This is a genomic window from Thioalkalivibrio sp. ALE25, from assembly GCF_000377285.1.
In the GTDB taxonomy this organism is placed as follows: domain Bacteria; phylum Pseudomonadota; class Gammaproteobacteria; order Ectothiorhodospirales; family Ectothiorhodospiraceae; genus Thioalkalivibrio.
Map to the genome: position 1 here is coordinate 1 of NZ_KB897937.1, position 56,001 is coordinate 56,001.

Below are 56,001 nucleotides of genomic sequence, written 5' to 3' on the forward strand. Positions count from 1 at the left end.
CATGAAGAGCACCAACATGCTCGAGCGGCTGAACGAGGAGATCCGCCGCCGGACCCGGGTGGTCCGGATCTTCCCCAACACCCACAGCTGTCTACGCCTGGTACGGGCCCTGGCCGTCGAAATCCACGAAGGCTGGCTGGAGGACAACCGCTACCTGAACATGGATCTGCTCAAAGAGCACAAGAAAATCCTGCTGAGGCAGGCCGAGGCCGCCTGAGCCATACCGACCAACCGAACATGGCTGACTCACTTCTGCACAACTTGACGCACACAACCCTTCGGCAGCGAGCGCCCGGGTGGCGGTGTAGTCGTCCGGGTGGGTCCACTGGGCGCGATCCTGGTTGAGCGGCGGACGGGTCAGGTCCAGGTGACTCGGGGTGCGCCAGGCGACGTTGAAGACCGTGAGCGATTCGTGGGCTTCAGGTAACGGTGTGCCCGGGGATGTCTCGAAAAAGTGTCGGCGCCAGTAGCTGAACTCGGCCAGTCCCGTGCGGACGGCTTCGGCACAGTAGAAGACGCCCTCCCCCTCCTGTGGCCGACGGAACCGGGAACCGAAGGGCGACGGCGGATAGCGGAACGGCGTCTTGAGGAGGTAATGCAAATGCGCCGTATTGGCGGGAAAGGCGGGCTTGGTCTCCTCCAGAATCGCCTCCAGCACTTCCTGCTCGTCCCGGGTACTCACAAGCTTGCGGGTGGACACGGTGTACTGATGCTCCACCACCCGCCATCCCTCGCCGTTCGCAGGCGCGGCTTCAGATGCGAGCGCGGTGTGCGTCCACATACTCGACTACGCGAGCCAGCCCCGCCACATTGTCCACTAGGTCTCCCGGAACACCGTGCAGGTCGGCATTGGGATTGCGCATCCAGGCCCGAAGGGAACGCTCGTCGCCGGCCGTGATGGCGTCAAGCCCACGGTAGAGACGGACCAGCAGGGCCGCGATCTCCCAGTGCTTGGTGCGCTCGTCCAGAAAATAACCACCGGCGTACATGCGGCTGATTGTAGCGGGGCTCAGCCCCAGGGCCCGGGCCAGCTCCGACTGTTTCATGCCGAGCCGTGCCCCGGCCTGCGCGACGGCCCTGGTGAGTACCTCCTGGCGCTGTTCCGCGTTTGCCGTTTGTTCCATATGGCCCTCCCGGGACAAGAACGAGTATTTCTATAGAAAATATAGAGCCAGGCTCTTCCTGACGCAAAAAAATCGCGTGGGCGTGAAGTCGCGGTGTCCCTTTTGGTTCACGCTGGGGTGTCCGGCGTCCCGGCGTGTCGTCAGGCCCGGGGCCAGTCGCGCGTGGCTTGCTGGTAGAAGGCCGCGTCGTCGGTGGTGGCGCCCTGCAGGGTGCAGACGGAGGCGGCAAATCGGAGGGCGCGCTCCAGGGTGGTCGCCCAGGGCCAGGCGTTTTGCAGGCCGATGATGGCGACGCTGGCGAAGGCGTCGCCGGCGCCCACGGCGTCGCGGAACCCGTCGACGGGCGGTGCCGGTGCCTGCCAGTGCTGGCCATCAGGCTCGTGGATGGCGGCACCACCGGCCCCGTGGGTGACGATCAGGGCGGAGCGGATCGCGGCCCGTTCGAGCAGCGCGGTCGGGCGCTCGGCCTCGGCGACATCCGGGGCCAGGGTCGCGGCCTCGTCGGTGTTCAGCTTCACCACATCGGCGCCGCGGATCAGCGCGAGGACGTCGTCGGCGTCGTACCACGGTGCCCGCAGGTTCACGTCGACGAAGCGCTGGCGTGAGCGGGCCCGCAGGCGTTCCAGCAGCTCGCGATTGCCGGTGCGCAGGGCCAGCGTCCCGTGATAGAGGAGCGTGGCCGTAGCCGGCAGCTGCTCCGCCCAGTCCGCCGGGACGTCGTCATAGGCCTGGCCGGGGACGATGGTGTAGCTCGGCTCGCCCTGCTCCAGGGTGACGCGGACCTCGCCGGTAGGGGCCGTGGGGTGCTGGTACAGCCCGCGTGTATCCATCCCGATGTGGTGCATGCGTTCCCGCACGCGGCGGCCATCGGCGTCGTCGCCGATGCCGCCCACAAAGCAGGCGGCGGCACCCAGCTGATGCAGGTTCCAGGCGACGTTAAAGGGCGCGCCGCCGAGGACGCGTGTGCCGTCGGGGAAGCCGTCGAACAAGACCTCGCCGAAGATCAGATGGGATGGCGGCGTGCCGCGCATGGCGTCTCCCGGGATCGGTCAGTCGTGGGCGCGTTCAATGCGGTCGCGCCCGCGTTTCTTGGCCTGGAGCAGGGCGTGGTCGGCCGCGTCGAAGATCGCCTCCGGGGTCGCGGCGGGATTGATGCCGGCGAGGCCCGCGGAGATGGTGACCTTCAGCCGGGTGTTCCCGGCGCGCACGATCAGGCGATCGACCGCCTCGCGGATAGTGTCCGCCTGTGTATGGGCGGCCGCGGGCTCGCGGTAGAGGATCATCACGAATTCCTCGCCGCCGTAGCGCGCGACGAAGTCGGGTTCCCGGACCCCTTCGGCCAGGATCTCGGCGACCGCCCGCAGGACCTTGTCGCCCGCGCTGTGCCCGTACTCGTCGTTGATGGTCTTGAAGTGGTCGATGTCCCAGACCAGCAGGGAGGCGGCGCCGGCCTTTTTCAGTTCCGCCGGGAGCTGGGCCAAGCGCTGTTCGAAGGCGGTGCGGTTGGGCAGGCCGGTCAGGCTGTCGCGCGTGGCCTCGGCGCGGGCCTGTTCCAGGCGCGTGCGCAGGGCCTGCACCTGGCCCTCCAGACTGCGGCCCTTGGAGCGCAGGGCGCGGTTGCGCTCCAGTGCTGCCAGCAGCTCGCTTTCCTGTTCATCGCGAAAGGTGGTGACCCGTTCCACCATGCGGTCGAGGCCGCGGCTGACCTCGGTGCGCAGGGTCGCCAGATCGTCGACGTCGACGACCCGGCCCTTGATATGGGCGACATCGCCGGAGATCCCGGCGTGCAGTTCGGACACGGATTCGCGGGCGCGTTCGCCGCGGGCCTCGTCCTCGGACAGCGCGGTGTCGACATCCTCGAGGCGGTGCCAGATCTCGCCGACAACCTCGGTGAGCTCCTCGCGCTCGGTCATAGCCTTCTGGCACTTGTCGTGCAGGACCGTGAACAGACGGTTGAGGGTGCGTTCGATCTCCGCCTTGTCGCGGCGGTCAGCGGCCCGGGTCAGGGCGTCCACCTCGGAATCGAGGAACTCGAAGCCGTGCAGGCCGCGGCGCACCACCTCGAGGATGCCCTCGGCAAGATCCTGGCGATGGTCGCTGGAACGTACCGCGTCGGCGAGCTGGCCGCTCAGGCGGTCCAGCCAGGCGGTGTCGCCGGGGTCGGACTCGATGGCCCGGGTCAGGTCGCGGACCGCGCCCTCCAGTGCCGGCACCTTGGCGGACACCACCGCAAGCGAACGCAGCGCGACTCGGCGGATCGTGTCCTGCAGGGCCCGTTCCCGGTCCAGCGAGCGTTCGAGCTCGATGATGGTTCTACGCAGATCGCTGTCGGACATCGGGAAATCCCGGAAAGGAGGCGTGTCTATTTAAACGCGGAATACGGGTAGATGCCACCGGGATCGTACCCGTATACGGGCAACGGTTTAGTGCGCTGGATCATGAAGGGCCTGGCGCTGCGGCAGTTCGATCTCGATGCCGACCGGGAGATGGTCGGACAGCGCAACGTTGTAGACGCGCACGTCGCTGACATGCAGGTCGGGGGTCAGCAGGATGTGGTCGAAGACCAGGCGCGGGTCCCAGGCGGGGTAGGTCGCGGGGCAGGCCATTGGCTCCATCAGGCCGGTGCGCGCGACCAGCTGGCGCAGTTCCTCACTGTCCTGCTGGCAGTTGAGATCGCCCATGACCACCGCATGGGGGAGGTCCTGGATGTGTTCCGCGACGTAGGCCAGCTGAGACTTGCGGGTCCGCTTGCCGAGGGCGAGGTGCAGCAGGAACAGGACCAGTTCGTCTCCGTCGCCCATCGCGTAGTGCGCCTCGATCGCGCCGCGTCCCGGCAGGGCGCCTGGCAGGCGGTGCATCTCGACCCGGTCCGGTTCCAGGCGCGAGAACAGGGCTAGGGAGTGCTTGGCGAACTGCCCGAGATCCCGGTTGATCCGGTTGTAGGTGTAAGGGAACTGCGCGCGCTCGGAGAGATAGGACGCCAGATCGACGAAATTGCTGCGGATGCTGCCGCCGTCCAGTTCCTGCACGCCGACGATGTCGAACTCGGAGATGAACCGCGCGACCCGGTCCAGGTTGTCCATGCGCCCGCCATAGGGGAGCACGTGCTTCCAGCTGTTGGTGACGTAGTGATGCAGGCGGGAAGAGTGGATGCCCACCTGGGCATTGAAGCTCAGCAGACGCAGTCGCTGACTGCCCTGTTCGTGCTGGTAGCTCAGTTGTTCCGGGGCGGCGGTTTCCGGTTGCGCCTCGCCTTCGGGGCCGGGGGGCGTGGCACGACGGTCGCCGGGCGCGATCGACGTCATCGCGAGAGGTCTCCTGCTGGAGGGAAAGTCCGTGTTCTCAGAATGGACAAACCAGTTCGCCCAAACGTTCCGTCAGCTTCATGTTCTCGCTGTAGTCGACCGGGCAGTCGATCACGGTCACGCCCGGCTCCACCAGGGCCTCGCGCAGGGCCATTTCGAGGCTGTCTCCCGGTTCGATACGCACGCCGCGGGCGCCGAAGGCGCGGGCCAGCTGGACGAAATCCGGGTTGCCGAATTCGACGAAGGCCTTGCGCCCGTACTCGCGGACCTGCTTCCACTCGATCAGGCCGTATGCGTTGTCGTTCCAGATTAGCACCACGAAATTCAGGCCCAGCCGGACCGCGGTCTCCAGCTCCTGCACGTTCATCAGGAAGCCGGCATCGCCGGTGACGGCGACGACCTGGCGTTCGGGATGGAGCTTGGCCGCGGCGATGGCGCCGGGCAGAGCGATCCCCATGCTGGCGAAGCCGTTGGAGATCAGGCAGGTGTTGGGTAGCTCGCAGCGGAACATGCGCGCCATCCAGAGCTTGTGGGCGCCGACATCGGTGATCATGATCGCGTCGAGATCCGCCGCGGTGCGCAGGTCCCAGATCAGCTTCTGTGGCTTGAGCGGCACCTGGGTGTCGTCGCGGTGCTCGTTCATGTCCTCGATCAGGCTCTGGCGCAGCGGGCGCAGGATAGTTTCCTCGCGCGGACTGACCTGCTCGGCCAGCCGGTGCAGACAGGTGGTCAGGTCGCCGAGGACCTCGGCGGTCACGTTGTAGTGGCCGTCGATCTCGGCCGGGGCCGAATCGATGTGGATCAGGGTGCGGTCGCCGTCCGGATGCCAGAAGCTCGGCGGGTATTCGACCAGGTCGTAGCCGATGCAGACGATCACGTCGGCCTTGTGGAAGCCGAAGTTCACGAAGTCCTGGCTCTGCAGCCCGACCGAGCCGAGCGCAAGCGGGTGGCGGAACGGCAGTACGCCCTTGGCCATGAAGGTATTGGCCACCGGGATGTTCAGCGCGCTGGCGAGCGTGGCCAGGGCCCCGCTGGCGCCGGAGCGGATCACACCGTTGCCGGCGAGGATCAGCGGGTGGTGGGCCTCGTTCAGCAACCGGGCCGCGGCCTCCAGCGAGGCGTCGGCCGGCACGGCCGCCGGGCCGGCGTGGACCGGCAGGGGCGGGTTGGGGCACGGCTGCGAGGCGATGTTCTCGGGTAGTTCGAGGAAGCTGGCCCCGGGTTTGCCGCCTTCGGCCCACTTGAAGGCCTTGCGCACCACCTCCGGGAGAATCTCGGGCTCGACCACGCTGGAGCTGTACTTGGTGATCGGCTGGAACAGGCCCTTCAGGTCGAGGACCTGATGCGATTCCTTGTGCAGGCGATGGGTGCTGGCCTGGCCGGCAATCGCGACCAGCGGCGCGTGATCCATATTGGCGTCGGCGACGCCGGTGATCAGGTTGGTGGCGCCGGGACCCAGGGTCGCGAGGCAGACGCCCGCCTTGCCCGACAGGCGCCCGTGGACGTCGGCCATGAAGGCCGCACCCTGTTCATGGCGCGTGGTAACGAATTCGATGGAGGAGTCGGCCAGGGCATCGAGAACGGCCATGTTCTCCTCGCCCGGCAGACCGAAGATGCGTTCGACGCCCTCCTGCTCGAGGCATTCGACCAGGCGCTGGGCGGTGGTCGGCGTGCTCATGCCGAACGCGCCCCGGCGCGCCGGGGCATATGCCGCGCGCTAGCCGCGGGCACGTTCGATCAGGAAATCAGCAACTTCCAGCATTTCGTCATGCCCGCCGGCCATGCTGGCGGAGACGATGGCCTCGCCATTGATGACCAGGGTCGGCACGCCCCCAACACCGAAGTCCTGAACGGCCTCTGTGGCCTCGACGATCCGGCGGCGGATCGCGTCGGAGCGCATGGTCTCGCGGAACTCGTCCGCATCCAGCCCCCGCTGGTTGATGAAGCGCAGGATCGCGCTTTCCGAGCGCATCTGGCGGCCCTGATCGTGGATCGCGTCATAGAACGCCTGGTGCACGTCGTCGAGCACGCCCAGCTTCTCGGCGGTGTAGAACACCCGGGCATGCAGCGCCCAGACGTCGTTCATCGGCGCCGGGAGGTACTCGAACTGCACGTCGTCGGCCAGGTTCGGCTTCCAGGCCTGGACCTTGGGCTCGAAGGCGTAGCAGTGCGGGCAGCCGTACCAGAACACCTCGACCACCTGGATCTTGCCGTCCTCCAGCCCGGTATCCAGCGGCGGCTGGATGGCCCGGTAGTGCTGGCCCTCGCGGAATTCGGCCGCGAGGCTGGTGCCGGTGGCGAGGAGCATGCCGGCGCCGCCCACGGCGCCCATGAATTCACGACGCTTCATTTACAGCTCTCCGTAGGAATGCAGGCCGGACAGGAACATATTCACGCCCAGGAAGGTGAAGGTCGTGACGAACAGCCCGATGATCGCCCACCAGGCCATGACCGGTCCGCGCCAGCCCTTGGTAAACCGCATGTGCAGCCAGGCGGCGTAGGTCAGCCACAGGATCAGGCTCCAGGTCTCCTTCGGATCCCAGGTCCAGTAGCCGCCCCAGGCCTCGGCGGCCCACATCGCGCCGAGCACAGTGGCGATGGTGAAGAAGGCGAAGCCGATCGCGATGGCCTTGTACATCACGCTGTCCAGCGCTTCCTTGCTCGGGATGCGCTGGGTGAGGGCGGCGTCGGGCCGGGTGCGCTCGAGCCGATGCTTGACCAGATAGGCCACCCCCAGCATCGCGGCGATGGCGAAGCCGCCGTAGCCGACAAAGTTGGTAGGCACGTGGATCTTCATCCACCAGCTGTTCAGAGCGGGCACCAGCGGCTCGATCTCGTGTGCCTGGCGGTCCCACATGTACCACAGCAGGAAGGTGACGGACGCGGCGATCACCAGCATGACGAACGCACCCATGGTGCGCTGGCCGGTGCGGCTCTCGTAGTAGAGGTACATCAGCGTGGTCAGGGCGGCCAGCAGGATGAAGACCTCGTACAGGTTGGCGACGGGGATATAGCCCCAGGTCGGGTCGGTCAGGTAGATCTCGCGCCAGCGCACCAGCAGGGCCATCAGCCCGGCCCCGGCACCGATCCAGGCGAACGCGCCGCCGACGCGGGTGGGGAAGTCGGAGCGGCTGAACAGCCCGGTGACGTACGCGACGGTGGAGAGGTACAGGAAGACGCTCATCCACATGACACCGGCCTGGCCCGAACCGACGTAGTTCAGCCAGAAGTTGGTGCTCCCGCGGGCGAGGTCGTCGCCGTACATCCAGATACCGAACAGTGCGAGGACCCCGACAATGATCGAGAAGGCCTGCCACGGGCGCCAGAACCAGCCCATCCAGGCACTCAGGCCGACGGCCAGGATCAGGCCGCCGGTGTCGTAGCGGTCCATCATGTGGCCGTATTGCCAGAAGGCGATCAGGCCGACGGCGATCGTCAGGGCGATGTACGCCCAGTCGCGCGGCTGGATGCGCCGGAAGATGCCGGGCCGTTCGAAATCCAGGGCCTCGTGGGGGACTGACATGGGGTGCTCCTCCGACTGCTTAGCTTTTAGTCGTTTTTGTTGTTGGACTCATGGGTGCCGTCGCTGGCGCCATCGACCGGCTTCTGATCGATGATCCACCTCTTAAGATGCGCGAAACGTTCCTCGAATTCCACCTGGTGGCGGTTGCTCGTGCCGGCCATCACCACGTGAGTGCCTTCGCCGTTCTCGCTCCGCCGTGCCATGATCCACAGGCGCTGATAGGACACGTAGAAGAGGAAGAAGATCCCGACGATCAGCATCACGCTGCCGGTGTAGACGGTGCTCTGGCCGGGGGCGCGTGCGATCTGCAGGCCGGACGCCTCACGGTGTTCGAAATCCTTCAGGTGGAAGAAGAACGGCGACTGATACAGGCTGATCGCGTTGATTGCCGAGATCGTATCCTCCAGGAAACGCTGCTCTTCTTCCTGGATCGAGACTACACCCTCGTCCTGCAGGACCTCCATGTAAAGCCCCTGGAGGCCGGCATGCAGGATGCGGATCATCAGGTCGCGCACCTCGTCGATGCGCTCGCCCGGTACGCGCCGTTCGATCTCGTTGTTGACGGCCATGTAGCCGCCCTCGGCGAACAGCCCCATCAGCTCGGCCGTCGTGCGGGCGATGGCCTGGGTCTGCTCGTTGGGTACCGTCTCGTCGTCGCGCGCCACCTGGCGGGCAATCTCGTTGCGCACTTCGGGGTTGTGCAGCATGGCCAGGTAGGTGCGGAAGCGCTCCAGCGAATCGTCGGCATCTGCCGGCAGGAACAGGTAGTGGAATTCCTCCGCCGGACTCTCGCGCACGCCGCTGAGGAAATACATCGCCCCTTCCTGCAGGGCCGGGCGCTGGTAGTTGCGGTAGTACAGGCCGTGGCCGGTGCGGTCCATCAGGCGGAAATCGAAGCTCGGGCCCATATGGCGGTTCTCGCGCACGCCCTCTTCGTTGAGCAGCGGAACCACGTTCTCCAGCTGAAAGTTGGTGAACTCGATGATCCGGGTGTCGCCGTCCGGCGTCGGGACCTCCATCTCCTGGAACACACGACCGGGCACCTCGAGCTCGCGCAGGGCCTCGGCGCCCAGCGGGATGGCGTCGATATCCAGGCGGGTGCCGCCGTCGGCGAAGCTTGCCTGATAGATCGCGAAGCCGTTGTAGATCAACGGGTGGTTGACCGAGATGGTGTGCCGCAGCGGCTCGTCGCGGTTCGGATCATGGATAACCAGGTCCGACTCGTAGGAGCTTTCGGCACCGGTGGAGAAGCGTTCGATCCGGAACTCCTCCAGTTCGACGCGGAAGGGCAGCTCCTGCACGAAGTAGCCTTCCCGCATCGGCAGGAACACCACATTCGCCGATGCACCCTCGGGGATCTCCACCGAGCCGCGGAAGGACGGGTTCCAGTCCGGTATCCAGGCCGAACGCGGGACCTCGGAGATCGGTACGCTGCGGGTCTCGATCTCGAGATTCCCCAGCCACTCGTTAACCTTCAGCAGGGTCGTGCCGTCGGCCAGGGCGCCCACACAGATCACCACGATGCCGACATGGGTCAGCAGGTAACCCATGCGGTTCCAGCGCCCGCGCATGGCAGCGATCACGGTCTGTCCGTCGTGGTTCTTCTCGCGCGCCTTGAAACCCTGTGCCTTCAGCACCCGGTGGGCGTGCTGGATGAACTCCTCCGGTGACTGATCGAGATCGCCGGTGGCACTGGAATGGAACGAGCGCAGGGACTTTTCCTTGACCTGCGTGTTGTAGCGGCGCAGGTCCTTCAGCAGCCCGGGGGTCTGGCGATAGACGCAGAAGGAGGTCGAGATGACCAGGAAGGCCACCACCAGCAGGAACCAGGTCGCGGAATACACCTGATACAGGCCCATCCCGGCAAAGATCTCGTGCCAGAAAGGCCCGTAGTCCATCAGATACTCGGTGTACGGTTCGTTCTGCACCAGGACGGTGCCGATGACCGAGGCGATCGCGAGGGCCACCAGGAGGGTGATCGCCAGGCTCATCGAGCCCATGAAATCGACCAGTATGCGGCTGCGCCGCGGCTTGCGCGCGGCCTTCTGGCGGGATGCGGGGGCCGGGCCGGCGGTGGCGGCCTGATCGTTATTCGACATGCTGAAACCTGCTTTAGCCTGACGGACTATGCGAAGCAACCCGACAGGGGTTCAATTTCCAAGACAAACTGCGCGGGCGTTGCGCGACCAGTGGATGGACCGATGATCCGCCGGGGAGTTCGCGCGCCCCACCATGACGCCCCTGTACAGGATTGCATTCCAACTGGGTGCGTTTTTCTGCGCCCACAAAAAAGGGGCGGCCAAGGCCGCCCCTTCCCTGGGTCGCTTCGCCGCCACTCCTGCGCGGCGTACCCGAAGCCGAATCAGTTGCTCGGCTGCAGGCCGGCCATATACTGGGACACGGCCTCGATGTCTTCATCGGACATGTTGCGCACCACATTGCGCATCATGCGGCCATTGTCGTTGGCGCGCTCGCCGCTACGGAAGTAGCGCAGCTGATCCGCGCTGTACTGCGCGTGCTGGCTGGCGACGGCCGGGAACATGGCTTCCGGGTTGCCGTTGCCGTTCGGGCCGTGGCAGGCAATGCAGGCGGCGACGTTCTGCGACGGGATGCCGCCGCGGTAGATCTGCTCGCCCCGTTCGACCACCGACTCGTCGGCGGTGCCGGCGCTGATTTCCTGCTCGGCATAGAAGGCCGCCAGGTCGCGCATGTCCTGCTCGTCCAGGTTGGCCACTTGGCCCAGCATCAGGCTGTTCTCGCGGCGTTCGGACTTGTAGTCCTGCAGCTGCTTCACGGTGTACTTGGCGTGCTGGCCGGCCAGCTTGGGCCATTCCGGGTTCACGCTGTTGCCATCCGCCTGGTGGCAGGCCGCGCAGGCTTGGGACAGTTCCTGGCCGCGCTGGGGATCGCCCGCCTGGGCTGCCGACAGCGGGAGCAGCAGGGATACGGACAGGGCAGCAAAGAGAGCGGAAAGCTTGTGGTTCATGACGGAGAATCTCCTGCTTGTAAATGCGTGCCGGGTCGCGACCCGTTCCTTGTGCCCCATCGTAGGGCGATCAACATAAGGGGCGCAGTTTATAGCACAATGCTAATTTGTGCTCAAAAATAAACCGAGTCCGGCACTCGGCCAAGGGAAACACTGATGAATGTACACGCTCGCGTTGGCACCCCAGGTTTTCCGAGACAAGGCGCGTCGCGCAGCGGGTAGTGGTTCTACCCGCAAGCGGCGCAACGCAGGATCGGGGAACCTGGGGTGCCAACCCCACAAGCCATTGAAAGCAGGGGCTCGGCCGCTTTTGCGTGCGCCCGGCGTTGCGGCTCGCTTATGTAGCTCGGCTACACTTCACTCACCGCGCCTTGTTCGCACGCAAAAGCGACTCGAGCGCGAGCGTGTACATTCATCAGTGTTTCCCTAGGACGCTCTCTCGCCCCATGGAACCCCGATTTCGCGAAACCGACTTCCTGCGTGGCGTGGCGCAGATTGCCCAGCTCCCGGCCGACACCGGCGTCGAGATCGCCTTTGCCGGGCGCTCCAACGCCGGCAAGTCCAGCGCCCTGAACGCCTTGTGTGGACGCAAGGCGCTCGCGCGGGTCGGCCGTACCCCGGGGCGCACACAGGAGATCAATCTTTTCCGTCTGCCGCCGGCCGAGCACTGGCGGCTGGTCGACCTGCCGGGCTACGGCTACGCGAAGGTCTCGGCCGGCAAGCGCGCGGAATGGGACCAGCTCCTTGGTGGCTACCTGCAAAAACGCCAGTGCCTGATCGGTCTGGTCCTGATCATGGACATCCGCCGGCCGCTGACCGAGCTGGATCGCCAGCTACTGGACTGGGTGCCTCTGGAGCGCTGCCGCTTGCACTGCCTGCTGACCAAGGCGGACAAACTCTCGCGCCAGGAGGCCGACCGCCAGTTGCGCAAGGCGCATGGTGAGCTGGAGGCCATGGGCGTCGAGGCGACGTTGCAGACCTTCTCCTCGCTGAAGAACCAGGGTGTCGATGACCTGCGCGGCCTGCTGGGTGGCTGGCTGGCCGAGCATGATCCGGAGTCGGCTCCCGCGACCGGCTGAGGCCCGTCTCTGCCCGACGGTCGAGCGGATACACGAAACGCAGACAAAAAGAAGCCCCGGCCTTGGGGTGGGACCGGGGCTAATTTCGGCCTCTACAGGGGGGAGAGAGGCCTATTGCCCGCTCAGGGAGAGAAGCGGGCCGCGCTGGGCTAGAGCGCTCAGTAAGTGAGAAAGCACTGCGCGGGCAAAGTTCCTGCCGCGTGCCTCTCGATTGCGAATTTTTTCACAGAATCCATCGTTGCCGTCCGGGGTGTGGCTCAGTTGGCTGTCCCGGTGGCCTCCGCATGGGTTCGCAGGCCCTCCACCAGTTCGGCGGCGGGTGTCCCGTGCGGGTAGATCTGCAGCAAGTCGCCTTCCGGGCCGACCAGGTAGGTGGACGAGCTGTGATCGACCACGTAGCCCATGGCCGAGTCGATCTCGGTGCGTTCGTAGAATACGCCGTAGCGTTCCGTGATCGGCTGCAGCTCTTCGTGGGACCCGGTCGCCGCCTGGATGGCCGGGTGGAAGTGCCCCACATAGGTCTCCAGGCGCTCGCGGTCATCACGTTCCGGGTCGACGCTTACCAGTACCGCCGCGACCTCGCCCTCCAGCTCGGGCGGCAGGCGGTCCAGCGCGGCGCTGATCCAGCCCAGGCTGGTCGGGCAGGCATCCGGGCAGGCGGTGTAGCCGAAGTAGACCCAGACGTATTGCCCTTCCAGGTCCGCCAGCCGGAACCGCTCGCCCGTGGTGGAAACGGGCAGTTCGATCGGCCCGCCGGATACCGCATCGGCCACCGGCAGGCGTTCGTGGTCGGCCCCCTGGGACACGGGGGGTGGTGCCGGGCGGAGCATCACGAAGACGAGCAGGGCGCCAGCCGCCAGCACGGCCAGCGCCCAGAGCAGGCTGCTCAGCGGGATACGCTGCATGTCGGTTCTCCTCAGGGGTTGTCGCTGTGGCTGCGACGGGTGACAAAACGAAACTGGACCCGGGCTGCATCCGCATCGCCCGCGGGCATCACGGTGGCGGCCCAGGTCATGGCCTCGGTGGTGCAGATAGGCAGTGTCGTCTCGCCGACGTAGCGCCCGTCGCCGGTATGTTCCAGCCGCGGGCGCTGGAAGCCCATGTACATCTCCACCCCGGCCAGATCCAGCTCCAGGGCCTCGGGTTCGCCGAGGTTGCCCCGGGCCGCCGGGTCCAGCTCCAGGGTCAGCTCAAGTGGTTGCAGCATCGGCACGGGGCGTGGCGTGATCGCCAGGGCCAGCGTACCGCCCGCCGGATGGTCGGCGCTGCAGGGCCCCGCGTTCAGGTCGCAGTCCTCCGGCTGGACGATGGTGATCCCGCCGGAACCGCCGGTGTCCAGGTAGCGTTCGGCCAGCACCCAGGCGGTCGCCAGCAACAGGACCGCGACCAGCCATGGGGCGAGCCGGTTGAACCCCTTGGCCAGTGAATCCGACATCTAGTGTGCGTCGTCCCAGTTGGCGCCGGTGCCGACATCTACCACCAGCTCCACGTCGAGCTCGGCGGCCCCGCTCATGGCCTGGCGCACGAGCGTGGTCAGGTCCTCCACGGCCGCATCGGCCACCTCGAACACCAGTTCGTCGTGGACCTGCATGATCATGCGTGCCTCGATTTTCGCCGAGGCGAGGTCATCGGCGACCCGTACCATCGCGCGCTTGATGATGTCGGCGGCGGTACCCTGCATCGGGGCGTTGATGGCGACACGCTCGGACTGCTGGCGTCGCGCCCCGTTGCGGCTGTTGATCTCCGGCAGGTACAGGCGGCGGCCGAACAGGGTCTCGACATAGCCGTTCTCGCGCCCGGAGGCGCGCGCGCGTTCCATGTAGTCGTGCACGCCGGGATAGCGATTGAAGTAGCGGTCGATGTACTCGCGCGCCTCGCCCTGCTCGATGCCGAGGTTGCGCGCCAGCCCCCAGGCGGACATGCCGTAGATCAGGCCGAAGTTGATCGCCTTGGCCGCGCGGCGCTGCTCGCCGGAGACCTGCTCCGGGTCCGCCCCGAAGACCTCGGCGGCGGTCGCGCGGTGGATGTCCTGGCCCTCGCCGAAGGCCTTCAGCAGGCCCGCGTCCTGCGACAGGTGGGCCATGATGCGCAGCTCGATCTGCGAGTAGTCCGCCGCCAGCAACTGGTGGCCCTCATCCGCGATGAATGCGCGGCGGATGCGCCGGCCGGCCTCGGTGCGCACCGGGATGTTCTGCAGGTTCGGCTCCGAGGACGACAGCCGCCCGGTGGCTGCCCCCGCCTGGTGGTAGGAGGTGTGCACCCGTCCGGTCTCCGGGTGGATGCGCCGGGGCAGGGTCTCGGTGTAGGTGCTGCGCAGCTTGGACAGGCCGCGGTGCTCGAGGATCAGGCGCGGCAGGGCGTAGTCGTCCGCCATCTGCTCCAGCACGTCCTCGGCGGTGGAGGGCTGGCCCTTGGGCGTGCGCCGCAGCACCGGCAGGCCCAGGCGCTCGAACAGGATCTCCTGGATCTGCTTGGGCGAGCCGAGGTTGAACTCGCCGCCGGCCTCCTCGAAGGCCTCGCGCTCGATGCGCTCCATCTCGGCCAGCAGCTCCTGGCTCTGCTCGCCGAGCAGATCCGGGTCCACCTTTACGCCCACGCGTTCGATATCCGCCAGCACCGGGACCAGCGGCATCTCGATCTCGCGGTAGACGAACGCGGGGCCTTCCGCCTCTTGCAGGCGCGGCTGGAACACCGCATCCAGCTGAAGGCAGATGTCGGCATCCTCGCCGGCGTAATCGGTGGCGATGCCGATATCCACCTCGGCGAACGGGATCTGCTTCGCGCCCTTGCCGGCCACGTCCTCGTAGTGCGTGGTCTGGTAGTCCAGGTGGCGCTCGGCCAGGGAGTCGAGGTCGTGGCGGTTGGCCCCGGCGTCCAGGCAGAACGACTCCAGCAGGGTGTCGTCGACAATGCCGCGCAGGGTGATGCCGTGATTGCCCAGCACGTTGCGGTCGTACTTCAGGTGATGGCCCAGCTTGCCGTGGCGCTCCGACTCCAGCCACGGCTTCAGGCGCTCGAGGGTCTCCGTGCGCGGCAGCTGCGGGTCGGCATCCGGCCCGGTGTGGGCCAGCGGCAGGTAGTAGGCGGTGCCTGGCTCGAAGGCGAAGGACATGCCGACGATCTCGGCGCGCATCGCGTCCAGGCTCGTCGTCTCGGTGTCGAAGGCGACGCGCTCGGCCTTGTCCAGGCGCTCCAGCAGCTCGGCCAGTTCGACCTCCTCGCGCAACGTGCGGTAGTCGGCCTTCGCCAGCGGCGAGCCCGGATTGCCGCTAGCGGCCTCGTCCTCGCCGCCCTCCAGCTCCGCGCGCCAGCGGGTAAAGCCATAGCGGCGCACCATCTCCAGCAGGCGCTCGTGGTCCGGCTCGCGGATGTTGAGGTCGTTGGGGCCGACGTCCAGCTCGACATCGCGCTTGACCGTGATCAGTTCGCGCGAGGTGGGCAGGCGCTCGGCCGCGGCGCGCAGGTTCTCGCCGATCTTGCCGCCGATGCCGTCGGCCTGTTCCAGAATGGTGTCGAGATCGCCGTACTTCGCGATCCACTTGGCCGCGGTCTTGGGGCCGACCTTGTCCACGCCCGGGATGTTGTCGACGCTGTCGCCCATCAGCGCGAGGTAGTCGACGATCTGCTCCGGGGCGACGCCGAATTTCTCCTGCACGCCCTCGGGGTCCAGCGTGACCCCGCTCATGGTGTTGACCAGCGTGATGCGGTTATTCACCAGCTGCGCGAGATCCTTGTCGCCGGTGGAGATCACCACGTCGTGCCCGGCTGCGGCGGCCTGGTCGGCCAGGGTCGCGATCACGTCGTCGGCCTCCACGCCCTCGACGCACAAAAGCGGCAAGCCCATCGCCCGCACCAGCTCGTGCAATGGCTCGATTTGGGCGGCCAGCTCTTCCGGCATCGGCGGGCGGGTGGCCTTGTATTCCGGATAGATGTCGTCGCGGAAGGTCTTGCCCTTGGCGTCGAACACCACCGCCATGTGCTCCGGGCCGTAGTCCGCGCGCAGCTTGCGCAGCATGTTGGCCACACCAATCATCGCCCCGGTCGGGGCGCCATCCGGCGCGGTCAGCGGCGGCAGCGCATGGAAGGCGCGGAACAGGTACGACGAGCCGTCGACCAGGACAAGAGGCGCTTGCGACATGAAGGTGGAATCCGGACAGGGAACGTGCGCCATTCTACAGGCCCGGCCCGGGCCGCGACCATTTGTGCGCGCCCGGGGGCGCCGGTACGCTGAAGCCTTCACCCTTGGGAACCCGCTGCATGAACAACCGCGAACGTGCCGAACACCCGGGCCTGCGCCCGATCGATGACTCCGCCCTGACCCGCGAGAGCTGGAAGATCTTCCAGATCATGGCGGAGTTCGTGGAGGGCTTCGAGCGCCTGGCGCATATCAAGCCCTCGGTGAGCATCTTCGGCTCCGCCCGCTTCCCGCCGGAGCATCGCTACTACCAGCTGGGCGAGGCAACCGCGCGGCAGCTCTCGGACGCCGGTTTCGCGGTGGTCAGCGGCGGCGGTCCGGGCATCATGGAGGCGGCCAACAAGGGGGCGTTCGCCGGGCGCTCGCCGAGCATCGGCCTGAATATCCAGTTGCCGCACGAGCAGAGTGCGAACGATTACCAGGACGTGGGCCTGGGGTTTCGTCACTTCTTTTCGCGCAAGGTGATGTTCGTCAAGTACGCCTCGGCCTACGTGGTGCTGCCCGGGGGCTTCGGGACGCTGGACGAGCTGGCGGAGATCCTGACCCTGGTGCAGACCGGCAAAACCCGGCGCATCCCGGTCGTGCTGGTGGGCAGCGAATTCTGGAAGGGCCTGCTCGACTGGTTCCGGGATACGCTCGTGGAGCAGGGCACCATTGACGAGGAAGACCTCCAGCTATACTCGCTGGTAGATTCACCGGAAGACGTGGTGGACGTGATCTTCGAGTACTACGAGGCGCGCAGCTTCGAGCCGTCCGCGGAAGAAAAGAAACGACTGATGGAACTGTGATGATGACCTCGATGCGTGCGAGCCTGCCCCTGTCGCTGCTGGCGGCCCTGCTGCTGGTCTCCGGCGCGGCGCTGGCGCAGGAAGAACGCGAGTGGGGGGGTGCCCCGCCGCCGCCGGAACTTGAAGAGGGTGCGGATCCGCCGCCCCCGGTGCTGGATGAACGCGCCCGCGAACAGCGCTCGCTGGAGGACGCCGACATCATCATCATCGAGCGCGACGGCGAGACCCGGCGCGAATACCGCGTGGGTGGCGAGCTGGTGATGGTCGAGGTCACGCCCGCCGTGGGCCCGACCTACTACCTGATCGACACCACGGGCGACGGCACGCTGGACGGTCGTCGCAACGAGCTGGATCCCAATTTCGTACCCCCCTCCTGGGTGATTTTCCGATGGTAGAGAACGAATCCGAGACCCGGGCCTGCGCCGATTCGACCGGCCTGGCCCTGACCCATGGCCCGAGCGGCCTCGAACTGGATGGCCGGCCGGTGCAGTGTCTGCGCCTGGCAGCCGCCGTGGCCCCGGCGCTCGAATCCGCGCTCGGCGAGGTACCTGGCGGCTGCGGTCGCGTGATCGGCCGGGGTGCGGATCCCGATTCTGGTGAGGTCCTGCTGGTGCTGGAGCGCGGTCAGGCGCCGCAGGGCGCGGTTGCGGCCGAGGGGCCCGGCAGTCTGGAGGCCCTGGGTGAGCGCGCCGCCGACTGGCAGGGGCGTCACACGGCCGGGGCCTTGCCCGTCGGCGAGGGCTACCGGCGCGGGGTGCTGCAGCAGCAGATGCGCGAGCGCGCCGATGCGATGGCGTCTACGCTGGATGCCGAGTCCCGGGCGATCCTGGACGCCGAGCTGCACCACCAGGGGCTCTACCGTTTCGAGGACCTGCCGCTGGCGGGAAGCTACTGGCAGTCCGTGCGCATCTACCCGGAAGGTGCCGGTCTTGCCGATCTGGTGATCCCGCCCGCGCCGGTACCGGCCTTCTGGCAGCTCGCGCGCATCGCCCTGGCGCTCGCCGTGGACGCCTCCGGACAGCCGGATGCCGATCGGTACCGGGCCGTGCTGGCCGGGTTCAATGCCCGGCGGCCACTGACTGCAATCGAACGCGGGGCGGCGCCCACGATGCTCCGCCTGGCCGCGCTGGATGACTGGCTGTCCGCGCTGGAGTCGGGAACGGCCGCGGCGGCCGAGCGGGATCGCCTCGCGACCCTGCAGGCCGATGCGGCGCGGCTACAGGGCGTCTGGGTTCGCGCGGCCGCCTGATCCCGGCTGGCCCGTGCCGGTGGCGCGGGACCTTCCGGGCTTGTGGTGGTCCGAACGTACGAGGGAGGCGGCGGGCCCGCAGCCGCGCTGCTTCATCCAAGGAGGAAGGCCCATGTTCCGAACCACGCTCTGGCTGGCCTTGCCGCTGGCTGTCCTTCTCGCCCCGGCGCTTGCGAGTGCCGACGTCTACCGCTGGACCGACGATCAGGGCAATGTCCATTTTGGTGACCGTCCGCCCGAGGGGCGCGCCAGCGAGCCCGTGGACGTGCGCGAGCCCATGCGCGCGGTCCCGCTGGAAGGCGCGCGGGAGATTCTCGAACGGCCCGTGCGGCCCCGCGGTCAGCCGGAGGCGGAGGGTGTGTACACGCGGGTCGCAATTGCCCGTCCGGAGGACGGTTCGGGGGTGCGCGCGAACGACGGCAATGTGAGCGCCGAGCTGGATCTCGAGCCAGCGCTGGATGCCGACGCGGGCCATCGCGTGATCTGGGTGCTGAACGGCGAGGAGGCGGGCGAGGGCCAGTCGCCCACGGCGACCTTCGAGGGGCTGAACCGCGGCGAGCATACGCTGCAGGCCCGGATCGTGGACGCATCCGGCGAGGAGCTGGGGGCGAGCGCGCCCATCGAGTTCAACGTGCTGCGGATGGCCATTCCGCGCGAGCAGCAACAGCAGCAGCGGCCGCAGCAATTCCCGCCCGGGGGTGCGCCGCAGGCGCCCAGGGCCCCGCAGGCGCCCCGAGCGCCCCAGCCGGTGACGCCGGCCCCGAACTGATAACTTCGATCTCTGCACTGAAATAGTGCGACAAAAGCCCCATGATGGTGCTATCATTGCACCATCATGGGGCGTTTTAGGTTCTGGGGGGTGGCGATTCGGCTGCGTTTTGTGACCGTGCCCCCGGCTTCGGCGCCCCGCCGGGCGATTCCCCCTTGGCGCGATTCCTGCTTGAGGCCTCTTGATGACCACGCCCGCTTCCAATTCCGGCCCGGCCACCCCGCCCTGGTGGGACGACCTCTCGACGGCCGTGCTGGTGACCGATGCCGAGCTTTGCCTGCTGAGCATGAACAGCGCCGCCGAGGTGCTGCTCGGTCTCAGTCGCGAACGCATCGTCGGGCATGGTCTGGGCCAGTGGCTCAAGCTGGACCGGAATCTGTCCAGCCGCCTGCGCTCGGCGCTGACGCTGGATCAGCCGATCACCCTGCGCGCGCGCCAGATGGAGCCGCTGCGGGCCGAAAGTTTCCTCGCCGACGTGGTCATCACCCCGCTCCATGGCGAGGGCGACAAGCCGGGGCAGTTGCTGTTCGAGCTGAATGCGATCGATCGCCACGAGCGCATCAGCCGCGAGGAGCAGTTGCAGAAGCAGCAGGCGATCACCCGCGCGGTGACCCGGGGGCTGGCCCACGAGATCAAGAACCCGCTAGGGGGGCTACGGGGGGCGGCGCAATTGCTTGCCAGCGAGCTGGACGACTCGGGCCTGAAGGAATACACCCAGATCATCATTCGCGAGGCCGACCGGCTGCGCAGCCTGGTTGATCGCATGCTGGGGCCGAACAACCTGCCGCGACGCGAGCCCGTCAACCTGCACGAGGTGCTGGAGCACGTGCGGGGCCTGGTCAGTGTGCAGCTGCCGCTGGGTCTGAAGATCCGCGGCGACTATGACCCCAGCATCCCGGACGTGCAGGCCGATCGCGACATGCTGGTGCAGGCGATCCTGAATCTGGTGCAGAACGCGGTGCATGCGCTGGAGGACGGGGGCGAGATCACCCTGAGCTCGCGCATCCTGCGCCAGTACACCATCTCCGGCCATCGCCACCGCCTGGTCGCCAAGCTGAGCGTGCGCGACAACGGGCCCGGTATCCCGGAGGAGATCCGCGAACGCATCTTCTTCCCCATGGTGACCGGCCGCGCCGCCGGGACCGGGCTCGGGTTGCCCATTGCCCAGAGCCTGGTCCAGCTGCACGACGGTCTGATCGAATGCCATTCGCGCCCGGGGGCGACCACGTTCGACATCCTGCTGCCCCTTGAACCCCCGAAGGCCCGGGAGGCCAGGAAGTGATGGAGCCCACTGTCTGGATTATTGACGACGACGACTCGATTCGCTGGGTGCTGGAACGCGCCCTCCAGCGTCACGCGATCGCGGTGCGCGGCTTCGAGACCGCGGACGCCGCCTGGGCGGCGCTCGACCGGGACCCGGTGCCGGACACCATCGTCGCCGATATCCGCATGCCGGGACTGAATGGCCTGGACTTCCTCGCGCGCATGCAGACGCGCCCCGATCCGCCGCCGGTGATCATCATGACAGCCTTCTCCGATCTGGAGAGCGCCGTGGGCGCCTACCAGACCGGGGCCTTCGAGTACCTGCCCAAGCCGTTCGATGTGGACGAGGCCGTGGCCCTGGTGCAGCGGGCACTGGAGGCGCGGCGCGCCGGGCAGGACAACGGCACCGCTGGCCCCGAGATCGAGGAGACCCCGATCATCGGCGAGGCCCCGGCGATGCAGGAGATGTTCCGCGCCATCGGCCGCCTGTCGCGCAGCAACATCACCGTGCTGATCAACGGGGAGTCGGGCACCGGCAAGGAACTGGTCGCCCGTGCCCTGCACCAGCACAGCCCGCGCGCCGATCAGCCGCTGATTGCCCTGAATACCGCGGCCATCCCCAAGGATTTGCTGGAGAGTGAACTGTTCGGCCACGAACGTGGTGCGTTTACCGGCGCCAACCAGAGCCGCAAGGGCCGTTTCGAACAGGCCGATGGCGGCACGTTGTTCCTCGACGAGATCGGCGACATGCCGTTCGACCTGCAGACCCGACTGCTGCGCGTGCTGTCCGATGGCACCTTCTACCGCGTGGGTGGCCATACGCCGATCCGGGTGGACGTGCGCATCATCGCCGCGACCCACCAGGACCTAGAGGAACGCGTGCGCGCGGGGCTGTTCCGCGAGGATCTGTTCCACCGTCTGAACGTGATCCGGATCCATGTGCCGTCCCTGCGCGAGCGCCCGGAGGACATCCCGCTGCTGGTGCAGCATTTCATGGCCGAGGTGGCGCAGGAACTGGGGGTCGAAGCCAAGACCATGCGCCCCGAGGTGGTAGCGGAGCTGCAGCGCCTGCCCTGGCCGGGCAACGTTCGTCAGCTGGAAAACACCTGCCGCTGGCTGACCGTGATGGCGTCGGGCCGCGAGGTCCACCTTGACGACCTCCCGGCCGAGCTGCACCAGCCCGCCGAGACCCGGGCCGAGCCGGACGGTGGCCCGGCCGGCGTGGTCGCCGGCCCGCGGGACTGGACGGCCGAACTGGCCCAGGTGGCCCGCCAGCACTGGCAGCGTGGAGACCAGGACCTGCTGGGTTCGGTGCTGCCGCAACTGGAGCGCACGGTCATCCGCGAGGCCCTGAACGCCACCGGCGGCCACCGCCAGCAGGCGGCGGCCCTGCTCGGCTGGGGGCGCAACACCCTCACCCGCAAGATCCAAGAACTCGGCCTCGACGACGACTAGGCTGATTTCACCACGAAGCACACGAAGGCACGAAGAACGGCCAGGTCAAAAGCGGTTCACAGGAAGAAGGGAAGATGGGAAGGGTTTTTGGGTAAAGGCCGCTGGCCCGTGTCCTGGGGCCTGCCCGGCGGGTTGATCAGTCCCGGGGCACCATTCCCGCATTCTTCCGTCCTTCCCATCTTCCTGTTAATGCTCTATCGCTTTTGATCTGGCCGTTCTTCGTGCCTTCGTGTGCTTCGTGGTGAAACAGGCCTTCAGGTGGTGGGGTCCTGCGGGGCGGGCGGGGCGCAGGCGGAGACGGCGCCGTTGAGTTGCAGGGTGCCGGTCAGGTCACGTACGTGGGTGTAGCCGTGGCGGTCCATGTAGTCGCTGATGCCGTGGAGGATCTTGGGCAGACACAGCGGATCGTAGAACAGCCCGGTGCCCACGCCGACGGTGCTGGCGCCGGCGATCAGGAACTCCAGCGCGTCGGTCGCGTTCATCACGCCGCCCTGGCCGATGATCGGCACGTTGTGCGGCGCGGCCACCTGATAGACCTGCTGGACCTTCAGCAGCGCAATCGGCTTGATCGCGGGCCCCGAGAGCCCGCCCTGGTTGTTGCCGATCACCGCGCGCCGATTCTCGACGTCCACCGCCATGCCCATCAGCGTGTTGATCACCGCAAAGGCGTCGGTGCCGGCCTCGATGCAGCGGCGGGCGTTTTCGGCGATGTCGGTCTGGTTGGGCGAAAGCTTGGTGATCAGCGGCTTGGAGGTGACCTTGCGACAGGCCTCGACCACGCGTGCGGACATGTCCGGGTCGTTGCCGAAGGCGACCCCGCCTTCCTTTACATTGGGGCAGGAGATGTTGATCTCGATGGCGTCGATGGGCGAGTCGTCGAAGCGGCGGGTGACCTCGATGTACTCCTCGATGGTGGAGCCGGAGACATTGGCAAAGAAGCGGGTCTCCTCGAAGTCCAGCTGCGGCAGGGTGTGGTCCACCACGTGGTCCACGCCCGGGTTCTGCAGGCCGATGGCGTTGAGCATGCCGTCCGGGGTCTCGTAGACCCGGTGCGGCGCGTTGCCCAGACGGGCCTGGCCGGTGGTGCCCTTCAGGCAGATCGCACCGGCGTCGCGATTGGAGAAGCCGGCCACGCGGGTGTACTCCTCGCCGAAGCCGACGCAGCCGGACAGCAGCACCAGCGGCGTGTTCAAATGCAGCCCGCAGAACTCCAGGGCCAGCCGCGGATCGGTGCGCGAATCACTCATGCTTCACATCGTCCTCTTTCAACCGGAGATCCCGCCGAACACCGGGAACATCATTCGTCTGGCGGCCAATACCGGCGCCGCGCTGCACCTGATCCATCCGCTCGGTTTCGAGCTGGACAGCGCGCGGGCGCGCCGCGCCGGGCTCGATTATCACGAGCTGGCCCGGGTGCAAGAGTATGACAGCCTCGAACAGTGGCGGGAATCGGTGCGGCCCGACCGGGTCTTCGCCATCACCACGCGCGGCCACGCCCGCTATGATGCGCCGGCCTTCCGCGCTGGCGATGCCCTGTTGTTTGGCCCCGAGACCCGCGGTCTTCCCCACTCGGTGCTCGAAGCCCTGCCTCCCGGGCAGCGCTTGCGCCTGCCCATGCAGCCCGGCAGCCGCAGCCTGAATCTCTCCAACGCAGTCGCCGTGGTCGTCTACGAGGCTTGGCGCCAGCTCGGGTTTTCCGGCGGAGACTAGGAGTCTGTCGGATCTGGGCGATCTGCTGCGCCCCCCGGCAGGGCCTCGCCATTTGCACTACCCTCGGAAGAAAGCCCGCGAGCGGCCCGTCTCCCTGTGACGGCCCTGTCCACATTGATCCGCACGAGGTTCCCGATGGTTTCTGTACTGCGTCCTCTCCTGTTCCTGGCGGCTGCCAGCCTGTTCGTAGCGCCGCTGGCGGCCGATGAACCCACCGGTTCCGACAACTGGTGGTGGGATGACGACTGGTGGGAAGACGGCGTGATGTATTCCGATCTGGAGAACCACGAGGTCACCATTGAACGCATCGAATACCAGCGCGACGGCATCGACATCCCGGCGATGGTGGCAAGACCGGCCGATGGCGAGGCCTATCCGGCGATCCTCTGGACCCACGGCCGGCGCGGCCTGGACGACCTGGCCGAACTGCACGTGAAGCGCCTGGCCGCCCGCGGCTTCGTGGTGCTGGCGCCGGACCTGTACACCGGCCGCTTCATGGAGAGCCACCCGCTGGATCATGACTACGAGCTGGAAGGCGATCTGAACAGCGGGCTGGATGTCCTGCTGGCGCGTGACGACATCGCGGGCGACCGTGCCTGCCTGGTCTCCATCACTCGTGGCGGCTACAAGACCCTGAAGGTCGCCGTCACCTTCGAGCGCCAGGTCGAGGATGTCGCCTGCTGGGCCGGCTACTACCCGCACCTGCAGGACCCGAATCTGGGCGAGCCGCACCAGGTGTACCGCTACGCCAACGAGGTCAATCAGCTCGAGATCCCGATGATGATCCTGATCGGCGACGAGGAGCAGTACCAGCGCCACCGTACCGCGCGCATGGCCGCGGATGGACTGGAGAGCCGCGGCGGTGATGTCACCTGGATCGAATATCCCGGTGTGGGTCGCGGCTTCGACTTCCGCAACGGCAATAACCGCACCTTCGCCGATGACCTCGCCTCGCGCGACGCGATGATTCGGGTCACGCACTTCGTCAATCAGCACCTGCGCGACTGAGTTCTGCCTTGCCCCCTGCCAGGGGGCACAACTGACGCTTATGCAGGTAGGCCCGCCGGGCTGTGCGCCATTAAATAAGTTTCTGATAATACAATTAAACAATTCCGTACACAGGGTGCGGAATTTGCTATCTTCGGGCTTTGTTGCATCGAGATGCCCCGGTCGCTATGCGGCCGGTTCACCGATGGTTCGCACGCAAGTCGCAAAAGGAGGACGAAGATGGCCAAGGTTCTGATCGCCCAGGGTGGAGGCCCGACGGCGGTAATCAATCAATCCATGGTGGGTGCGGTCCTCGAGGCCCGGAAATTCACCGACGTCGAACTGGTCTACGGGGCCTTCCACGGGGTCCGCGGGATCATCGACGAGGAATTCCTGGACCTGACCCAGGAGACCACCCACAACCTGGAGATGGTCGCGCAGACGCCCTCGTCCGCCCTGGGGTCCACGCGCGACAAGCCGGACCTTGACTACTGCAAGGAGATCTTCAAGGTCCTGAAGGCCCACGAGATCACCTACTTCTTCTATATCGGCGGCAACGACTCCTCCGACACGGTCCGCATCGTCAGCGAGGAGGCGCGCAAGGCCAACTATCCGATGCGCTGCGTGCACATCCCGAAGACGATCGACAACGACCTGGTGGAGAACGACCACACGCCGGGTTTCCCGTCGGCGGCACGGTTCGTGGCGCAGGCCTTTATTGGTGCCAACCTCGACAACTACGCCCTGCCGGGGATCTATCTGGCGGTGGTCATGGGGCGTCATGCCGGTTTTCTCACCGCGGCCTCCGCGCTCGGCAAGAAATTCCCGGATGACGGGCCGCACCTGATCTACGTGCCGGAGCGGGTGTTCGAGGTCGACCAGTTCCTGAAGGATGTGAAGGCCACCATGGATCGCCACGGCCGCTGCGTGATTGCTGTGAGCGAAGGCATCCACGATGCCAACGATGAACCCATCGCGACCAAGCTGGCGAAGGATGTCGAGAAGGATGCCCACGGTAACGTCCAGCTCTCCGGTACCGGGGCGCTGGCGGACATGCTGTGTGGCGAGATCCGCGACAAGCTGGGGGTGAAGCGGGTGCGTGGCGACACCTTCGGCTATCTGCAGCGGGCCTTTATTGGCTGTGTGTCGGATGTCGACCAGCGCGAGGCCCGCGAGGTGGGCGAGAAGGCCGTGCAGTTCGCGATGTGGGAAGGGCGCGACGGTTCGGTGGCGATCAAGCGCACCGGCTTTTACTCGGTGGACTACGAGTATGTGCCGCTGGAGGCGGTCGCCGGCAAGACCAAGGTGATGCCGGACGAGTTCATCGATGCCTCGGGCACCGATGTGACCGATGCCTTCCGCATGTACCTGCGGCCCCTGCTGGGTTCCGGTATGCCGGATGCCTACCGGCTGCGGCAGAACAAGGTGACCAAGGTGCTCGGTCGCTAGCAGAAAGCCCCTGGTCCCGTGTCTGGGGCCAGGGGCCAGGGGCCAGGGGCCAGCTGGGGCGTGTGCCCCGCCTTTACAAAGACCCGCCCGGAAGACCGGGCGGGTCTTTGCTATCCGAGGGCCTTGAAGATCTGGTCGCGGATGTCTTCCACCGATCCGGTCCCCTTGATATGGACGCACTTCGGGGCGTCAGGCTCGCCGCTTTCCTCCCACTTGGCGTAGAAGTCGACCAGCGGCTGGGTCTGGCTGTGATAGGCCTCCAGGCGCTTGCGCACCGTCTCTTCGTTGTCGTCCTCGCGCTGGATCAGGTCCTCGCCGGTGACGTCGTCCTTGCCCTCGACCTTCGGCGGGTTGAACTCGACGTGGTAGGTGCGACCGGAGCCCGGGTGCACCCGCCGCCCGCTCATGCGCCGGATCACCTCTTCGTCCGGGACATCCACCTCCACGACAAAGTCGAGCGGCACGTTCTGTTCCTTCAGGGCCTCGGCCTGCGGGATGGTGCGCGGAAAGCCGTCGAACAGGAAGCCGGTGTCGCAGCAATCGGGCTGCTCCACGCGTTCCTTCACCAGACCCAGGATGATGTCGTCGGAGACCAGGCCGCCTGCATCCATGACCTCCTTGGCCTTCATGCCCAGTGGGGTGCCTGCGTTCACCGCCGCGCGCAGCATGTCGCCGGTAGAGATCTGCGGGATGTTGTACTTCTCGCAGATGTACTGGGCTTGCGTGCCCTTGCCGGCGCCGGGCGCCCCCAACAGAATCAGTCGCATGCTCTCGCTCCTCTGAGGAGTGGGTGGTTGTGCTATGGTCGCGGCAGACACTCCCGAGCCGCGCAAGTTACAGTACAGGCATTGTGGTTGTAGGTACAAGTCCGCCCGCGCCGCCCTGGCATCGCCCCCCTGCAAGGAGTCACTGACCGTCATGCAAGCCGGCCCCCGCGAGATCACCACGCCGTTTCGGCCCATCCCCCTGGACATCCCGGAGGGCATGAAACCCAACGAATTCTTCAACAGCACCGAAAACCTGGCGGACCTGGTCCACAACAACGGGCTGCTGGTGAATCCGGAAAACCTGCTGCTCTATCGCAAGGCGCTGGGGCACAGCAACGAGTTCGACTGTTCCATCATCTACAACACCTCGCAGACCATCCTCGACCCGATGGGCCGCCCGGTGCGGCGCACCCAGGTGCCGGAGCCGGTGCGGCATGTCTGGAACCGGATGAACGGGGTGATCATCGAGTACATGCTGGAGCAGTACCCGGACCCGGCCGAGGCCCTGGTGCTGGCGGGCGAGGCCAGCCTGGATGCGACCTGGCCGCTGACCGCGCCGGGGGTGCCCAGCATCCGCATGCTGCACAACCATTTCATCGTCTTTCCGAAGTCGGAACTGGCCGATGCGCCGCTGGCGGATCCGGGCAATCCCAACCTGACCGATGGCGGGCAGCACAGCCTGTTCCAGGCCTATATGCGCGATGTCTACCGGGCGTTCTTTACCCGGGCCCTGGATCTGCAGATCCTGCGCCCGGCGTCCGATCACGAGGCGCGCCTCGGGTTGACCGGCTACCCGCATGGGCTGCCGAGCTGGGAGATCCAGGGCGGGGTCGAGGCGCTGAAGGACATCCGCTTCTGGCGCGAATACGACGCCGTCCTGCAGGGCTTTCTGGACTTCTACCGCACCTTTTTCTCGCAGGTCTCCACCCGCAATGCCCCGATGCCCGAGGGCGTGCATTTTCCCGATGCGGTGGAGGAGGTCCTGCTGTTCAACAATGACTTCCTGAAGACCGCCAAGAAGGTACGCGACCGTTGCTTTACCGATGCCAAGTACGCGCATGCCATTCGCTGGCAGCCGGCCTTCAAGCAGCTGATCTACCGCAATGACGAGGGCCGCCTGATCGTGACGATCAGCCAGAACTCGATCGGCAACGCGATCACCGAACTGCTGGGGGTGGTGGTCAACCGGGTGCCGGACGCGGAGGCCTACGAGCGCGTCGAACCGGCTCTGGTCGAGAAGCTGCTGGAGGTGCGTCGCCGCCTGGTAGAGGTCGATCTGGGGGAAGGCATCGCGACGGAGGGCTGGCCTGCCACCTGAGCGGTCTGTTTGAAACAGGGCCCGTAGTGGGGGTGGACGGGGGGCGGCCAGGCCGCCCCCGACCGGGGTCAGGCGACCGACTGGTAGTAGATGTTCTGCGGGTGGTTGGCCTGGGCGAAGAAGAACCAGCGCTCGGCCACCAGTCCCAGGTACTGGATGACAAACGCGGCGATCAGCACATTGACCGGGTCGACCCGGGTGACCAGGGCGATCAGGAGCAGGAGCGCCGGGATCGCGAACGCCCCCAGCAGGAAGATCCACTTCATCCCGCGCAGGAACGTCGCGGACATGTGGTGAAAGAACTCCCGGGTGTTGAACGAACCGCCCATGAAGCCCTGGGACTTCTGCTGGATCTTCGGGTGTTTCACGCCGATCGCGGTCTGCACCGTGGATTTCGACTTGATACGGGCGTTGCGCACCAGCGATGCGATGCGGGTGGCCAGGCCCAGCAGCGTCAGCACGATCGCCACCGTCGCCAGGAAGGCGACCAGCGGGACACCGGCCCAGGCCGCATAGGCAGCCGCCAGCGTGAAGCCGTTGGCAGCGCCCAGCACGGTGTAGTTCACCACGGTCAGCGGGGAGTGCCATTCCTGCAGGAACTTGATGCAGGCGTAGATCATCGCGGTCGTGACATACAGAACGATCGCCAGCAGCGCGCCGATGGCACCGAGCACGACGGTCGGCAGGATGGGGACGTCCCCGGCCAGCGTGCCCAGAGGCGGGTTGAACCCGAACGCGTGGGCCGCGCCGTACAGGAAGACCACGCCCATGAACGCCGGGAGCACGATCACCTCGCGCGACAGCCACGAGGTGCGCCACTTGGTGGCGGTGCGCCAGGCGCGTTCCGGGCGCCCCAGGTGGAAGAACGAGGCGACCAGCCCGAGGACCAGGAAGACCAGGGCGAGTGCGGAGCCCAGCGCCAGGAAGTCCGAACCGGGCGGCGGCAGCACGCCCAGAAGACTGAGAGACTCGGCACCGAACAGACCGAGAAACAGGCCCTGGCCGGCGCCGATCAGGGTGGTGAGAAAGATAACCGAGAAGGCTGGATGCATAGTGTCTTCGTCCCTGTTTACCAGCTGGTGACGTCGTCGAGCGAGGGTTCTTCCTGCCCGGGCTTCGGCAGCTGACTGTCGATCTTCAGCGGGTTGTCGGCGCGCTCCACCTCGTCCTCGCGGATGGTCAGCTGAGTCTTGCGTCGTGGCAGGTAGTGATTGGCCGGTTTGGTGCCCCATTCCGGCATCAGCTGGTAGCCGCCCGCTTCCCGGATCGCCTTCGAGACGACCGATTCGGGGTCATGAATGTCCCCGTAGAGTCGTGCGTTGGTCGGACAGGCCCGTACGCAGGCGGGTTTGCGATCCCACTCCGGCAGCTCCTCGTTGTAGATGCGGTCCACGCACAGGGTGCACTTGGTCATCACCTTGCTTTCGGTGTCCACCTCGCGCACCCCGTAGGGGCAGGCCCAGGAGCAGTACTTGCAGCCGATGCACTTGTCGTAATCGACCAGCACGATGCCGTCCGACTCGCGCTTGTAGGAGGCCCCGGTCGGGCAGACCGGCACGCAGGGAGGCTCTTCGCAGTGCAGGCAGGACTTGGGAAAGTGGACCGTCTCGGTATTCGGGTATTCACCGACCTCGAAACTCTGCACGCGGTTGAAGAAGGTACCGGTGGGATCCGCGTCGTAGGGGTTCTGGTCGACCAGCGGGCCGGCATCGCCCGAGGTGTTCCATTCCTTGCAGCTGGTGACGCAGGCGTGGCAGCCCACGCAGACGTTGAGATCGATGACAAGGGCGAGTTGGGTCATTTCTTACCTCCTATTCCCGCAAAGAAGTTCACCACACGGGCCCGCTTGGACTGGCCGGGGTAGGGGTGCAGGGCCTTGAACTGGGGCGATGTCTCCTGCGGCGCCCCTTCTTCGGCCTTGTAGATGCGAACGCGTACGTCGTACCAGGCGGCCTGGCCGGTCACCGGGTCGGAGTTGGAGATCGGGCCTTCATCGCCCGGGAGCTCCTCGGAGATCAGGTGATTCAGCAGGAAACCCTTGCGCGACTCGTTGGCCTCGGGTGTCAGGTTCCAGGCCCCCGCGGCCTTGCCGATCGCGTTCCAGGTCCAGACCGTTCCGGGTTCGACCGCCTCGGAGTACTTGGCCATGCAGCGTACCCGGCCCCACTGGCTTTCCACCCAGATCCAGTCCTCGTCGTTGATCCCGGCGGCGCGCGCGGTGCGCGAATTCACGTAGAGCAGGTTGTGCGCGTGGATCTGTCGCAGCCAGGCGTTCTGGGAGTCCCAGGAGTGGTACATCGCCATGGGACGCTGGGTGATCGCGGCCAACGGATAGGTGTGCTTGTTGGTGGTCTGGTATTCCAGTGGGTCGTAGTAGAACGGCAGCGGGTCGAAGAAGGTCTCCACGCGTTTGGCCAGATGCGCCGGGGCCTTGCGCGATGGGCCCTTGCCCTGGGCGGCGGCGCGGAACTTCATCAGCACCTCGGAATAGAGGTGGATCAGGATCGGCTCGCCAAAGCGCGTGATGCGGTTGCGCTGCGACCACTCGAGATAACCCTTGTTCCAGTTGCGCATGTACTGGTAGCTGCGCGGCAGCTCGTACTGGAATACGCAGTTGTTCTGGGCGTACATCTCCCACTGGTTGGGGTTGGGTTCGCCGCGCAGGGATTTCTCCCCGCCCTTGCCGCGCCAGCCGGCCAGGAAGCCGATACCGGAGCCCGGTTCGGTCTCGTAGTTGACGACGAAGTCGGGGTAGTCGCGGAATTTGCGCTCCCCGTTCTCGTTCACGAACGCCGGCAGTTTCAGGCGCGAGCCGAGCTCGATCAGGACTTCCTGGAACGGCTTGCACTCGCCCTTGGGCGGCACCACCGGGATGCGCACCGAGTCCACCGGGCCGTCGAACTCGGAGATCGGGCGGTCCAGCATGGACATCACGTCGTGGCGTTCCAGATAGGTGGTATCCGGAAGGATCAGATCCGCGAACGCGGTCATCTCGGACTGGAACGCGTCCGCGACGACCAGGAACGGGATCTTGTAGTCCCCGTTGTCATCCTTGTCGTTCAGCATCTTGCGGACCTCTTCCGTGTTCATGGTCGAGTTCCACGCCATGTTGGCCATGAAGATCAGCAAGGTGTCGATCGGGTAGGGGTCCCCGCGCCAGGCGTTGGTGATGGCGTTGTGCATCATGCCGTGCACGGCCAGCGGGTATTCCCAGGAGAAGGCCTTGTCGAGGCGTACCGGCTCGCCCTTGTCGTCCACGAACAGGTCGTCCGGGTCCGCGGGCCAGCCGAGCACCATGCCGTCCAGCGGCTTGCCTGGCTGCACGCCCTCCGGCCCCTTGGGCGTGCGGGCGCAGGGTGGAATCGGACGCGGGAACGGCGCCTTGTGGCGGAAGCCGCCGGGGCGGTCGATGGTGCCCAGCAGCGACATCAGAATCGACAGCGAACGGATGGTGTGGAAGCCGTTGGAGTGCGCGGCCAGTCCGCGCATCGCATGGAACGACACCGGGTTCCCGGTGACGGATTCGTGTTCCACGCCCCAGGAGTCGGTCCAGGCAATGGGGAGTTCGATGCGCTGGTCGCGCGCGGTAACGCCCATTTCGTGGGCCAGCCGGCGAATGTCCTCGGCATCGATCCCGGTGATCCGGGCGGCCCATTCCGGCGTGTATTCGGCGACCCGGTCCTGCAGCAGCTGGAAGGCGGGCTTGGCCGGGGTGCCGTCATCCAGGGTGAACTCGCCGAGCAGGAAGGGATCGGCATCCGGCGTGTGGGTCGGCACCGCGCGTCCGGTCTTGCGGTCCCACCACAGTTGGTTCTGCGCGTCGTAGCAGCCCTCCTCGGGCGGATCCTCGGTGCGCAGGAACATGCCGAAGTCGTCTTGCTCCTCGTTCATGTTCACCAGCTGGCCGGCATTGCTGTAGCGGACCAGGAAGTCGCGGTCGTACAGGCCCTTGTTGATGATCTCGTGGATCAGTGCCAGCAGCAGGGCACCGTCGGTCCCGGGGCGGATCGGCACCCATTCGTCGGCGATGGCCGAGTAGCCGGTGCGCACCGGGTTGATGGAGATGAAGCGCCCGCCCTGGCGCTTGAACTTGGAGATCGCCACCTTCAGCGGGTTGGAGTGGTGGTCCTCCGCGGTGCCGATCATCACGAACAGCTTCGAGCGTTCCAGGTCGGGGCCGCCAAACTCCCAGAACGAGCCGCCGATGGTGTAGATCATGCCGGCGGCCATGTTCACCGAGCAGAAGCCGCCGTGGGCCGCGTAGTTGGGGGTGCCGAACTGCTTGGCGAACAGCCCGGTCAGGGCCTGCATCTGGTCGCGCCCGGTAAACAGGGCAAAGCGTTTCGGGTCGGTCTCGCGGATGTGCCCGAGGCGTTCGGCGAGGATCTCGAAGGTCTCTTCCCAGGAGATCGGCTCGAACTCGCCATCCCCGCGCTCGGCGCCGGCCTTGCGCCGCAGGGGCTGGGTCAGCCGCGCGGGCGAGTGCTGTTTCATGATCCCGGAGGCGCCCTTGGCGCAGATCACGCCTTCGTTGATCGGGTGCTCCGGGTTGCCATCGATGTAGCGCACCTCCCCGTCGCGCAGGTGCACCCGGATGCCGCAGCGGCAGGCGCACATGTAACAGGTGGTGTTCTTGATTTCCTGCGACGGGGTCTGTGCCATAAATCGTCAACGCCTTGTAAGTTAGACAATCGCGATATACTGCAATACCCCTTACTTCGATCGGGGTTACCCCCACTATGCAGTTCCGGGGTATCCACCACAAGGGCGTCAAAGATGGATTCTTCGCGCCCGTTCGGATGCCCCGAATCGGGCCCGGACGCAGGGCGGGGCGCGGCAGTGTTATCGTTCCGGCACCGGAATTTCACAACAGAGGCCTGCCAACCCATGAAGGTATGCATTGTTTCCGACAGTCACGACCGTGGCCCGATGTTGGCCCGCGCGATCGAGGCCGGCATTGCCGAGGGCGCCGAGGCGGTCATCCACTGTGGTGACGTGATCGGCGGCAACACGCTGCGGGCGTCACTGAAGCTGGGTGTGCCGATCCACGCGGTGCACGGCAACAACCTGGGGGACCCGGTCGCGATCTCGCGCATCGCGCACCAGTCCGATGGCCTCCTGCACTACTACGGGCTGGACGCCACCATCACCCTCGGTGGCCGGCGCATCTTCGTCACGCACTACCCCCATTACGCCCATGCGATGGCCTGCACCGGGGACTATGACCTCGTCTGCTGCGGCCACAGCCACGAGACCGAGATCCGCCAGCAGCCGCACGTGAAGGATGGCGCCACCTGGCTCGTGAATCCGGGCACCGTGGCCGGGCTTGGGGCGCCGCGGGCGACCTGGGCGCTGGGCGATCTCGAGACCATGGACTTCGCGATCCGGGCGACACCCGAGGAGAGCGCGGCCTGATCCGACTCGGTCATACGGCCCGCATTCGGCAGCGGGGTGGCGTTTCGGCGCGGGATGATCGACCCGCTTGTCAGCGCCTTCGTCTCAGGGCATCGTCTAGGAGAGGGCGCGTCATTCGTGTCCCTCTGGATTCCACCGTGGATGGAGAAACGCGATGACCGCAGAATTCCCGCACAAGCCCCTTCCGTCGCAAAAGGCGGCCCCCGGAATCGGGCTCCAGCAGGTGTCGGAGGAAGACCCCCAGGTCACCCTGGCTTCCTCGGCGCTGTGCGTAATGACCGATTTCCGCCGGGTGCCGGTTGCGACGATCGGTCCCGAGGCGACGCTCAACCAGGCGACCGAGCAGATGATCGCCCGGGGTGTCCGGCTGCTGATCGTAGTGGACTCGGAGCGCGTGCTGGGTCTGATCACGGCCCGCGACACTCAGGGGGAGCGCCCGGTCCAGATGGTGAACGAGCGCGGCATGCGGTACGACGACCTCCGGGTGCGTGACCTGATGGTGCCGCTGGATGACGTGGACCTGCTGGACATGCAGCGCGTGATGCAGGCGGACGTGGCGGATATCGTCGCGACGCTGAAGGACTGGGGACGCCAGCATGCGCTGGTTGGTCAGCGGGATCCCCAGACGGGTGAGACTCGCATCCGGGGGATATTCTCGGCGACCCAGATCGGGCGTCAGCTGGGGATTCAGGTGCAGACCTTCGATGTCGCGCGGACCTTCGCGCAGATCCAGGCGACCCTGTCCAAGACCTATTAGCCGGAGCCGACATCCGGCCGCCCGCGCGAGTGTGCGGGTCGCCGGATGCCTGAACCGCGTTTCTGCTACCGGTTCAGCCCCTGGTAGTACTCCATCAGGATCTTGGCCACTTCCGGGCGGGAGAACTCGACCGGCGGTGCCTCGCCTCGGCCCAGCATCTCGCGAACCTTGGTGCCGGACAGGAGCACGAAATCCTCCTTCGTGTGGTCGGGTGCATCGCACATCATCACCACCCGGTCGAGCTTCTTCGAGTAGGCCGTGTGGTCGGCCCGGAAGATCTCGATCTCCAGCGCGCCCGCGGGTACCTCGGTGTCGAAGATCGTCTGGGCATCGAACGGCCCGTAGTAGTCCCCCACCCCGGCGTGATCACGCCCGATGATGAAGTGGGTCGCGCCCATGTTCTGGCGGAACAGCGCATGGAGCACGGCCTCGCGCGGACCGGCATAGAGCATGTCGAAGCCGTATCCGGTAATCATCACCGTGTTCGGCGGGAAGTAGAGCTCGGCCATCTTGCGAATGGCGGCGTCGCGCACCGGGGCCGGGATGTCGCCGGGCTTCAGCTTGCCCAGCAGCATGTGGATCACCACGCCGTCCGCATCCAGTTGCTCCATGGCCATGCGGCACAGCTCTTCGTGGGCGCGGTGCATCGGGTTGCGGGTCTGAAACGCGACCACCCGGTTCCAGCCGCGTTCCGCGATCTCGTTGCGGATCTCGACGGCGGTGCGGAAGGTGTCGGGGAAATCGTCCTGGAAGTACGAGAAGTGGAGCACCTGGATGGGCCCCGATACGCAGACGCGGCCCACGCTGTTGAAGGCGGCGACCCCGGGGTGTTCCATGTCGGTCGTGCCGTAGACCTTTTCGGTCATGGTCGCCATCTGCTCGGGCGTGAATTCCTCGATCGCCTCGACCTCCTGGATGGCGAGGACCGGGTTCCCCTCCATGTTCGGGTCACGCAGGGCAATCCGCTTGGCCCCGCGAATGGCGTCCGCATCCTCCAGCAGGTTGACCACGGGCACCGGGAAAAACAGGCCGCTGGTGGTTCGCATGTTCTCCGCGCAGCTCATGGCGTCGGCGACATTCATGAACCCGGTCAGCGGCGTGAAATAGCCGCCGCCCATCATGACGGCGTTGCCGGCGGCGCCGGAGCTGATGACCACGGAGGGCAGGGTCTCGGCCTCCTGCAGCAGGGCGTGGTGTTGATCGGGGTCGTAGACGAACAGGGGCTTCAGGGTGTCTGCACCGTGCGGTTTGATCATGGGGCTTTCTCTCCTGCCGACGCTGGATGTGAACTGCATGGATGGGGTGGTCTGTGCCACACGTAAGTCGTGTTCGGGGCGCATGCGCCCACCCGGTTGACGGGGCGGGCGCGCTGCTGGTCGACCCCGAACGTAGCACAAGATAGTCCATAAAGGTTCGGGTTTCTTGACCGCCCCCGCAGCCGCACATCCGGATCTGTCCGCCCGTCAGGGCCGTCAGCCCTGCCCCGGGCGCGCCCCGATCAGCGGCCGTTCTCCCTTTGTCTCACCCGGCCCGGGCGTTCGTTCCGGTGCCATCGCTGGCGCCCCGGACCCGCGTGCTGCGGGCAGCGGGCGGTGTGCCGCCCCTGGCCGGTCTGGCGGCTTGCGATGGCGTCGACCCGGGCCGCTAGATAAGTGTTTCCATAAATAAGCATATGACCTCATTCATCGGGCTTATGCGCGGGGAAGCAAGTTTGATTTGAAGCAAAAGATCGAGTTGGCACAGACTCGGTGTGCCCATTGGACACTCTGAGGAGGCCTGACGCCGTGATCACTAGCAATCCCTTTGCCGAACTGGCTGCGTTTATTCCACCAGCCGCAATGCAGGCGTATGTCGTGCTCATGGTCATTCTGGTGGCCGCCGGCACGATCCTCGACATGATGCACAAGAGGAGTGCCCAGTACTTCTTCGAGAACGCCAAGAAAGCCGAGAAGAACGCGACCCGCAGCGTGAGCGGCGGCGAAAAATTCTCCCAGGCCATGCAGACCCTGGGGAAAGAGGTCATCACCTCCGGTGAATTCAAGAACCCGAAACGACGCGCGTCCCATCTGTTCACCATGTGGGGCTTTATCCTGTTCGTGGTCTCCTCCGCGGTCCTGATCTTTGGCTACGCGAGCGAGCCCGCCGCGGGCGTGTGGCCGGTCCTGTGGCATCTGGGCGCCCTGTCGCTGGCTTTCGGCGGCTACTGGTTCTGGTTCTTCATTCGCGTCGACGTCTACTCCGAGGGCCGTCGCTGGTACCAGCTGGTCCGGGCCGATCTGTTCATCGTGTCGCTGCTGGCGATGTCGACCTTCGCCATCCTGTGGTCGCTGACCCAGGGCACCGGCGCCCTCGGGTGGCTGTTCTTCGCGCTCTTCCTCGCGGCGACCACGACCCTGTTCGCGACCGTCTACTGGTCCAAGTTCGCGCACATGTTCTTCAAGCCTGCCGCGGCCTACCAGAAGCGCATTACCCGTGCCGATGGCTCCGCCGAGAACCTCCCGACCCTCACGCGCGACGATCCCGAGCAACAGCAGCGCCATTCCATGGAACTGCTGCGCGATGCGCCGATGGAGATGGGGAAGGGCATCCAGCGTGAAGCGCCGCACCACTACTAGCCATTAACCCGAACACCAGCATCGATCGAGGACAACCATGCCAACTTTCGTATACATGACCCGTTGCGATGGCTGTGGGTACTGCGTGGACATCTGCCCGTCAGACATCATGCATATCGACGAAACCACCCGTCGCGCCTACAACATCGAGCCCAACATGTGCTGGGAATGCTTTTCCTGCGTGAAGGCCTGCCCGCACCATGCGATTGACGTGCGCGGCTACGCGGACTTCGCCCCACTGGGGCACAGCGTGCGCGTCGATCGCGACGAAGAGCGCGGCACCATCGCCTGGAAGATCAAGTTCCGCGACGGTCGGGAGAAGGACTTCCTGTCGCCGATTACCACCAAGCCCTGGGGCAAGCACATCCCGCAGCTGGCGGACGTCCCCGCACCCGACAAGTCCATGCGCGACAGCCAGCTGTTGTTCAACGAGCCCAAGTACATCCGGATGGATGAGGGGGATCTGCACACGCTTGAGGCCGCCGGTCTCAAACTGAAAGAAGGGGTGTACTACTGATGGCCTACAAGACAATCGTCGAAGACAACATCGACATCCTGGTCTGTGGCGCCGGGCTCGGCGGCACGGGTGCCGCCTGGGAGGCTCGCTTCTGGGGTCAGGACAAGAAGGTCGTGATTGCCGAAAAGGCCAACATCGACCGTTCCGGCGCGGTGGCCCAGGGCCTGTACGCGATCAACTGCTACATGGGCACCCGCTGGGGCGAGAACAACCCCGAGGACCATGTGCGCTACGCCCGTATCGACCTGATGGGCATGGTGCGCGAGGACCTGCTGTTCGACATGGCGCGCCACGTGGACTCCACCGTGCACCAGTTCGAGGAGTGGGGCCTGCCCCTGATGCGCGACCCGAAGACGGGCGCCTATCAGCGAGAAGGTCGCTGGCAGATCATGATCCACGGCGAGTCCTACAAGCCGATCGTGGCCGAGGCCGCCAAGAAGTCCGCGGACACGATCTACAACCGGATCTGCGTGACCCATCTGCTGATGGACGAGTCCAAGGAGAACCGGGTCGCCGGCGCCGTGGGCTTCAATGTGCGCACCGGCAACTACCACGTCTTCAAGTCGAAGTCGGTGATCGTGGCCGCCGGTGGCGCCTCGATGATCTTCAAGCCGCGTTCGGTCGGTGAAGGTGCGGGTCGCGTCTGGTATGCCCCGTGGTCTTCCGGCTCGGCCTATGGCCTGCTGATCAACGCCGGTGCCAAGATGACCCAGATGGAGAACCGCATCGTGCTGGCCCGCTTCAAGGATGGCTACGGTCCGGTGGGTGCGTACTTCCTGCATCTGAAGACCCGTACGCAGAACTGCAACGGGGAAGAGTACGAATCCAAGTGGTGGCCGCAGCTGCAGGAGATGGTCGGCAAGGAATACCTGGATCCGGAGGTCTCTCACCGGACGCATCGCCCGATCCCGACCTGCCTGCGCAACCATGCGTTCCTGAACGAGGTGAACGCGGGCCGTGGCCCGATCCACATGGTCACCATGGAGGCCTTCCAGGACCCGCACCTTGAAGAGGTGGGCTGGGAAAACTTCCTGGGCATGACCGTCGGCCAGGCCGTCCTGTGGGCCGCCACCGACGTGGACCCCAAGAACGAGAACCCCGAGCTGACCACCTCGGAGCCCTACGTGATGGGCTCGCACGCCACGGGTTGTGGCGCCTGGTGCTCTGGTCCGGAGGATGTTTCCCCGCCCGAGTACTTCTGGGGCTACAACCGCATGACCAGTGTCGAGGGCCTGTTCGGTGCCGGCGATGCCGTGGGCGGTACGCCGCACGCGTTCTCCTCCGGTTCCTTCACCGAGGGCCGTCTGGCCGCGAAGGCCGCCTGCAAGTACATCGACGATGGCAAGGCCGACGGCATCCGTGTCTCCGATTCGCAGATCAACAAGCTGAAAGAGGAGATCTATAAGCCGCTGGAGCACTACAAGGTCTACAGCAACGAGGTCGTGGCCGGTTCGGTCAATCCGAACTTCATCAACCCGCGCCAGGGTCTTGACCGCCTGCAGAAGCTGATGGATGAATACTGTGGCGGCGTAACGGTCAGCTACATGACCAACGAGAAGCTGCTCAATATCGGCCTGAAGAAGATGCACATCCTCGAAGAGGACCTCGAGAAGCTGGCGGCGGAGGACATCCATGAGCTGCTGCGTGCCTGGGAACTGAAGCACCGCGTGCGCACCGCCGAGAGCGTCTTCCACCACACCCTGTTCCGCAAGGAAACCCGCTGGCCGGGCTACTACTACCGCGGCGACTACATGAAGCTCGACGACAAGAACTGGCACCACCTGACGGTTTCGCGTCGTGACCCGAAGACGGGCGAGTACACCATGGAGAAGGCGCCCTGCTACCACCTGGTCGACAAGGACGAGGCGCCGGCCAAGGAGGCCGAGAAGGAGGAAGCCTAGGGTGCTGCGGTGGCGGTGGCGGGGCCGCAGCCGGCCTCGCCACCATGCTCGGCAGCCGCGATGACCCACGCGTTCGCGCGGAGATCATCCCTTTCAACCGCCACACCTGAGGGTTTTTAATATGACCAGTGCAGCTGAAGCACAGACGTTGCCGGAGACCTCGATGAACATCATCGACCACTCCGACCAGGAGATCCTCGAGATTGCCCACCCCATCTGGAGCGACCTGATCAAGCACTCCAACAAGGGGCAGTACGGCAAGTTCGTCCGCCGGTTCTCCTACCACCTGCTGTTTGGCCTCAACGAGGTCGAGGTGGGCAAGCAGTTCGCCCAGAGCGAGTTGACCCGCAATCTCAGCGAGGACTGGGACTTCCTGGGCATTATTCGCCGTGGCGAGCATGTCACCGTCCTGTATCGCGTGCGCAGCACGAAGAAGGAGGGCGAGTGGCTGGGCCGGATGGTCCTCGGCTACGAGGAAGGCGAGGTACGCATCTTCGGTGCGTCCATTTTCTGACAATGCGGGACTGTTCATGACCGAAGTAATCAAGGACAACAAGTACGTCGAGCTGAACTACCAGGTGATCGACCAGAAAACCGGCCAGGTGCTGACCGAGGTCGAGTTCCCGCTGGGCTATGTCCACGGCGTCAACGAGGTCCTGTCGCCCCAGGTCATGGGCGAGCTGGAAGGCCGTGCCCAGGGCGAAACCATCGAAGTGCCGATCGACTGCAACGCCCTCTATGGCCCGCGCGACGAGTCGCTCGTGATCACGGACGCGATCGAAAACGTGCCGGAGGAGTACCGCGAGGTGGGGACCGCCATCCTGATGGAGAACGATCGCGGCCAGACCAAGAGCTTTTTGGTGACACGGCTCGACGACAAGACCATCACCATCGACGGCAACAATCCACTGTGCGGCCGTCAGGTGATCTTCAAGCTGAACATCCTGCTGGTACGCGATGCCACCGACGAGGAAATCGCACACGGTGGCAAGGTGGAGTCGGGCCCGGAGATCGACAGCGGGCGCGCGGTCCCTATCGAGTGATGGAGCAGGCGTTCGGCGCGTGAGTATGTCGGGGCAGGGCGACGCCAGTTCTCCGCCCCTCTTTTTTCATCGAAGCGAGGTGAATGCACCATGAGTCAGCAATCCGACAAGAAGCACCCGGAAGTGCCGGACGGCAAGTCACGCTTTCTGGTAACCCGGCAGATGAAGCCCAACGAAAAGGGCTTCGTCGGCTACGAGACCATCTGGGAACCCTTCCAGAAGGAAGCCGAGTACCAGACCCCCAAACGTCCGTGACGCGGCCAGCCGCCGAACCCCCCGGATTTGGCGGCTGTTTTTATCCAGCCGGTCCACAGGGCGGCACCTCGCCGATGGTGATGGGGCGATGGTGATCGGCCGGTCAACGGGCGTTCGCCGGATCACGAAAGTTGATTGACCGGGCTCGCGGCTAGCCTTCTATCAATCCTGCGGCACGGAAGCCGAGGTCTCAGCAAAGGAATGCGTTCATGAAGCGTGCATCTCTCGCGGGCGTCCTGCCTGCCTTCGCCCTGGCGCTTGCCACGGGCTGCAGTTCTTCCTATCCCGATCAGGCCGAGTTCGACTTTGGCGAGCTGCCCATCGCCGATCAGGCCCAGGCGCGCGGGCTTCTCGAGGAGGTCGAGGCCGGCTGGTCGCTGACCGTATCCGTCGAGGCCGCCGTAGCCGACCTGGAGCCGGCCGCGGTCCACCTTGAGGCGCTCTCCGAACAGCTGGCCGCAGAGACGGTCTCCGATCTGACCCTGATGGTGGAAGGCGAGCCGGCCGACCAGTTGCAGGCGGCCTATGCCACCTTCACCGACAAGCGCCGCGCCGTCCATGACAACTTCGAGCGCGAGCAGGCAGAAGCGCGCGCGGAACTGGAACAGGCGCGCGAGGAGCTGGCGGCCGAACGCAGCGAGCTGGAGGAGAACCTCGCGGCCATCGACGCCTTCGTCGAAGAGGAGCGCGAGGCGGTGGAAGCGGTCGAGGCCGAGATCGAGGCCCTGGAAGCGAAGCAGGCCGAGATTGCCGACTCCGTCCTCGCCGCACTGAACGAGGCCATCATGGAGCACGAGCTGCCGGTGCGCCCGGTGGCGCGGTTCGACGGCTATTCGTGGCGCTCCTGGGAGGTGGACGCCAGTCGCTCCTGCCCCAGTGCCGACAGCCCTTTACAGATCGATGCGCGTGCTACCCACGGGGTGTGCGTGATGGTGTCCGGCCGCCCGTATCGCGGCGGCGAAGCCGTGAACGCGCAACTGGACCCGATCCTGGCCTCCGGTCTGCTCGACTACTACGAACTGGACGAAACGATTGGCGTGACGGGCGGGTTCCGGCGGCGCGCACCCGAGGGCACCCTGCGGGCCGACCTGGCCGATGCCCGCAAGGTCCTGGACGATCGTTTGATCGTGGCGGAAAACCGCTTTGGTACCCGGCGCGACCTCGGCCGCGAGGAGACCCTCCTGAACCGCCGCGCCACGTCGCTGGATCGTCAGCAGCAGCAACTGGAAAACCAGAGCGTGCGCAGCTTCGAGTATTCGGACGAGCGCTCGGCGCTGCGGTCCGCCGAACAGGCCTACGGTCAGGCGTTGCTGGCGCAGACGGTGGCGGCGCATGTGCAGCCGGTGGGCGACATGACCGCCGATCACGTATTTCCGCTCGGGTCGCGCGATAGTACCGCCATCCTCGTCATCCAGACCCGCGAGCGCGGCCTGCGCAGGGGCATGGATACGGTCCTCACGCTGTTCCGGCTGGAGCTCGACGATACCTATGCCGACTATGACCGTGTGCCGATACACGGCGAGCGCGACAACATGGCCTTTGCCCGCTTCCGCGGCGAGGCGACCCGGGACGAGGCAAACCGGCGCGTCTATCTGGCCCTGGCGCGCGAGCTGACCCGCTAGCTTCGTGTCGGTGAATCCGCGTTTCCCCGGGTCCAGACTCGGGCACGACCTGTTACCTGCAATAACTCAGGAGGAGTGCAATGATGATCAAGAAAGGACTGGCTGCGGCGGGCGTCGCGTTTGTACTGGCGGGGTGTTCTGGTGGTGGCCCGTCGACCGCCGACATCGAGGCGGTGATGGCCCAGATGGTGGCGGCCAGCGGCCTCGGCGCACAGGGCGTCTCGGTCGATATCCACAGCAGCGACTGCAGCGAGGTGGACGGGGGCGTCTTTGACTGTCAGGTGGATGCCACGGTGTCCGCTGGCGGGTACTCGGAGGATCTCACCGATCGCCTTCGGCTGGTCGAGGGTTCCAGTGGCTGGGAACCCGCCTTCTAAGCGCGCCCGACGAAAGGCCTCCCACAAAACTAAAAGCCCCGCCGGGGCGTAGTCCGGCGGGGCTCGTAAAACGGGGACGGCGGTCCTGGCCGCCGGCCCCGGTGTTGCCCGGTCAGAAGTCGTAACGCATCCCGATCGAGAGGGCGGTAGCGGTCTCGCCACCCACACCCGGCTGGCTGACGCTCTTGGCGGCATTCCACGGCGCCAGGGCCGAGTTGTCGTCGTTGTCGACCATTGCGATGTTGCCGTAGAAGCGCAGGTCGCTGTCGAGGCGGTATTCCAGGCCCAGGGCGTACATCGTTGCGTCAGCATCCGCCAGATCGGAATCCAGCTGGAAGACGTGACCGTTCAGGTACATGCTCGGGGTCAGGCGGAACTGGCCGCCGAGGCCGTAGATATCCGCATCGTCACCACTGGTGGTTTCCGAGTTCTGGTAGAAGGCGCCCATGCGAAAGGCCGGGGTGATGCGATAGCCGACGGCCAGGCGCCAGGCATCCGGGTTCACATCGCCATCTTCCTGCTTCTCGTAGGCCAGAGCGCCGGTCAGGTCGCCCATACTCAGGTTCAGAGATGTGGAGTAGGCCTTGTTCGGGGCCCCGTCGGCGGTGGTGGCGCCGTCCGTCTCGTTCGAGTACTGGATGTTCCAGGTTAGGCCGCCGAAGCTCGGGGTCTGGTAGTGGATGCTGTTGTTGAAACGCTCGTCGAAGCGGCCGGTCTGCGCGGCGGAACGGGTCAGGTTGCGCATGTCGCCGATCTGGTCGCCAAAGAAGTTGGCCGGGCCGCGGGCGCGCTTGAACGGGGTGTCGAACTTGCCGATACGCAGCATGCCCCACTCGGAGCCCTTCAGGCCCACAAAGGTGTCGCGGGTCGCGAAGTTTGTGCCGTTGGTGTCGAAGTCGATCTGTTGTTCGATCTGGAACATCCCGACCAGCTGCTCGCGGAACTCGCGCTCGCCCTTGAAGCCCAGACGGCTGGAATTGCTCGAGACATTGAACTCGTTGTAGTCGGCGCCGTCGTCGAGGACATCGGCGGACAGGTGGGCGCGGCCGTACAGCGTCCAGTCGGCAGTGGCCAGGGCCGGTACGACCAGACCGGCCGCAATCAGGCTGGTCAGCAGTTGCTTGCGATTCATGGGTTTCTCCCCTATTGGAATGTGCAGGTTGGCGAGACGCGAAGCCGTCCCGACAGGGCGCAAGCATGGGGAGGGCGAGTGACGTGTCCGTTACGGGGCGGTGAAGATCGCGTTAAAACGCGACACTGTTGCGCAAATGAAACACCTGGGCCGGGAACCTGCCAGCGAGGGGCGAGTCCTCTGAAGAGCGGGCAGGCTCGACGCCCGCCATGATGCAGTACCGAATGGGAGGGACCGAGGTGGTGCGACGGCCGGATCCGACGTTCTCTGGACGCGTACGCTGGCCGCTATTCGCCGGTCTTCTGGTGGCGGCCACGGCACAGGCCGACGACGAAGCACTGGTCCTGGATCCCGTCGAAGTCACCGTCACCGCACCCAGGCTGGCCACGCCGCTGGCGGACCTGCCGGCCGCGGTATCGCGCGTGGACGAGCGCCAGGCGACCGAGGGGCGGCAGGGCCTGCAGCTGGACGAGGCGCTCAATCGTGTGCCGGGGCTGTTCGCCCAGAACCGCTACAACTTTGCGCAGGACGCGCGCATCTCCATCCGCGGCTTCGGCTCGCGGGCGCCGTTCGGGGTGCGCGGGCTACGCATCCTGCAGGACGGCATCCCCGAGACCACCCCCGACGGCCAGTCACAGGTGGACGCGATCGACCTGCTGAACCTGCGCGACATCGAGGTGCTGCGCGGACCCAGCGCCGCGCTGTACGGCAATGCCTCCGGAGGCGTGATCTCGGCGCGCACCCGCGACGGCCGCGACCCGCGTGGCTTTGGTGGCGGGGTGCTGCTGGGCAGCTACGGTTATCGCCGCGCCGAGGCCATCGCCGAACAGGACCACGGGACCCATCGCTACTCCCTGACCGCCCACGATTTCGCGATCGACGGCCACCGCGACCAGTCCACCGCCGAGAAGCGCTACCTGCGCCTGCACACCGCCTCGGAGCTGGAGGCCGGCACGCTGAACTTCCACCTGCGCTACCTCGATGCCCCACGCACCGACGACCCCGGCGGACTCACCCGCGAGGAGATGCGTCAGAACCGCCGCGCGGCAGCCCCGCTAGCCATGGCCCTCGACAGCACACAGGAGGCCGAGCAGCTGACCACGGGATTGCAGTGGGAACAGTCGCTCGGCCTCGGCGAGCTGCGCCTGGGCGGGTTCTGGACCCAACGCGATTACGCGCAGCAACTGCCATTCCCCGGCGACTCACGGGTGGCCTACGAGCGCGATTTCTACGGACTCAACGCCCAGTACGAGCAGGACATCGGCCCGACCCGGGTACTGACCGGGATCGACCTGGAAGAGCAGCGTGACGACCGCACCCGGCGCTGTACGTCGGGGACTTTCGCACCTGGGCTGGACTGTGACGAAGACGAAGTCGTTGGGGATCTGGCCCTAGACCAGCTAGAGCGCGCCCGCTCGCGAGGAGTGTTTATACAAACCGACACCGCGCTGGGGTCCAACTGGAACATGGTGGTCGGCGCCCGTCATGACCGTATCAGGATGTCGATCCGGGACGACTTCTTCGACCAACTCGACGACCCGGACAGCGCTACAGACGACTCCGGGCGCCGCAGCTTCCGGGAAACGAGCGGGATGGCGGGGTTGATCTGGCACTTCCAGCCGGAGTACCGGGCCTTCGTGAATGTGGCCACCAACTTCGAGACGCCGACCTTCACCGAATTCGCCAACCCCGATGGCGGTGGCTTTGATCCCGACGTAGAGCCGCAGCGGGCGCGCAGCATCGAGGTCGGAATCCGCCGCGAGAGCCAGCATCTTTCGTGGGAGGCATCGGCCTACGCGACTCGGGTGCGTGACGAGCTTTCCCCTTATCAGATAGAGGGGCAAGGCGACCGTACGTTCTATACCAACGCGGGGCGCACTGCCCGCGATGGGCTGGAACTTGCGGTGGAGTGGCATGCGGCGCCTCAGTGGACCCTCAGCGGGGCATATTCCCTGAGCGATTTCCGATTTCGCGAGTTCGAGGATGTGGAAGGGGTGCGTCACGATGGCAACCGCCTGCCCGGGCTGCCGCGCGAGCAGCTGTTCCTGGAGGCCGACTGGCGCCAGGGGCCCTTCTTTTTTACCGTCGATGCGCTGTACACGGGCGCGCGCTATGTGAACGACGCCAATGACGAACGCGTGGGCGGACAGACCACGCTGAACCTGCGCGCGGGCCGCCACTGGCAGGATGGCAACGCCCATGTCGAGGCCTTCGTGGCCGCGAACAACCTGCTGGACGCGGACAGCGTCGACAACATCCGCATTAATGCCAACCAGGGACGCTACTACGAGCCGGCCCCGGGCCTGACCCTGATGGCGGGGATGCGCATGACCTTCGGGCGCTAACGCGCGCCACCATGCCGGACCCTGAGCCGTCATTGCGAGGAGGCGAAGCCGACGAAGCAATCTCTCTCCGAATACACCGCGTTGCCAGAGTTCGGAGATTACTCGCTGCGCTCGCCCTTCGGGCCGGCCTGCGGCCGTTCAACGCGCTTCGCGCCTTTGTGCCACGTCGGCTTCGCCTCCTCGCAATGACGGTGCCGTGAAGATGGACCGTAGCCGCTACGTCGCACGCTGCACTGAGCGCCGCGCGAACCGCATCAAGGAAGGGTGTCCGACTAATCGCGCCGCCCGGGCCCCTCCCGGGGTTCTTTCGGCTCGATCTCGTCGAGCCGCCCCTGTTCGATTTTGCGCAGGGTCTCGGGGTCGGTGGGGTCCTCGTCCTCCCAGTCATGCCGCCGATATACGGGGAACGGGTCGCGGCGATAGAGGAACCAGCCGCAGACCGCACCGACAACCGCACCGAACAGGTGCGCCTCGAACGAGACTCTGGGGCCGCTGGGGAAGACGCCCCAGATCATGCTGCCGTAGAGAAACAGGATGATGATGGCCACCGCGATGGACAGCGCATCGCGGCGGCGAATCCCGATCACCACGGCGAAGAACATCAGCCCGTGGGTCAGGCCCGAGGCGCCAATGTGCAGCCCCTCGCGCGCGAACAGCCAGACGCCCAGTCCGCCCATCAGCCAGATCAGCGGGACCGCAACGCGGGTGGCGCGCGGGAAGCCGTAGAGCGTGAGCATGCCGAGCACCCACAGGGTCGGCACATTGGCGAGCAGGTGGCCCCAGGAGCCGTGGATCAGCGGCGAGGTGATGATGCCCAGCGCCCCGACCGCGTCGCGCGGCAGGATGCCCAGCCGCGACCAGTCCCCGCCCAGCAGGTCGTGCAGGGCGTGGATCACGATCAGGATGGCGGCCCCCAGCATGGGCCAGAGCAGCGCACGCCGAATCCGCTCCTGCTCGGCCCGGGGGTCGGCCGGGGGTGCCGGCCGGCGAAGATTCATCATCCGCCTAGCCTGCCACGCCTGGACAAGAGGTCCAATCTCTCCAATCCCCCGGCGCCGCCACGGGCACCGTCATTGCGAGGCCCCGCAGGGGCCGCGGCAACCTCCTGAAGCTTGCGCAGTGTCGGGGTCCGAGGGTTTCGGAGGGAGATTACTCGCTGCGCTCGCCCTTCGGGCCGGCCTGCGGCCGTTCAACGCGCTTCGCGCCTTTGTGCTTCGTCGCTGCACTCCTCGCAATGACGGTGGCGGTGCTAGTGCCCGCCCGGCCCCAGGTCGGCGCCCTTGTCGTGCTGCGCGAGCTTGTCGTGCAGTTCACCACTTTCACCTCGCGGGGCCTTCACCTCGACCTCCATGCCGTTGCGGCGGAACTTGCCGACGACCTTGTCGATGGCGGCCACCGCCGAGCTGTCCCACAGCGAGGCGCGGGTCAGGTCGATCTCGATGTGATGGATGCCCTCGCGGTAGTCGAAGCTGTCGATGAACTTGTCCACGGCGACGAAGAACAGCTGGCCGCGCACGGTGTAGATCCGGGTCCGGCCGTCCTCGGAGAGCGCACTAGTGACTTCGACCGCCTTGACCATCTTGCGCGCGAAGAAGATCGCCGAGAGCAGCACGCCGGCGAATACGCCCAGCGACAGGTCGTGGGTGATCACGGTGGTGCCGACGGTCACGATCAGCACGGTGGCGTCGGTGCGCGGCAGCTTGTGCAGGGTGGTCAGCGAGCCCCAGTCGAAGGTGGCGATGGAGACCATGATCATCACCGCGACCAGCGCGGCCATTGGGATGATCGAGACCAGATCCCCCAGGAACACGATGAACAGCAGCAGGAAGATGCCCGCCGACAGCGTGGACAACCGCCCCAGCCCCCCGGACTTGATGTTGATCACCGACTGCCCAATCATCGCGCAGCCCGCCATGCCACCGAAAAAGCCGGTGACGACATTGGCGATGCCCTGGCCCTGGGCCTCGCGGTTCTTGCCGGAGGGCGTGTCGGTCAGATCGTCGAGGATGGAGGCGGTCAGCAGCGATTCCAGCAGGCCGACGATCGCCAGCGCGAACGCGGTCGGGAAGATGATCTGCAGCGTCTCCCAGTTCAGCGGGATGTCGGGGAACAGGAACACCGGCAGGCCGTCCGGCAGGTCGCCCATGTCGCCGACCTCCAGCGTCGGCAGCCCCATAAAATAGACCACGACGCTGAGCACCACGATCGCGACGAGCGGCGGCGGCAGCAGCTTCGGATAGCCCGGGATCATCGGCAGGCCATAGAGGATGATCAGGCCGGCCGTGACCAGCGCCCACATGGTGGTGTCGCCATCCACCAGGTAGGGCACCTGGGACAGGAAGATCAGGATCGCCAGCGCATTCACGAAGCCGACCAGCACCGTGCGCGGGATGAACATCATGTAGCGCGCGAGCTTGGCCCAGGCGAACAGGACCTGGATGATCCCCGTCAGGATGGTCGCGGCCAGCAGGTACTGCAGTCCGTGCTCGGCGATGAGTGTCACCATCAGCAGGGCCATGGCCCCGGTCGCGGCCGAGATCATTCCGGGGCGCCCTCCGGCGAAGGCGATCACTACCGCCATGGTGAAGGACGCGTACAAGCCCACGCTCGGGTCCACCCCGGCGATAATGGAGAACGCGATCGCCTCCGGGATCAGGGCCAGCGCGACCACAATCCCGGCAATCAGGTCGCCGCGCACATTGAACAACCAGATCTTGCGCTGGCGGGACAGGAAGTCTTGTAGGGTCTGCTGCACGTTACGTTCCCCAATACCGATGCGCGCCGAAGCCGACATGCGTCGGGATCAACGGGTGAACGAACAGGTACCAGAGACTTGTGCGAAGTAGCCGGGCCCGGTTGCCACCAGTGGATGGCGCGGTTGCAAGCGGTTCAATGCCGGTACAGACTGAAACCGCCAGGAAAGGCGACAAAGTCTAGCACTTCATAAGCCCGTCCTGAAGTTTGCCGCCCCGCTCAAGCCTTTGTCGGGGCTCTTCCATGCGTTCAATTGGGGATCTTCATGCTGCAGCGCGTCATCATCGCCGTCGACTTCTCGCCCGCCTCTGCCGCGGCCCTGGCTGTTGCACGCCAGCACTGCCCTGGGGCGAAGAAGCGGCTGCTCTATGTGATGAAGCCGTCGGACGTGGCAGGGCCCAGTTCCGCTGGTGCGTTCAGTGGTGCGGGGTCGTCGCCCCTGAATGCAAAGGAAATGCGCCATTCGGCGGAAGAAAAAATCCGGTCGCAGTTGCAGGAGTGGGCGGAGGCAGATGACGAGGTCGCCATCGCCGTGGGCAGTGCGCCGGAGGAGATCTCCCGTCATGCCGAGGAGTGGGGCGCGGATATGATCGTGATGGGGACCCGCGGGCGCAGTCAGATCGCCAACATGCTCTCCGGTTCCGCGACCGAGTGGCTGGTGCGCAACGCCCGCCTGCCGGTACTGGTCGTGCACGACGTGCCGCTGTCCGACTCCATGAAGGAAAAGCTGCCGCCGGAAGGCGCCGTCGACTGAGCCCGATCGCCGTTCGCCGACACGTAGAAGGCCCGCTTTCCAGCGGGCCTTCCTCGTTCCTGTGGAATGCTCGCGCGGTGTCGAGGCCCCAGGCATGTAGGAGGCCAGCCCCGCCGTGACGCTAGCCGCCGGTCATGGACATGAAGCGCATGACCTTTTCCGGGCGCTCGGAGAATTCGTGGCGTTCCGGTTTCAGGTTGATGGCCTGGACCACCAGATCCTCCAGTTCGGAATCGGTGCAGCCCTCGCGCAGGTAGGGGCGCAGGTTCAGGCTGTGGTCGTTGCCCAGGCAGGTGTAGATGGTGCCGTCCACCGACAGGCGCACGCGGTTGCAGGTATCGCAGAAGTGCTGCGAAATCGGCGTAATGAAGCCGATGCGCACGGGGGTGTCCGGGATCTGCATGTAGCGCGCCGGGCCGCCGCCGGGCATCACGCCGGGTACCAGGTTGTAGCGCGGCTCCAGACGGGCGCGCACGTCCTGCAGGTTCACGTAGTGGCCCTCTTTCGCCTCGCGGCCGGTGTCGCCCATCGGCATGGTCTCGATGAAGCGCAGGGTGAAGCCGTGCTCGATGCAGAAGTCCACCATGTCCTCGACTTCCGGCTCGTTGATCCCGCCCATTACCACCATGTTGATCTTGATCGGGTCGAGCCCGGCGGCCTTGGAGGCCATCAGCCCGTCCAGCACCTTGTCCAGCTTGCCGCCGGTGATCTCCTTGAAGACTTCCGGCTTGAGCGAGTCGAGACTGACGTTGATGCGCGCCACGCCGGCATCCTTCAGTTCCTGGGCATGGCGCGCCATGCGCGTGGCATTGGTGGACAGCGAGATGTCGTCGATGCCAGGCAGGGCGTTCAGGCGTGCGGCCAGGTCCGGGAGGTTCTTGCGTACCAGCGGCTCGCCGCCGGTCAGGCGCACGCGGCGGGTGCCCAGACGTCCGAAGGCTCCCATGACGCGCTCGATCTCCTCGAAGCTGAGCCAGTGATCCGGCTCCTCGAAGTCGCGAAAGCCCTTGGGCATGCAGTAGAAGCAGCGCAGGTCGCAGCGGTCGGTGACCGAGAGGCGGACATATTCGATGCGGCGGCCGAAGGCATCCACCAGTGCGTTCTCGTCCTTGAGGGGCTGTTCCATGGGGTGCTCCGTCCTGCCGATGGGGGCGATATGTTTCATCACACACATCGTAGACCACTTCTCCGGGAACGCAACAACAATGCCTCAGAATCGTTGCGGCAATAAACAAAATCTCTCACAGATAATTTTGTCTTATTCCAAGATAAGAACTTTTCGTTGGCCAAAAGCCCGGCTTATGGCCAATATGGCCCATGAATAAGCAAACCGTAATCTATGGGGTCGTCTGAATGAGCGCGTTGCCCGAGTTCGAGAACCACAGCGAGCAGGAGATCAAGTACACCACCTGCTACATGTGTGCCTGCCGCTGCGGCATCAAGGTTACCGTCCAGAACAACAAGGTCCGCTATATCCAGGGCAATCGGCATCACCCGATCAACAAGGGGGTGCTGTGTGCCAAGGGTAACGCGGGGATCATGAAGCAGCAGTCCCCGGCGCGCCTGCACCAGCCGATGCGCCGCAAGCCCGGCACCGAGCGCGGCGCCGGCGAGTTCGAGCCGATCTCCTGGGACGAGGCCCTGGACATGCTGTCCACGCGGCTGCAGAAGATCCGCGAGACCGACCCGCGCAAGCTGGCGTTCTTCACCGGCCGCGACCAGATGCAGGCCCTGACCGGTCTGTGGGCGACCCAGTTCGGCACCTACAACTGGGCGGCCCACGGCGGCTTCTGCTCGGTGAACATGGCCACCGGCGGTCTGTATACCACCGGCTTCGCCTTCTGGGAATTCGGCGACCCCGACTGGGACCGCACCAAGTACCACATGCTCTGGGGCGTGGCGGAAGACCATGCCTCCAACCCGATCAAGATCGGTCTGGAGAAGCTCAAGCGCCGCGGCGGCAAGTTTGTCGCGATCAACCCGGTGCGCACCGGCTACCAGGCGATCGCCGACGAGTGGGTGGGCATCAAGCCCGGTACCGACGGCCTGTTCGCGCTGTCGATGCTGCACGTGCTGCTGAAGAACGACCAGTTCGACTGGGACTTCTTGGTGCGCTACACCAACGCCACCCAGCTGGTGGTGCAGACCCCGGGGCAGAAGGGCGATGGCCTGATCCTGCGTGACGAGGCCGGCAACCCGCTGGTCTGGGAGCTGGAACAGGAGGCGTTCGTCGACGGCACCCAGGTCGACATCAAGCCGGCGTTGTTCGGCGAGTACACCGCGCCCGACGGCCGCCCGGTCAAGACCGTGATGACCCTGCTGGCCGAGCGCTACCTGAGCGACGAGTATTCCCCGGAGAACACCGCCGAGGTCACCGGCGTCCCGGCCGACCAGACCGAGCGCCTGGCACTGGAGATGGCGCACGTCGCGTTCAAGGAGACGATCGAACTCGATATCGAGTGGACCGACTCCTGGGGCCGCAAGCACGACAAGGTGTTCGGCCGCCCGGTGTCGATGCACGCGATGCGCGGCATCTCCGCGCACTCCAACGGCTTCCAGACCTGCCGCGCGATCCATCTGCTGCAGATCATGCTGGGCTCGGTGGACTGCCCCGGTGGTCACCTGGCCAAGCCGCCGTACCCCAAGCACGTCCCGCCGGGCATCAAGCCGGCCAAGGAATGCGCGCCGAACACCCCGCTGAAGAGCCCGCCGCTCGGTTTCCCGACCGCGCCGGAGGATCTGGTCATCGATGACGACGGCAACCCGCTGCGCATCGACAAGGCCTTCTCCTGGGATGCGCCGATCTCCAACCATGGCCTGATGCACATGGTGGTGACCAACGCGGTCAACGGCGATCCCTATCCGATCGACACGCTGATCTTCTTCATGGCGAACATGTCCTGGAACTCCTCGATGAATACCGCCGAGGTAATGGACATGCTGCGGGCGAAGGACGACAGCGGCGAGTACAAGATCCCGTTTCTGGTGGTCGCGGATGCGTTCCACTCGGAGACGGTCAACTTTGCCGATCTGGTGCTCCCGGATACGACCTATCTGGAGCGCTACGACACCATCTCCATGCTGGACCGCCCGATCTCCGAGCCGGCCGCGGCGGCGGACTCCATCCGCCACCCGATCCTCGAGGTCGACCGCGACGTGCGTCCCTGGCAGGAGGTCATGGTCGAGCTGGCCGGCCGCCTGAAGTTCCCGGCGTTCACCAACGACGATGGCAGCCGCAAGTTCGAGGACTACAAGGACTTCATCGTCAACTTCGAGAAGGAGCCCGGCATCGGTTTCCTGTCCGGCTACCGCGGCAAGGACGGCAAGACCCACCTGCGTGGCGAGCCGAACCCGAAGCAGTGGGAGGCGTACATCGAGAACCAGGGGTTCTTCGTGCATCACCTGGCGCCGAGCCAGCAGTTCTACCGCTTCGCCAACAAGGACTACCTGGAGCTGGCCAAGCACGCCGGCTGGGTGGGCAAGACCGATCCGATCACCATCGAGCTCTACTCCGAGACCCAGCAGCGCTTCAAGCTGGCCGGCCAGGGCCTGTATGACGGCCCGCAGCCGACCAAGCAGGAGCACAAGGATCGCCTGACCCAGTTCTTCGATCCGCTGCCGATCTGGCACAAGCCGCTGGAGCAGACCCGGATCGACGAGGACGAGTACCCGTTCTATGCGGTCAACCAGCGCCCGATGTTCATGTACCACTCCTGGGATTCGCAGAATGCCTGGCTGCGTCAGATCTGCGCCCAGAACTATCTGTACATGAACCGTGGCAAGGCGGAGTCCATGGGTATCGCGGACATGTCCTGGGTTTGGCTGGAGTCGCACAACGGCAAGATCCGCGTGCAGGTCAAGCTGATCGAGGGCTGCGAGCCGAACACCGTCTGGACCTGGAACGCCATCGGCAAGCAGAAGGGCGCCTGGGGCCTGAAGCCGGACGCGAACGAGTCCAACAAGGGCTTCCTGATGAACCACCTGATCAGTGAGCTGCTGCCGAAGAAGGGCGACCCGGTGGACAACATCACCAACTCCGACCCGGTCACCGGCCAGGCCGCGTGGTACGACCTGAAGGTCAAGATCACCCCGGCCGACCCGGAAGAGGCCAGCACCTGGCCCGACTTCGACACGATCAAGCCGGCGCCCGGCATGTCCGAGGCCCCGGACCAGCTCCGCTACGCGGCGCACAAGCCGGTGCACCTGAACCGTTCCATCCGCGACGTGCTGACGCGCGGCTCGCTGGACGACGAACAGTAGGCATCACGGATCCGGGCCATGCCGCCGGCCGAAGCCGGCGGCCCGAGAGAATTTGAGGAGTACCTGAAATGCGACTTGGACTCGTAATCGACATGGATACCTGCGTGGGCTGTCACGCCTGCGCGGTGGCCTGCAAGCAGTGGAACACCAGCGGTACCACCGGCGCGCTGACCGACTATCGCCCCTATGGCGAGGACCCCAGCGGCGTGTGGTTCAACCGTATTCGCCACTACGAAGTCGGCGACTACCCCAACAACAAGACCGTGAACATCCCGATGTCCTGCATGCACTGCCAGCATGCTGACTGCGTGAACGTCTGCCCGACCGGCGCCTCCTACAAGCGCCCGGAAGACGGCATCGTGCTGGTCGACCAGGACAAGTGCATGGGCTGCAACTACTGCGCCTGGGCCTGCCCCTACGGCGCCCGGGAGCTGGACCGCGAAGACGGCGTGATGAAGAAGTGCACGCTGTGCGTGGACCGAATCTACGACGAGCAGCTGCCGCCGGAAGAGCGCCAGCCCGCCTGCGTGATCACCTGCCCGGCGCACGCCCGGTTCTTCGGTGACTTCGACGACCAGGACTCCGAGGTCAGCCGCCTGGTGCGCGAGCGCGGCGGCGTGAAGCAGATGCCGGAGCTGGGCTACAAGCCGGTCAACACCTATCTGCCCCCGCGTATCACCCGCCCGATCCCCACCGACGACGTGCGCGCCAACAAGCTCGTCACCTCGGTGAAGGACTGGGTCAACAAGATGGTCGCGCGCTAGGCGCGGCCCGAACGGGAGAATTCATATGCATCCGGCATTTTCCGTCATCCTGTTTACCGTCATCTCGGGTGCGGGCTACGGCCTGTTCATCCTGCTGGCGGCCTTCCATCTCGCGGGTATCGGCCCGGCCATGAGCCACGGCGAGCTGCTGGCGCACGGCCTGGTGTCGCTGGGGATGATCACCCTGGGGCTGATGCTCTCCACCGGTCACCTGGCGAACAAGAAGAACGCCTGGCGTTCCTTCATGCGCTTCAAGACCTCCTGGCTGTCGCGCGAGGCCGTGTTCGCGGTGCTGTTCTACCCCTTCGCCGGTATCTACGGTCTGGGTGTGCTGCTGCAGGGTTCGGCCATCGGGCCGCTGCCCGCTATGGCCGGCGCGATCGCTGCCGTGCTGGCCGTGATCACCCTGTTCTCCACCGGCATGATCTACGGCTGCCTGAAGACCATCCGCCAGTGGAACACGGCGCTGACCCCGGCGAATTACATCATGCTGGGCATCGCGACCGGCACCACGCTGTTCGCCGCCATCGCCGCGGTGTTCGGCAATGCCACCACGCTGCACGCGGGCGTGGCCATCGTCGCGCTGCTGGCCGCCGCGTTGCTCAAGGGGATCTACTACTTCTGGATCTCGCGCGTGAACGGCCCGACCATCAACACCGCGACCACCTTCAACCGGGCGACCGTGCGTCTGCTGGATACCGGTCATACGGCCGGCACCTTCCTGACCGACGAATTCGGCTACGACCCGCGCAAGGACACCATCGACAACATCAAGATGGGCGTCTTCCTGCTCGGCTTCATCGCCCCGGTGCTGGTCTTCGGCTCGATCCTCTCCGGTGCGCCGGCCGGTATTGCCTGGCTGGCGGCGGTCTCGAGCCTGGTCGGGATCGGCATGGAGCGCTGGCTGTTCTTCGCCGAGGCCAAGCACGTCGTGCGCCTGTACCACGGTGCCCAGACCTGCACCGACTCCCTGGCCGAGCCGAGCCGCGTCGGCCCGGAAGTGGCCGCGGATGCTCGCCGTGGCGACGCGCCGCGCGCCGAACTGGGTGATACGCCCGGGGGCTCCGGCTCCTGAGTCGGACGCAACCATACGGGTTACCCGGGCGCTCCGGGTAACCCGCATCAAAGGCCAGGGCAGCGGTCATCTGCAGCCCTGGCCTTTTCTGTTTCGAGGGGGCAGCCCCGCCCCGAGCGGGGTCCGTCCTGCCCTACCGGCCCTTGTCGTTCTCGTGCATCCCGTGAATGATGAAGTACCCCACGTACGCGAAGAAGGCCACGATGCCCACCAGCGTCACGATCGTCAGGATTCCGATGGGCGACTGAAACATGATTTCCATCAGCATGATCTTTCCTCCGGTTGGGTCCATGCACCTTCGACGCTAGCCCCCGGAATCGGCCTCCGATTTGATCCAGATCATGCCGGGCGACGATTCGGGATGCACGGGACGTCGCTGTGGCGGGTGTGGGGCGAGCGGAGGCCGGTGGGGCTTCGGTGCGTATCCCGCAAGCAGGCGAGAATGCCA

Annotated in this window: 50 protein-coding genes and 1 pseudogene; 27 read left to right on the plus strand and 24 right to left on the minus strand. The window is 65.9% G+C overall.

Features of this window, described 5'->3' with window-relative positions; all coding sequences use genetic code 11:
* A partial coding sequence (locus tag C996_RS13825) for a transposase (protein WP_019558383.1) occupies window positions 1-217 on the plus strand: 217 nt, incomplete at its 5' end.
* 72 nt (window positions 218-289) lie between these two features.
* Here the strand turns inward: C996_RS13825 and C996_RS14390 are convergent.
* The 10 genes and pseudogenes from C996_RS14390 to C996_RS0112125 form a co-directional block, all read right to left on the minus strand.
* A pseudogene (locus C996_RS14390) lies at window positions 290-781 on the minus strand (RES family NAD+ phosphorylase); the annotation flags it as partial.
* Window positions 753-1,124: an antitoxin Xre/MbcA/ParS toxin-binding domain-containing protein gene (locus C996_RS0112085; RefSeq protein ID WP_018867694.1), complete on the minus strand. Its 372-nt coding sequence runs from the start codon at window positions 1,122-1,124 to the stop codon at window positions 753-755. The pseudogene C996_RS14390 and the gene C996_RS0112085, both read right to left, overlap by 29 nt.
* Window positions 1,125-1,264: 140 nt before the next feature.
* Window positions 1,265-2,155: a PfkB family carbohydrate kinase gene (locus C996_RS0112090; protein WP_018867695.1), complete on the minus strand. Its 891-nt coding sequence runs from the start codon at window positions 2,153-2,155 to the stop codon at window positions 1,265-1,267.
* 18 nt (window positions 2,156-2,173) lie between these two features.
* Window positions 2,174-3,460: a GGDEF domain-containing protein gene (locus C996_RS0112095; RefSeq protein WP_018867696.1), complete on the minus strand. Its 1,287-nt coding sequence runs from the start codon at window positions 3,458-3,460 to the stop codon at window positions 2,174-2,176.
* Between the two features lie 87 nt (window positions 3,461-3,547).
* Window positions 3,548-4,429, minus strand: coding sequence for an endonuclease/exonuclease/phosphatase family protein (locus tag C996_RS0112100; protein WP_018867697.1), 882 nt, complete (start codon window positions 4,427-4,429; stop codon window positions 3,548-3,550).
* Window positions 4,430-4,466: 37 nt separating this feature from the next.
* A complete protein-coding gene (locus C996_RS0112105; RefSeq protein ID WP_018867698.1) occupies window positions 4,467-6,107 on the minus strand; it encodes an acetolactate synthase large subunit in 1,641 nt (546 codons plus the stop codon).
* A 39-nt stretch (window positions 6,108-6,146) separates the two neighbouring features.
* Window positions 6,147-6,779 carry a thiol:disulfide interchange protein DsbA/DsbL gene (locus tag C996_RS0112110; protein WP_018867699.1) on the minus strand — a complete coding sequence of 211 codons (633 nt, stop codon included), beginning with the start codon at window positions 6,777-6,779 and terminating at the stop codon, window positions 6,147-6,149.
* Complete coding sequence (gene ccsB / locus C996_RS0112115; protein ID WP_018867700.1) at window positions 6,780-7,952, minus strand: c-type cytochrome biogenesis protein CcsB; 1,173 nt, start codon at window positions 7,950-7,952, stop codon at window positions 6,780-6,782. It lies immediately after the preceding gene.
* 26 nt (window positions 7,953-7,978) lie between these two features.
* Entirely contained in the window at window positions 7,979-10,051 is a 2,073-nt protein-coding gene (locus C996_RS0112120; protein WP_018867701.1) for a cytochrome c biogenesis protein ResB, read from the minus strand.
* A 263-nt stretch (window positions 10,052-10,314) separates the two neighbouring features.
* Window positions 10,315-10,938, minus strand: a complete 624-nt coding sequence (locus C996_RS0112125; protein ID WP_018867702.1) for a cytochrome c — start codon at window positions 10,936-10,938, stop codon at window positions 10,315-10,317.
* Window positions 10,939-11,384: 446 nt separating this feature from the next.
* On the opposite strand from C996_RS0112125, the gene yihA reads away from it, so the two are divergent.
* Window positions 11,385-12,017, plus strand: a complete 633-nt coding sequence (gene yihA / locus C996_RS0112130) for a ribosome biogenesis GTP-binding protein YihA/YsxC (RefSeq protein WP_018867703.1) — start codon at window positions 11,385-11,387, stop codon at window positions 12,015-12,017.
* A gap of 257 nt (window positions 12,018-12,274) precedes the next feature.
* Here yihA and C996_RS0112135 read toward each other — a convergent pair whose 3' ends face one another.
* Genes C996_RS0112135 through polA form a run of 3 tightly spaced genes read right to left on the minus strand, consistent with a single transcriptional unit; the run spans window position 12,275 to window position 16,155 of the window.
* Window positions 12,275-12,922 (minus strand): SCO family protein, encoded by a 648-nt coding sequence (locus C996_RS0112135; protein ID WP_018867704.1) that lies wholly within the window; start codon window positions 12,920-12,922, stop codon window positions 12,275-12,277.
* Between the two features lie 11 nt (window positions 12,923-12,933).
* Window positions 12,934-13,452 (minus strand): hypothetical protein, encoded by a 519-nt coding sequence (locus C996_RS0112140; RefSeq protein ID WP_018867705.1) that lies wholly within the window; start codon window positions 13,450-13,452, stop codon window positions 12,934-12,936.
* Entirely contained in the window at window positions 13,453-16,155 is a 2,703-nt protein-coding gene (gene polA, locus C996_RS0112145; RefSeq protein WP_018867706.1) for a DNA polymerase I, read from the minus strand.
* A 119-nt stretch (window positions 16,156-16,274) separates the two neighbouring features.
* On the opposite strand from polA, the gene C996_RS0112150 reads away from it, so the two are divergent.
* The 6 genes from C996_RS0112150 (at window position 16,275) to ntrC (ending at window position 21,736) form a co-directional block, all read left to right on the plus strand.
* Complete coding sequence (locus C996_RS0112150) at window positions 16,275-17,000, plus strand: TIGR00730 family Rossman fold protein (RefSeq protein WP_018867707.1); 726 nt, start codon at window positions 16,275-16,277, stop codon at window positions 16,998-17,000.
* Window positions 17,000-17,395: a DUF2782 domain-containing protein gene (locus tag C996_RS0112155; protein WP_018867708.1), complete on the plus strand. Its 396-nt coding sequence runs from the start codon at window positions 17,000-17,002 to the stop codon at window positions 17,393-17,395. Before C996_RS0112150 ends, C996_RS0112155 begins: the two co-directional genes overlap by 1 nt.
* Complete coding sequence (locus C996_RS0112160) at window positions 17,389-18,249, plus strand: hypothetical protein (RefSeq protein WP_018867709.1); 861 nt, start codon at window positions 17,389-17,391, stop codon at window positions 18,247-18,249. Before C996_RS0112155 ends, C996_RS0112160 begins: the two co-directional genes overlap by 7 nt.
* Before the next feature lie 112 nt (window positions 18,250-18,361).
* Window positions 18,362-19,018, plus strand: a complete 657-nt coding sequence (locus C996_RS0112165; protein WP_018867710.1) for a DUF4124 domain-containing protein — start codon at window positions 18,362-18,364, stop codon at window positions 19,016-19,018.
* A gap of 184 nt (window positions 19,019-19,202) precedes the next feature.
* The gene (gene glnL, locus C996_RS0112175) at window positions 19,203-20,300 is read left to right on the plus strand and encodes a nitrogen regulation protein NR(II) (RefSeq protein ID WP_018867711.1); all 1,098 of its coding nucleotides are present in this window, start codon (window positions 19,203-19,205) and stop codon (window positions 20,298-20,300) included.
* Window positions 20,300-21,736, plus strand: a complete 1,437-nt coding sequence (ntrC, locus tag C996_RS0112180; RefSeq protein WP_018867712.1) for a nitrogen regulation protein NR(I) — start codon at window positions 20,300-20,302, stop codon at window positions 21,734-21,736. Before glnL ends, ntrC begins: the two co-directional genes overlap by 1 nt.
* A 254-nt stretch (window positions 21,737-21,990) precedes the next feature.
* On the opposite strand, the gene C996_RS0112185 is transcribed toward ntrC, so the two are convergent.
* Complete coding sequence (locus C996_RS0112185; RefSeq protein ID WP_018867713.1) at window positions 21,991-22,983, minus strand: dihydroorotate dehydrogenase; 993 nt, start codon at window positions 22,981-22,983, stop codon at window positions 21,991-21,993.
* On the opposite strand from C996_RS0112185, the gene C996_RS0112190 reads away from it, so the two are divergent.
* The 3 genes from C996_RS0112190 to C996_RS0112200 all read left to right on the plus strand — a co-directional run bounded on the left by C996_RS0112190 (window position 22,982) and on the right by C996_RS0112200 (window position 25,882).
* On the plus strand, window positions 22,982-23,446 hold the full coding sequence (locus tag C996_RS0112190; protein ID WP_018867714.1) for a tRNA (cytidine(34)-2'-O)-methyltransferase: 465 nt from the start codon (window positions 22,982-22,984) through the stop codon (window positions 23,444-23,446). The genes C996_RS0112185 and C996_RS0112190 overlap by 2 nt on opposite strands.
* A gap of 135 nt (window positions 23,447-23,581) precedes the next feature.
* Window positions 23,582-24,454, plus strand: coding sequence for a dienelactone hydrolase family protein (locus C996_RS0112195; protein WP_018867715.1), 873 nt, complete (start codon window positions 23,582-23,584; stop codon window positions 24,452-24,454).
* Window positions 24,455-24,673: 219 nt separating this feature from the next.
* Complete coding sequence (locus C996_RS0112200; protein WP_018867716.1) at window positions 24,674-25,882, plus strand: 6-phosphofructokinase; 1,209 nt, start codon at window positions 24,674-24,676, stop codon at window positions 25,880-25,882.
* A gap of 110 nt (window positions 25,883-25,992) precedes the next feature.
* Here C996_RS0112200 and adk read toward each other — a convergent pair whose 3' ends face one another.
* Window positions 25,993-26,649, minus strand: a complete 657-nt coding sequence (adk, locus tag C996_RS0112205) for an adenylate kinase (RefSeq protein WP_018867717.1) — start codon at window positions 26,647-26,649, stop codon at window positions 25,993-25,995.
* A gap of 151 nt (window positions 26,650-26,800) precedes the next feature.
* On the opposite strand from adk, the gene C996_RS0112210 reads away from it, so the two are divergent.
* Window positions 26,801-27,967, plus strand: coding sequence for a hypothetical protein (locus C996_RS0112210; RefSeq protein ID WP_018867718.1), 1,167 nt, complete (start codon window positions 26,801-26,803; stop codon window positions 27,965-27,967).
* 68 nt (window positions 27,968-28,035) lie between these two features.
* Here C996_RS0112210 and C996_RS0112215 read toward each other — a convergent pair whose 3' ends face one another.
* From C996_RS0112215 to C996_RS0112225, 3 genes are read right to left on the minus strand one after another with little or no spacing between them, the layout of a single operon-like run.
* Window positions 28,036-29,019 (minus strand): DmsC/YnfH family molybdoenzyme membrane anchor subunit, encoded by a 984-nt coding sequence (locus tag C996_RS0112215; protein ID WP_018867719.1) that lies wholly within the window; start codon window positions 29,017-29,019, stop codon window positions 28,036-28,038.
* Window positions 29,020-29,036: 17 nt separating this feature from the next.
* Window positions 29,037-29,768, minus strand: a complete 732-nt coding sequence (locus C996_RS0112220) for a 4Fe-4S dicluster domain-containing protein (RefSeq protein WP_018867720.1) — start codon at window positions 29,766-29,768, stop codon at window positions 29,037-29,039.
* On the minus strand, window positions 29,765-32,629 hold the full coding sequence (locus tag C996_RS0112225; RefSeq protein ID WP_018867721.1) for a molybdopterin oxidoreductase family protein: 2,865 nt from the start codon (window positions 32,627-32,629) through the stop codon (window positions 29,765-29,767). The genes C996_RS0112220 and C996_RS0112225 overlap by 4 nt, the downstream gene beginning before the upstream one ends.
* Window positions 32,630-32,854: 225 nt before the next feature.
* On the opposite strand from C996_RS0112225, the gene C996_RS0112230 reads away from it, so the two are divergent.
* Both C996_RS0112230 and C996_RS0112235 read left to right on the plus strand, forming a co-directional pair.
* A complete protein-coding gene (locus C996_RS0112230) occupies window positions 32,855-33,382 on the plus strand; it encodes a metallophosphoesterase family protein (RefSeq protein WP_018867722.1) in 528 nt (175 codons plus the stop codon).
* A gap of 154 nt (window positions 33,383-33,536) precedes the next feature.
* Complete coding sequence (locus C996_RS0112235) at window positions 33,537-34,139, plus strand: CBS domain-containing protein (RefSeq protein ID WP_018867723.1); 603 nt, start codon at window positions 33,537-33,539, stop codon at window positions 34,137-34,139.
* 65 nt (window positions 34,140-34,204) lie between these two features.
* Here the strand turns inward: C996_RS0112235 and sat are convergent, their stop codons facing one another.
* Entirely contained in the window at window positions 34,205-35,395 is a 1,191-nt protein-coding gene (gene sat / locus C996_RS0112240) for a sulfate adenylyltransferase (RefSeq protein ID WP_018867724.1), read from the minus strand.
* Between the two features lie 582 nt (window positions 35,396-35,977).
* Here sat and C996_RS0112245 point away from each other — a divergent pair.
* The 8 genes from C996_RS0112245 (at window position 35,978) to C996_RS0112280 (ending at window position 42,469) form a co-directional block, all read left to right on the plus strand.
* The gene (locus C996_RS0112245; protein ID WP_018867725.1) at window positions 35,978-36,754 is read left to right on the plus strand and encodes a hypothetical protein; all 777 of its coding nucleotides are present in this window, start codon (window positions 35,978-35,980) and stop codon (window positions 36,752-36,754) included.
* Window positions 36,755-36,791: 37 nt separating this feature from the next.
* Window positions 36,792-37,271 (plus strand): adenylyl-sulfate reductase subunit beta, encoded by a 480-nt coding sequence (gene aprB / locus C996_RS0112250; protein WP_038028264.1) that lies wholly within the window; start codon window positions 36,792-36,794, stop codon window positions 37,269-37,271.
* A complete protein-coding gene (gene aprA, locus C996_RS0112255) occupies window positions 37,271-39,172 on the plus strand; it encodes an adenylyl-sulfate reductase subunit alpha (RefSeq protein WP_018867727.1) in 1,902 nt (633 codons plus the stop codon). The genes aprB and aprA overlap by 1 nt, the downstream gene beginning before the upstream one ends.
* 163 nt (window positions 39,173-39,335) lie before the next feature.
* Window positions 39,336-39,686, plus strand: a complete 351-nt coding sequence (locus C996_RS0112260; RefSeq protein WP_018867728.1) for a hypothetical protein — start codon at window positions 39,336-39,338, stop codon at window positions 39,684-39,686.
* 16 nt (window positions 39,687-39,702) lie between these two features.
* On the plus strand, window positions 39,703-40,215 hold the full coding sequence (locus C996_RS0112265; protein ID WP_018867729.1) for a peptidylprolyl isomerase: 513 nt from the start codon (window positions 39,703-39,705) through the stop codon (window positions 40,213-40,215).
* Window positions 40,216-40,305: 90 nt separating this feature from the next.
* Entirely contained in the window at window positions 40,306-40,470 is a 165-nt protein-coding gene (locus C996_RS14670; RefSeq protein WP_017942944.1) for a hypothetical protein, read from the plus strand.
* A gap of 209 nt (window positions 40,471-40,679) precedes the next feature.
* Window positions 40,680-42,092, plus strand: coding sequence for a hypothetical protein (locus C996_RS0112275; RefSeq protein ID WP_018867730.1), 1,413 nt, complete (start codon window positions 40,680-40,682; stop codon window positions 42,090-42,092).
* 80 nt (window positions 42,093-42,172) lie between these two features.
* Window positions 42,173-42,469 (plus strand): hypothetical protein, encoded by a 297-nt coding sequence (locus C996_RS0112280; RefSeq protein WP_018867731.1) that lies wholly within the window; start codon window positions 42,173-42,175, stop codon window positions 42,467-42,469.
* 112 nt (window positions 42,470-42,581) lie between these two features.
* On the opposite strand, the gene C996_RS0112285 is transcribed toward C996_RS0112280, so the two are convergent.
* Window positions 42,582-43,601, minus strand: coding sequence for a porin (locus C996_RS0112285; RefSeq protein WP_018867732.1), 1,020 nt, complete (start codon window positions 43,599-43,601; stop codon window positions 42,582-42,584).
* Between the two features lie 224 nt (window positions 43,602-43,825).
* On the opposite strand from C996_RS0112285, the gene C996_RS0112290 reads away from it, so the two are divergent.
* Entirely contained in the window at window positions 43,826-45,946 is a 2,121-nt protein-coding gene (locus C996_RS0112290; protein ID WP_018867733.1) for a TonB-dependent receptor, read from the plus strand.
* A 272-nt stretch (window positions 45,947-46,218) separates the two neighbouring features.
* On the opposite strand, the gene C996_RS0112295 is transcribed toward C996_RS0112290, so the two are convergent.
* Entirely contained in the window at window positions 46,219-46,947 is a 729-nt protein-coding gene (locus C996_RS0112295) for a rhomboid family intramembrane serine protease (protein WP_018867734.1), read from the minus strand.
* Between the two features lie 248 nt (window positions 46,948-47,195).
* On the minus strand, window positions 47,196-48,701 hold the full coding sequence (locus C996_RS0112300) for a SulP family inorganic anion transporter (protein ID WP_026279311.1): 1,506 nt from the start codon (window positions 48,699-48,701) through the stop codon (window positions 47,196-47,198).
* Window positions 48,702-48,965: 264 nt separating this feature from the next.
* Here C996_RS0112300 and C996_RS0112305 point away from each other — a divergent pair, with 264 nt between their 5' ends.
* Window positions 48,966-49,454: a universal stress protein gene (locus C996_RS0112305; protein ID WP_018880902.1), complete on the plus strand. Its 489-nt coding sequence runs from the start codon at window positions 48,966-48,968 to the stop codon at window positions 49,452-49,454.
* 121 nt (window positions 49,455-49,575) lie between these two features.
* On the opposite strand, the gene moaA is transcribed toward C996_RS0112305, so the two are convergent.
* Window positions 49,576-50,580, minus strand: a complete 1,005-nt coding sequence (gene moaA, locus C996_RS0112310; RefSeq protein WP_018867737.1) for a GTP 3',8-cyclase MoaA — start codon at window positions 50,578-50,580, stop codon at window positions 49,576-49,578.
* 227 nt (window positions 50,581-50,807) lie between these two features.
* Here moaA and C996_RS0112315 point away from each other — a divergent pair, with 227 nt between their 5' ends.
* The 3 genes from C996_RS0112315 (at window position 50,808) to C996_RS0112325 (ending at window position 55,553) form a co-directional block, all read left to right on the plus strand.
* Window positions 50,808-53,714, plus strand: a complete 2,907-nt coding sequence (locus C996_RS0112315; RefSeq protein ID WP_018867738.1) for a molybdopterin oxidoreductase family protein — start codon at window positions 50,808-50,810, stop codon at window positions 53,712-53,714.
* A 68-nt stretch (window positions 53,715-53,782) separates the two neighbouring features.
* Window positions 53,783-54,478: a 4Fe-4S dicluster domain-containing protein gene (locus tag C996_RS0112320; RefSeq protein ID WP_026279312.1), complete on the plus strand. Its 696-nt coding sequence runs from the start codon at window positions 53,783-53,785 to the stop codon at window positions 54,476-54,478.
* Between the two features lie 25 nt (window positions 54,479-54,503).
* The gene (locus C996_RS0112325; RefSeq protein ID WP_018867740.1) at window positions 54,504-55,553 is read left to right on the plus strand and encodes a DmsC/YnfH family molybdoenzyme membrane anchor subunit; all 1,050 of its coding nucleotides are present in this window, start codon (window positions 54,504-54,506) and stop codon (window positions 55,551-55,553) included.
* A gap of 133 nt (window positions 55,554-55,686) precedes the next feature.
* Here the strand turns inward: C996_RS0112325 and C996_RS14830 are convergent, their stop codons facing one another.
* Window positions 55,687-55,821, minus strand: a complete 135-nt coding sequence (locus C996_RS14830; protein WP_018867741.1) for a hypothetical protein — start codon at window positions 55,819-55,821, stop codon at window positions 55,687-55,689.
* Window positions 55,822-56,001: the final 180 nt, after the last annotated feature.

Excerpts from the sequence above, each read along its gene's own strand:
- moaA (WP_018867737.1), bottom strand. The coding sequence starts at position 50,580 with ATGGAACAGCCCCTCAAGGACGAGAACGCACTGGTGGATGCCTTCGGC.
- C996_RS0112265 (WP_018867729.1), top strand. The coding sequence starts at position 39,703 with ATGACCGAAGTAATCAAGGACAACAAGTACGTCGAGCTGAACTACCAG.
- C996_RS0112210 (WP_018867718.1), top strand. The coding sequence starts at position 26,801 with ATGCAAGCCGGCCCCCGCGAGATCACCACGCCGTTTCGGCCCATCCCC.
- C996_RS0112165 (WP_018867710.1), top strand. The coding sequence starts at position 18,362 with ATGTTCCGAACCACGCTCTGGCTGGCCTTGCCGCTGGCTGTCCTTCTC.
- C996_RS0112160 (WP_018867709.1), top strand. The coding sequence starts at position 17,389 with ATGGTAGAGAACGAATCCGAGACCCGGGCCTGCGCCGATTCGACCGGC.
- C996_RS0112230 (WP_018867722.1), top strand. The coding sequence starts at position 32,855 with ATGAAGGTATGCATTGTTTCCGACAGTCACGACCGTGGCCCGATGTTG.
- C996_RS0112295 (WP_018867734.1), bottom strand. The coding sequence starts at position 46,947 with ATGATGAATCTTCGCCGGCCGGCACCCCCGGCCGACCCCCGGGCCGAG.
- ntrC (WP_018867712.1), top strand. The coding sequence starts at position 20,300 with ATGGAGCCCACTGTCTGGATTATTGACGACGACGACTCGATTCGCTGG.
- glnL (WP_018867711.1), top strand. The coding sequence starts at position 19,203 with ATGACCACGCCCGCTTCCAATTCCGGCCCGGCCACCCCGCCCTGGTGG.
- C996_RS0112280 (WP_018867731.1), top strand. The coding sequence starts at position 42,173 with ATGATGATCAAGAAAGGACTGGCTGCGGCGGGCGTCGCGTTTGTACTG.
- C996_RS0112305 (WP_018880902.1), top strand. The coding sequence starts at position 48,966 with ATGCTGCAGCGCGTCATCATCGCCGTCGACTTCTCGCCCGCCTCTGCC.
- aprB (WP_038028264.1), top strand. The coding sequence starts at position 36,792 with ATGCCAACTTTCGTATACATGACCCGTTGCGATGGCTGTGGGTACTGC.
- C996_RS0112105 (WP_018867698.1), bottom strand. The coding sequence starts at position 6,107 with ATGAGCACGCCGACCACCGCCCAGCGCCTGGTCGAATGCCTCGAGCAG.
- sat (WP_018867724.1), bottom strand. The coding sequence starts at position 35,395 with ATGATCAAACCGCACGGTGCAGACACCCTGAAGCCCCTGTTCGTCTAC.
- C996_RS0112195 (WP_018867715.1), top strand. The coding sequence starts at position 23,582 with ATGGTTTCTGTACTGCGTCCTCTCCTGTTCCTGGCGGCTGCCAGCCTG.
- C996_RS0112185 (WP_018867713.1), bottom strand. The coding sequence starts at position 22,983 with ATGAGTGATTCGCGCACCGATCCGCGGCTGGCCCTGGAGTTCTGCGGG.
- aprA (WP_018867727.1), top strand. The coding sequence starts at position 37,271 with ATGGCCTACAAGACAATCGTCGAAGACAACATCGACATCCTGGTCTGT.
- C996_RS0112090 (WP_018867695.1), bottom strand. The coding sequence starts at position 2,155 with ATGCGCGGCACGCCGCCATCCCATCTGATCTTCGGCGAGGTCTTGTTC.
- C996_RS0112135 (WP_018867704.1), bottom strand. The coding sequence starts at position 12,922 with ATGCAGCGTATCCCGCTGAGCAGCCTGCTCTGGGCGCTGGCCGTGCTG.
- C996_RS0112290 (WP_018867733.1), top strand. The coding sequence starts at position 43,826 with ATGGGAGGGACCGAGGTGGTGCGACGGCCGGATCCGACGTTCTCTGGA.
- C996_RS0112320 (WP_026279312.1), top strand. The coding sequence starts at position 53,783 with ATGCGACTTGGACTCGTAATCGACATGGATACCTGCGTGGGCTGTCAC.
- C996_RS0112200 (WP_018867716.1), top strand. The coding sequence starts at position 24,674 with ATGGCCAAGGTTCTGATCGCCCAGGGTGGAGGCCCGACGGCGGTAATC.
- C996_RS0112235 (WP_018867723.1), top strand. The coding sequence starts at position 33,537 with ATGACCGCAGAATTCCCGCACAAGCCCCTTCCGTCGCAAAAGGCGGCC.
- C996_RS0112190 (WP_018867714.1), top strand. The coding sequence starts at position 22,982 with ATGCTTCACATCGTCCTCTTTCAACCGGAGATCCCGCCGAACACCGGG.
- ccsB (WP_018867700.1), bottom strand. The coding sequence starts at position 7,952 with ATGTCAGTCCCCCACGAGGCCCTGGATTTCGAACGGCCCGGCATCTTC.
- C996_RS0112100 (WP_018867697.1), bottom strand. The coding sequence starts at position 4,429 with ATGACGTCGATCGCGCCCGGCGACCGTCGTGCCACGCCCCCCGGCCCC.
- C996_RS0112215 (WP_018867719.1), bottom strand. The coding sequence starts at position 29,019 with ATGCATCCAGCCTTCTCGGTTATCTTTCTCACCACCCTGATCGGCGCC.
- C996_RS0112245 (WP_018867725.1), top strand. The coding sequence starts at position 35,978 with ATGCAGGCGTATGTCGTGCTCATGGTCATTCTGGTGGCCGCCGGCACG.
- C996_RS0112120 (WP_018867701.1), bottom strand. The coding sequence starts at position 10,051 with ATGTCGAATAACGATCAGGCCGCCACCGCCGGCCCGGCCCCCGCATCC.
- C996_RS0112225 (WP_018867721.1), bottom strand. The coding sequence starts at position 32,629 with ATGGCACAGACCCCGTCGCAGGAAATCAAGAACACCACCTGTTACATG.
- C996_RS0112085 (WP_018867694.1), bottom strand. The coding sequence starts at position 1,124 with ATGGAACAAACGGCAAACGCGGAACAGCGCCAGGAGGTACTCACCAGG.
- C996_RS0112315 (WP_018867738.1), top strand. The coding sequence starts at position 50,808 with ATGAGCGCGTTGCCCGAGTTCGAGAACCACAGCGAGCAGGAGATCAAG.
- C996_RS0112220 (WP_018867720.1), bottom strand. The coding sequence starts at position 29,768 with ATGACCCAACTCGCCCTTGTCATCGATCTCAACGTCTGCGTGGGCTGC.
- C996_RS0112275 (WP_018867730.1), top strand. The coding sequence starts at position 40,680 with ATGAAGCGTGCATCTCTCGCGGGCGTCCTGCCTGCCTTCGCCCTGGCG.
- yihA (WP_018867703.1), top strand. The coding sequence starts at position 11,385 with ATGGAACCCCGATTTCGCGAAACCGACTTCCTGCGTGGCGTGGCGCAG.
- polA (WP_018867706.1), bottom strand. The coding sequence starts at position 16,155 with ATGTCGCAAGCGCCTCTTGTCCTGGTCGACGGCTCGTCGTACCTGTTC.
- C996_RS0112260 (WP_018867728.1), top strand. The coding sequence starts at position 39,336 with ATGAACATCATCGACCACTCCGACCAGGAGATCCTCGAGATTGCCCAC.
- C996_RS0112140 (WP_018867705.1), bottom strand. The coding sequence starts at position 13,452 with ATGTCGGATTCACTGGCCAAGGGGTTCAACCGGCTCGCCCCATGGCTG.
- C996_RS14670 (WP_017942944.1), top strand. The coding sequence starts at position 40,306 with ATGAGTCAGCAATCCGACAAGAAGCACCCGGAAGTGCCGGACGGCAAG.
- C996_RS0112125 (WP_018867702.1), bottom strand. The coding sequence starts at position 10,938 with ATGAACCACAAGCTTTCCGCTCTCTTTGCTGCCCTGTCCGTATCCCTG.
- C996_RS14830 (WP_018867741.1), bottom strand. The coding sequence starts at position 55,821 with ATGCTGATGGAAATCATGTTTCAGTCGCCCATCGGAATCCTGACGATC.
- C996_RS0112155 (WP_018867708.1), top strand. The coding sequence starts at position 17,000 with ATGATGACCTCGATGCGTGCGAGCCTGCCCCTGTCGCTGCTGGCGGCC.
- C996_RS0112325 (WP_018867740.1), top strand. The coding sequence starts at position 54,504 with ATGCATCCGGCATTTTCCGTCATCCTGTTTACCGTCATCTCGGGTGCG.
- adk (WP_018867717.1), bottom strand. The coding sequence starts at position 26,649 with ATGCGACTGATTCTGTTGGGGGCGCCCGGCGCCGGCAAGGGCACGCAA.
- C996_RS0112285 (WP_018867732.1), bottom strand. The coding sequence starts at position 43,601 with ATGAATCGCAAGCAACTGCTGACCAGCCTGATTGCGGCCGGTCTGGTC.
- C996_RS0112150 (WP_018867707.1), top strand. The coding sequence starts at position 16,275 with ATGAACAACCGCGAACGTGCCGAACACCCGGGCCTGCGCCCGATCGAT.
- C996_RS0112110 (WP_018867699.1), bottom strand. The coding sequence starts at position 6,779 with ATGAAGCGTCGTGAATTCATGGGCGCCGTGGGCGGCGCCGGCATGCTC.
- C996_RS0112095 (WP_018867696.1), bottom strand. The coding sequence starts at position 3,460 with ATGTCCGACAGCGATCTGCGTAGAACCATCATCGAGCTCGAACGCTCG.